The 52,603-nt window shown below is 71.1% G+C and carries 46 protein-coding genes, 1 tRNA gene and 1 pseudogene (1 of these 48 cut by a window edge); 27 read left to right on the forward strand and 21 right to left on the reverse strand.

Features of this window, described 5'->3' with window-relative positions:
• Positions 1–22 (reverse strand): annotated as a pseudogene (locus VNG13_02520) (type II toxin-antitoxin system RelE/ParE family toxin) (it extends 128 nt beyond the left edge of the window).
• Between the two features lie 68 nt (positions 23–90).
• On the opposite strand from VNG13_02520, the gene VNG13_02525 reads away from it, so the two are divergent.
• The 3 genes from VNG13_02525 to nudC are packed head-to-tail and all read left to right on the forward strand — an operon-like array spanning position 91 to position 7,283.
• On the forward strand, positions 91–3,264 hold the full coding sequence (locus VNG13_02525; GenBank protein ID HVA59395.1) for an ATP-dependent DNA helicase: 3,174 nt from the start codon (positions 91–93) through the stop codon (positions 3,262–3,264).
• Entirely contained in the window at positions 3,261–6,404 is a 3,144-nt protein-coding gene (locus VNG13_02530) for an ATP-dependent DNA helicase (GenBank protein ID HVA59396.1), read from the forward strand. The genes VNG13_02525 and VNG13_02530 overlap by 4 nt, the downstream gene beginning before the upstream one ends.
• A 21-nt stretch (positions 6,405–6,425) precedes the next feature.
• Entirely contained in the window at positions 6,426–7,283 is an 858-nt protein-coding gene (gene nudC, locus VNG13_02535; GenBank protein ID HVA59397.1) for an NAD(+) diphosphatase, read from the forward strand.
• Between the two features lie 12 nt (positions 7,284–7,295).
• Here nudC and VNG13_02540 read toward each other — a convergent pair whose 3' ends face one another.
• Complete coding sequence (locus VNG13_02540; protein ID HVA59398.1) at positions 7,296–7,538, reverse strand: mycoredoxin; 243 nt, start codon at positions 7,536–7,538, stop codon at positions 7,296–7,298.
• Positions 7,539–7,610: 72 nt separating this feature from the next.
• Here VNG13_02540 and VNG13_02545 point away from each other — a divergent pair, with 72 nt between their 5' ends.
• From VNG13_02545 to VNG13_02560, 4 genes are all read left to right on the forward strand, one after another.
• Positions 7,611–9,662: an ATP-dependent DNA helicase UvrD2 gene (locus VNG13_02545; protein HVA59399.1), complete on the forward strand. Its 2,052-nt coding sequence runs from the start codon at positions 7,611–7,613 to the stop codon at positions 9,660–9,662.
• A gap of 3 nt (positions 9,663–9,665) precedes the next feature.
• Positions 9,666–10,520 carry an acyl-CoA thioesterase II gene (gene tesB, locus VNG13_02550; GenBank protein ID HVA59400.1) on the forward strand — a complete coding sequence of 285 codons (855 nt, stop codon included), beginning with the start codon at positions 9,666–9,668 and terminating at the stop codon, positions 10,518–10,520.
• Positions 10,521–10,907: 387 nt separating this feature from the next.
• Positions 10,908–11,177, forward strand: coding sequence for a WhiB family transcriptional regulator (locus VNG13_02555; GenBank protein HVA59401.1), 270 nt, complete (start codon positions 10,908–10,910; stop codon positions 11,175–11,177).
• A gap of 71 nt (positions 11,178–11,248) precedes the next feature.
• The gene (locus tag VNG13_02560; GenBank protein HVA59402.1) at positions 11,249–12,718 is read left to right on the forward strand and encodes an alkaline phosphatase family protein; all 1,470 of its coding nucleotides are present in this window, start codon (positions 11,249–11,251) and stop codon (positions 12,716–12,718) included.
• Positions 12,719–14,465: 1,747 nt separating this feature from the next.
• Here VNG13_02560 and VNG13_02565 read toward each other — a convergent pair.
• The 3 genes from VNG13_02565 to VNG13_02575 form a co-directional block, all read right to left on the reverse strand.
• A complete protein-coding gene (locus VNG13_02565) occupies positions 14,466–15,710 on the reverse strand; it encodes a PP2C family protein-serine/threonine phosphatase (GenBank protein ID HVA59403.1) in 1,245 nt (414 codons plus the stop codon).
• A gap of 841 nt (positions 15,711–16,551) precedes the next feature.
• Positions 16,552–16,929: a nuclear transport factor 2 family protein gene (locus VNG13_02570; GenBank protein ID HVA59404.1), complete on the reverse strand. Its 378-nt coding sequence runs from the start codon at positions 16,927–16,929 to the stop codon at positions 16,552–16,554.
• A gap of 171 nt (positions 16,930–17,100) precedes the next feature.
• Positions 17,101–21,078 (reverse strand): S8 family serine peptidase, encoded by a 3,978-nt coding sequence (locus VNG13_02575; protein ID HVA59405.1) that lies wholly within the window; start codon positions 21,076–21,078, stop codon positions 17,101–17,103.
• Between the two features lie 118 nt (positions 21,079–21,196).
• Between VNG13_02575 and VNG13_02580 the strand changes: the two genes are divergently transcribed.
• Positions 21,197–21,808 carry a class I SAM-dependent methyltransferase gene (locus VNG13_02580; protein HVA59406.1) on the forward strand — a complete coding sequence of 204 codons (612 nt, stop codon included), beginning with the start codon at positions 21,197–21,199 and terminating at the stop codon, positions 21,806–21,808.
• Positions 21,809–22,129: 321 nt separating this feature from the next.
• Complete coding sequence (locus VNG13_02585) at positions 22,130–22,570, forward strand: hypothetical protein (GenBank protein HVA59407.1); 441 nt, start codon at positions 22,130–22,132, stop codon at positions 22,568–22,570.
• Positions 22,571–22,650: 80 nt separating this feature from the next.
• Here the strand turns inward: VNG13_02585 and VNG13_02590 are convergent, their stop codons facing one another.
• From VNG13_02590 to VNG13_02610, 5 genes are all read right to left on the reverse strand, one after another.
• Positions 22,651–23,184, reverse strand: coding sequence for a GNAT family protein (locus VNG13_02590; GenBank protein ID HVA59408.1), 534 nt, complete (start codon positions 23,182–23,184; stop codon positions 22,651–22,653).
• Between the two features lie 60 nt (positions 23,185–23,244).
• The gene (locus VNG13_02595; GenBank protein HVA59409.1) at positions 23,245–24,090 is read right to left on the reverse strand and encodes a G1 family glutamic endopeptidase; all 846 of its coding nucleotides are present in this window, start codon (positions 24,088–24,090) and stop codon (positions 23,245–23,247) included.
• A gap of 342 nt (positions 24,091–24,432) precedes the next feature.
• A complete protein-coding gene (locus VNG13_02600) occupies positions 24,433–25,863 on the reverse strand; it encodes an AarF/ABC1/UbiB kinase family protein (protein ID HVA59410.1) in 1,431 nt (476 codons plus the stop codon).
• Between the two features lie 77 nt (positions 25,864–25,940).
• Positions 25,941–26,969, reverse strand: a complete 1,029-nt coding sequence (locus VNG13_02605) for a ThiF family adenylyltransferase (GenBank protein HVA59411.1) — start codon at positions 26,967–26,969, stop codon at positions 25,941–25,943.
• Positions 26,970–27,106: 137 nt separating this feature from the next.
• The gene (locus VNG13_02610; GenBank protein ID HVA59412.1) at positions 27,107–27,259 is read right to left on the reverse strand and encodes a DUF5679 domain-containing protein; all 153 of its coding nucleotides are present in this window, start codon (positions 27,257–27,259) and stop codon (positions 27,107–27,109) included.
• 138 nt (positions 27,260–27,397) lie between these two features.
• Between VNG13_02610 and VNG13_02615 the strand changes: the two genes are divergently transcribed.
• Together VNG13_02615 and VNG13_02620 are read left to right on the forward strand one after the other, a co-directional pair.
• A complete protein-coding gene (locus VNG13_02615; GenBank protein ID HVA59413.1) occupies positions 27,398–28,195 on the forward strand; it encodes an enoyl-CoA hydratase-related protein in 798 nt (265 codons plus the stop codon).
• 370 nt (positions 28,196–28,565) lie between these two features.
• Positions 28,566–29,081 carry a M48 family metallopeptidase gene (locus VNG13_02620; GenBank protein HVA59414.1) on the forward strand — a complete coding sequence of 172 codons (516 nt, stop codon included), beginning with the start codon at positions 28,566–28,568 and terminating at the stop codon, positions 29,079–29,081.
• A gap of 220 nt (positions 29,082–29,301) precedes the next feature.
• On the opposite strand, the gene VNG13_02625 is transcribed toward VNG13_02620, so the two are convergent.
• A complete protein-coding gene (locus tag VNG13_02625; GenBank protein HVA59415.1) occupies positions 29,302–30,561 on the reverse strand; it encodes a zinc-dependent metalloprotease in 1,260 nt (419 codons plus the stop codon).
• Between the two features lie 49 nt (positions 30,562–30,610).
• Between VNG13_02625 and VNG13_02630 the strand changes: the two genes are divergently transcribed.
• Both VNG13_02630 and VNG13_02635 read left to right on the forward strand, forming a co-directional pair.
• Positions 30,611–31,663, forward strand: coding sequence for an NAD-dependent epimerase/dehydratase family protein (locus tag VNG13_02630; protein ID HVA59416.1), 1,053 nt, complete (start codon positions 30,611–30,613; stop codon positions 31,661–31,663).
• Between the two features lie 75 nt (positions 31,664–31,738).
• Entirely contained in the window at positions 31,739–31,942 is a 204-nt protein-coding gene (locus VNG13_02635; protein ID HVA59417.1) for a hypothetical protein, read from the forward strand.
• Positions 31,943–31,946: 4 nt separating this feature from the next.
• Here VNG13_02635 and VNG13_02640 read toward each other — a convergent pair whose 3' ends face one another.
• The gene (locus tag VNG13_02640) at positions 31,947–32,141 is read right to left on the reverse strand and encodes a hypothetical protein (protein ID HVA59418.1); all 195 of its coding nucleotides are present in this window, start codon (positions 32,139–32,141) and stop codon (positions 31,947–31,949) included.
• Positions 32,138–33,241 carry an RNA polymerase sigma factor gene (locus VNG13_02645; protein ID HVA59419.1) on the reverse strand — a complete coding sequence of 368 codons (1,104 nt, stop codon included), beginning with the start codon at positions 33,239–33,241 and terminating at the stop codon, positions 32,138–32,140. Before VNG13_02645 ends, VNG13_02640 begins: the two co-directional genes overlap by 4 nt.
• A gap of 161 nt (positions 33,242–33,402) precedes the next feature.
• On the opposite strand from VNG13_02645, the gene VNG13_02650 reads away from it, so the two are divergent.
• The 5 genes from VNG13_02650 (at position 33,403) to VNG13_02670 (ending at position 40,907) form a co-directional block, all read left to right on the forward strand.
• Positions 33,403–33,975 carry a hypothetical protein gene (locus tag VNG13_02650; protein HVA59420.1) on the forward strand — a complete coding sequence of 191 codons (573 nt, stop codon included), beginning with the start codon at positions 33,403–33,405 and terminating at the stop codon, positions 33,973–33,975.
• A gap of 51 nt (positions 33,976–34,026) precedes the next feature.
• Positions 34,027–35,070: a S16 family serine protease gene (locus VNG13_02655; GenBank protein HVA59421.1), complete on the forward strand. Its 1,044-nt coding sequence runs from the start codon at positions 34,027–34,029 to the stop codon at positions 35,068–35,070.
• A gap of 63 nt (positions 35,071–35,133) precedes the next feature.
• Entirely contained in the window at positions 35,134–37,935 is a 2,802-nt protein-coding gene (locus VNG13_02660) for an ATP-binding protein (protein HVA59422.1), read from the forward strand.
• Entirely contained in the window at positions 37,932–40,784 is a 2,853-nt protein-coding gene (locus VNG13_02665; GenBank protein HVA59423.1) for a UPF0182 family protein, read from the forward strand. Before VNG13_02660 ends, VNG13_02665 begins: the two co-directional genes overlap by 4 nt.
• A 46-nt stretch (positions 40,785–40,830) precedes the next feature.
• Positions 40,831–40,907 (forward strand) — tRNA-Met (locus tag VNG13_02670).
• Positions 40,908–41,211: 304 nt separating this feature from the next.
• Here the strand turns inward: VNG13_02670 and VNG13_02675 are convergent.
• Both VNG13_02675 and VNG13_02680 read right to left on the reverse strand, forming a co-directional pair.
• Positions 41,212–42,075, reverse strand: a complete 864-nt coding sequence (locus VNG13_02675; protein ID HVA59424.1) for an RNA polymerase sigma-70 factor — start codon at positions 42,073–42,075, stop codon at positions 41,212–41,214.
• The gene (locus tag VNG13_02680; GenBank protein HVA59425.1) at positions 42,072–42,650 is read right to left on the reverse strand and encodes a carboxymuconolactone decarboxylase family protein; all 579 of its coding nucleotides are present in this window, start codon (positions 42,648–42,650) and stop codon (positions 42,072–42,074) included. Before VNG13_02680 ends, VNG13_02675 begins: the two co-directional genes overlap by 4 nt.
• A 268-nt stretch (positions 42,651–42,918) precedes the next feature.
• On the opposite strand from VNG13_02680, the gene VNG13_02685 reads away from it, so the two are divergent.
• Positions 42,919–43,164, forward strand: a complete 246-nt coding sequence (locus VNG13_02685) for a hypothetical protein (GenBank protein HVA59426.1) — start codon at positions 42,919–42,921, stop codon at positions 43,162–43,164.
• A gap of 104 nt (positions 43,165–43,268) precedes the next feature.
• Here VNG13_02685 and VNG13_02690 read toward each other — a convergent pair whose 3' ends face one another.
• Together VNG13_02690 and VNG13_02695 are read right to left on the reverse strand one after the other, a co-directional pair.
• Complete coding sequence (locus VNG13_02690) at positions 43,269–43,934, reverse strand: response regulator transcription factor (protein HVA59427.1); 666 nt, start codon at positions 43,932–43,934, stop codon at positions 43,269–43,271.
• Positions 43,931–45,112, reverse strand: coding sequence for a sensor histidine kinase (locus tag VNG13_02695; protein HVA59428.1), 1,182 nt, complete (start codon positions 45,110–45,112; stop codon positions 43,931–43,933). The genes VNG13_02690 and VNG13_02695 overlap by 4 nt, the downstream gene beginning before the upstream one ends.
• A 238-nt stretch (positions 45,113–45,350) precedes the next feature.
• Between VNG13_02695 and VNG13_02700 the strand changes: the two genes are divergently transcribed.
• From VNG13_02700 to VNG13_02710, 3 genes are all read left to right on the forward strand, one after another.
• The gene (locus tag VNG13_02700; protein HVA59429.1) at positions 45,351–46,259 is read left to right on the forward strand and encodes an ABC transporter ATP-binding protein; all 909 of its coding nucleotides are present in this window, start codon (positions 45,351–45,353) and stop codon (positions 46,257–46,259) included.
• The gene (locus VNG13_02705) at positions 46,256–47,044 is read left to right on the forward strand and encodes a hypothetical protein (protein ID HVA59430.1); all 789 of its coding nucleotides are present in this window, start codon (positions 46,256–46,258) and stop codon (positions 47,042–47,044) included. Before VNG13_02700 ends, VNG13_02705 begins: the two co-directional genes overlap by 4 nt.
• 92 nt (positions 47,045–47,136) lie before the next feature.
• Complete coding sequence (locus tag VNG13_02710) at positions 47,137–47,325, forward strand: hypothetical protein (protein HVA59431.1); 189 nt, start codon at positions 47,137–47,139, stop codon at positions 47,323–47,325.
• Between the two features lie 309 nt (positions 47,326–47,634).
• Here VNG13_02710 and VNG13_02715 read toward each other — a convergent pair whose 3' ends face one another.
• Positions 47,635–48,126 carry a hypothetical protein gene (locus tag VNG13_02715; protein ID HVA59432.1) on the reverse strand — a complete coding sequence of 164 codons (492 nt, stop codon included), beginning with the start codon at positions 48,124–48,126 and terminating at the stop codon, positions 47,635–47,637.
• Positions 48,123–48,389, reverse strand: coding sequence for an SDR family oxidoreductase (locus VNG13_02720; GenBank protein ID HVA59433.1), 267 nt, complete (start codon positions 48,387–48,389; stop codon positions 48,123–48,125). The genes VNG13_02715 and VNG13_02720 overlap by 4 nt, the downstream gene beginning before the upstream one ends.
• A gap of 123 nt (positions 48,390–48,512) precedes the next feature.
• Here VNG13_02720 and VNG13_02725 point away from each other — a divergent pair, with 123 nt between their 5' ends.
• The 3 genes from VNG13_02725 (at position 48,513) to VNG13_02735 (ending at position 50,324) form a co-directional block, all read left to right on the forward strand.
• Entirely contained in the window at positions 48,513–49,127 is a 615-nt protein-coding gene (locus VNG13_02725; protein HVA59434.1) for a TetR/AcrR family transcriptional regulator, read from the forward strand.
• Positions 49,128–49,449: 322 nt separating this feature from the next.
• Positions 49,450–49,815: a winged helix-turn-helix domain-containing protein gene (locus VNG13_02730; protein ID HVA59435.1), complete on the forward strand. Its 366-nt coding sequence runs from the start codon at positions 49,450–49,452 to the stop codon at positions 49,813–49,815.
• A complete protein-coding gene (locus VNG13_02735) occupies positions 49,812–50,324 on the forward strand; it encodes an SRPBCC domain-containing protein (protein ID HVA59436.1) in 513 nt (170 codons plus the stop codon). Before VNG13_02730 ends, VNG13_02735 begins: the two co-directional genes overlap by 4 nt.
• A 144-nt stretch (positions 50,325–50,468) precedes the next feature.
• Here VNG13_02735 and VNG13_02740 read toward each other — a convergent pair whose 3' ends face one another.
• Positions 50,469–50,606, reverse strand: a complete 138-nt coding sequence (locus VNG13_02740) for a hypothetical protein (protein ID HVA59437.1) — start codon at positions 50,604–50,606, stop codon at positions 50,469–50,471.
• Positions 50,607–50,831: 225 nt separating this feature from the next.
• On the opposite strand from VNG13_02740, the gene VNG13_02745 reads away from it, so the two are divergent.
• Positions 50,832–51,191, forward strand: coding sequence for a cupin domain-containing protein (locus VNG13_02745; protein ID HVA59438.1), 360 nt, complete (start codon positions 50,832–50,834; stop codon positions 51,189–51,191).
• Here VNG13_02745 and VNG13_02750 read toward each other — a convergent pair.
• Positions 51,166–52,068 carry a hypothetical protein gene (locus VNG13_02750; GenBank protein HVA59439.1) on the reverse strand — a complete coding sequence of 301 codons (903 nt, stop codon included), beginning with the start codon at positions 52,066–52,068 and terminating at the stop codon, positions 51,166–51,168. The genes VNG13_02745 and VNG13_02750 overlap by 26 nt on opposite strands.
• 25 nt (positions 52,069–52,093) lie before the next feature.
• Here VNG13_02750 and VNG13_02755 point away from each other — a divergent pair.
• Positions 52,094–52,603, forward strand: a 510-nt coding sequence (locus VNG13_02755; GenBank protein HVA59440.1) for a hypothetical protein, incomplete at its 3' end; no start/stop codon positions are given.

A 52,603-nucleotide genomic window follows, 5' to 3' on the forward strand; every position in this document is an offset into this window, starting at 1 on the left:
TGCCCGGCGGGACCCTGGTCTCGCAGCCGGCCGAAGGCGCCGAGCTGAGCGGTCGGCGGAATTGTCGTGGGCGCGTGGTCGAATGCCGGGATGCAAAGCCCGAACGACCCCGCGGTCCGGCTGGTTCGGCCGCCTCCCGGCAGGCGGCGGGCCCCGCCGGTTCTCGACCGCGACCAGCAGGTGGTGGTCGACCATCACGGCGGCCCGCTGCTCGTCCTCGCCGGTCCGGGCACCGGGAAGACGACCACCCTCGTTGAAGCCGTCGTCGAACGTGTGCATCGGGGCACGGCACCGGACCAGATCCTCGTTCTCACTTTCAGTCGTGCGGCAGCCGGCCAGCTGCGCGAGCGGATCGCGGCCCGGCTCGACGTCGTGTCCCGGCAACCGCTGGCGATGACCTTCCACGGCTATGCCTACGCGCTGTGCCGGCGGGAGGCACCCCGGCTCGGGCAACCGGCGCCGCGGTTGCTGAGCGGACCGGAGACCGACCTCACGTTCCGCCGGCTGCTCGCCGGCGAGGCCGAGGACGGGGGGCACGACTGGCCGGTCGAGCTGCGGCCGGCGTTGCGGACCCGCGGATTCGCCCGCGAGCTGGCCGACCTCGTCGCCCGGGCTCGCGAGCGGGGGCTCGACGGCGCCGAGCTGGCATCGATGGGTGCTCGTGTCGGGCGCGTGGAGTGGATCGCGGTCGGCCGGTTCTGGCAGCGCGCGGCCGACGTGGCGGCGCTCGACCCGACCGGTCCGGCGCTCGACTACGCCGGCCTTGTCCGGCGCGCGGCCGACCTCCTCGAGGACCCCGAGATCGGCGGGGCCGAGCGGGGGGCCCGGCGCGCCGTCTTCGTCGACGAGTACCAGGACACCGATCCCGCCCAGGAAAGGCTGCTGGCAAGCCTGGCGGGTGGGGGCCGCGACCTTGTCGTAGTCGGCGACCCCGACCAGGCGATCTACGGCTTCCGGGGGGCGGACGTCGGCGGCCTGCTCGGATTTCCGGACCGGTTCCGTACCGTCGGCGGAGCCCCGGCGCCGGTCCGCGCGCTGATGACCAGCCGCCGCTGCGCGGGTGACCTGCTCTCGGCTTCTCGTCGGCTGGCGGCCCGGCTGCCGGCCGCCCCCGGTCGCGGGCACCGGGCCCTCACCGCTGCCGCCGGCATCCCGGACGGCTCGGTCGAGGTCCTCCGCGCGGCCAGCCGGGCCCAGGAGGCAACCCTCGTCGCGGACACGCTGCGCCGGGCGCGTTTGGTCGACGGCGTGCCCTGGTCCCGGATGGCGGTTCTCGTGCGCTCGGCGGTGCGGAGCCTGCCCACCCTGCGTCGTGCGCTGGCCGCCGCGGGGGTCCCCACGACCGTCGTGGGCGACGAGATCCCGTTGATCGGAGAGCCGGTGGTTCGCCACCTGCTGCTTCTGCTCCGCGCTGCGCTGGCGCCGGCCAGCCTCGACGAGGACATCGCGGTCGAGTTGCTCAGCGGACCACTGGGCCGCGGCGATCCGTTGGCCGTGCGGCGGTTGCGCCGCGCACTGCTGGCCGCAGAGCCACCGGGGGGCCGCCGGCGGCCGTCCGGCGACCTGCTGGTCGAGGCGATGCGCCCAGCCGGCGATCTCGGGCTCATCGACCCGTCGGTCGCCCGCCCGGCGCAACGGATCGCCGATCTGATGACCGGCGCCCGCGCGGCCGCCGCCGGCGGGAACGCGGAGGACGTGCTCTGGGCGGTCTGGTCGGCATCCGGGCTCGCCGGCCGCTGGGAGCGCGCGGCCGTGGCCGGTGGCGCGACCGGCCGGCTGGCCGACCGGGCGCTCGACGCGGTCGTCGCACTGTTCGACGTGGCCGGGCGGTTCGTCGACCGGCTACCGGGGGCCGGGCCACTGGTGTTCCTCGACGACCTCGCCGCTCAGGAGATCCCGGCGGACACCCTCGCCGAGCGGGCGCCCGCCGACGACTCGGTTCGGCTGCTCTCCGCGCACCGGGCCAAGGGCCTCGAATGGGATGTGGTCGTGGTTGCCGGCGTGCAGGAGGGCAGCTGGCCGGACCAGCGGGTCACCGGCAGCCTGCTCGGCATCGCGGACCTCGTCGATGCCCTCGCCGACCGGCCGACGACGCCGGCGAGCGCCGCGGCCGCCGCGCTCGCCGAGGAGCGCCGGCTGTTCTACGTGGCGGTCACCCGGTCCCGGCGGCGCCTCGTGGTGACCGCGGTATCGAGCGACGAGGAGCAGGACGAGCGGCCGTCCCGGTTCCTCGACGAGCTCGTCGGCGAATCCCCGGCCGACCCGCCGGCGCGGGCGGCGCGGATGCTCTCGTTGCCGGCGCTCGTCGCGGAGCTGCGCGCGCACCTGCTCGACGGGTCGGTCCCCGAGCCGGTCCGCGCCGCCGCCGCGGTCGAGCTGGCCCGGCTGGCGGTCGCCGGCGTGCCGGGCGCGCACCCGGACGGCTGGTACGCCCTGACCGAGCTTTCCGACCCGGGCCCGATCACCGACCCGGACGCGCCCGTCGCGGTGAGCCCCTCCGCGGTCGAGGGTTTCGAGCGGTGCGCGCTGCGCTGGTTCCTGGAGCGGTCCGCTGGCGCGTCCAGCCCACCGGGGGCGGCGCAGACCGTCGGCAGCATCGTGCACGCGCTGGCCGCGATCGTCGGCGCCGCCGAGCTGAACGGCGAGGCGGTCGACGAGGCCCAGCTCATCGGCCGCCTCGACGCGATCTGGCCCGGCCTCGACCTGGGGGGCGTCTGGTTCTCCCGCAAGCAGCGCGATGCCGCTGCACTGGCGCTCCGGAGGTTTCTCGGCTGGGCCGCGACCAACCCGCGGATGCTGGTGGCGGTCGAGCAGGGGTTCCGGGTCGAGTCCGGTCGGGCCGTGGTCTCCGGACGGGTCGACCGGCTCGAGCGGGACGACGCGGGGCGGGCAGTCGTGATCGACCTCAAGACCGGCAGCGCGCGGGTGGGGGAGGCGGTGTTGCCGACGAATCCGCAGCTCGGGGTCTACCAGCTGGCCGTTGCGCTGGGCGCGTTCGCCGACGTCGGGTTGGCCGAACCCGGCGGGGCCGCGCTGGTCCAGCTCGGCCGCGCCGCGAACAAGGCCGGGGCCCGGGAGCAGGCCCAGGTCGCGCTGGCCGACGCCGAGGACCCGGACTGGGCCGCCAGGTTGCTCGACCGCGTGGTGCTCGGGATGTCCGGGGCCGAGTTCCCGGCCACCGTCGGCGCGGACTGCCGCAACTGCCCGGTGCAGGGCAGCTGCCCGGCCCAGCCGTCCGGGCGCCAGGTCGGGACGGGGCGTTGACCCCCGTCGATCTGGCCCGTCGGCTCGGCTGGGAGCTGCCGACCGCCGAGCAGGCTGCGGTCATAGCCGCTCCGTTGGAGCCGCTGCTCGTCGTCGCCGGAGCCGGTTCGGGGAAGACGGCGACGATGGCCGCCCGGGTGATCTGGCTGGTCGCCACCGGTCAGGTCCGCCCGGACCAGATCCTCGGCTTGACGTTCACCCGCAAGGCCGCCGCCGAGCTCGCGGTCCGGTTGCGTCGCCGGCTGGCTCAGCTGCGGGCCGCCGACCCGGTAGCCGTCGGCGAGGAGGAGCCCACCGTCTCGACCTACCACTCCTATGCCGCCCGACTTCTCGGCGACCATGCGCTGCGGGACGCCCGGGAGCCCACCGCGCGATTGGCCAGCCCGGCGGCCTGCTGGCAGCTGGCCGGCCGGGTCGTCGCCGAATACGACGGCCCGATGGATGCCGTCCCGTGGGGCCCGCCGGCGGTGATCGCCGCGGTGCTGAGCCTGGCGGGGGACATCAGCGAACACCTGTGCTCCGTGGAGGAGGTCCGCGCGCATGCCGACGGGTTGGCGGCGGCGGCCCAAACCGTGCCCGGGCCGGTGCCGGCGGCGGTCCGGGCGCTGCTCGACACGGCGGAGACCCGGGTCGCCCTGTTGCCGCTCGTCGCCGCCTACAACCGACGCAAAGCCGAGCGGGAGGTCCTCGACCACGGGGACCAGGTCGCGTTCGCCGCCCGGATCGCCGAGCGCCACCCCGCGGTCGGGCGGGCCGAGCGCGATCGGTACCCCGTGGTGCTGCTCGACGAGTACCAGGACACCGGACATGCGCAACGGGGCCTGCTCCGGGCGCTGTTCGGAGCCGGCCACCCGGTCACCGCCGTGGGCGACCCATGCCAGTCGATCTACGGCTGGCGGGGGGCGAGCGCCGGTGGGCTGCGCCGGTTCCGCACCGATTTCCCCGCCCGGGACGGGTCCCCCGCGCAGCTGCGGCAGCTAGCCACCAGCTTCCGCAACGGCGAGCGCATCCTGGCCGTCGCCAACCGGCTTTCCGCGCCGCTGCGCGCGGAAGGTCTCGAGGTGCCCGAACTGGTCCCGGCTCCGGGCGGACGGGGGCGGGGCGACGTGGTTGCCGCGTGGCACCGCAGCGCCGCCGACGAGGCCGGCTGGCTGGCCGGGCAGATCGGCGACCTCCTGGCGTCCGCGGAGCGCCGGCCGGCCGACATCGCCGTCCTCGTGCGCCGCCGGACCCAGATGCCGCGACTGCGGGAGGCCCTGGAAGCGGTCGGGGTGCCGGTCGAGGTGGTCGGTCTCGGCGGCCTGCTCCAGGTCCCCGAGGTTGCCGACATCGTCGCGACGCTGAAGGTCGTTGCCGACCCGGGCGAAGGTGCCGGGCTGGTCCGGTTGCTGACCGGGCCACGCTGGCGGCTCGGCCCGCGCGACCTGACGGCGCTCGCCCGGCGCGCCCGGCGGCTCCGGGCGCCGGCCGATCCGGCGGGTGACGCGCTGCTCGACGCGGTCGCCGGCACCGACGACGCGGGCCGCGGCAGCCTGGTCGACGCCGTCGACGATCCGGGTCCGGCCGAGGCGTACTCGCCGACCGGGTATCGCCGGATCGAGGCTGTGCGTGCGGAGCTGCGTACCCTGCGCGGCCAGCTCGACCTGCCCCTGCCCGAGCTCGTCGCCGAGATCGCCCGCGCCTTGGGTCTGGCGGTCGAGCTGGCCGGGCGTCCCGGTGTCGACCCGGCGGCCGCGCTGGCCGACCTCGACGCTTTCGTCGACGCGGCAGCCGGTTTCGCCGGGGACAGTGACCTGCCGACCGTGCGGTCGTTCCTCGGATACCTCGCGGCTGCCGACGAGCACGAGTTCGGCCTCGAGCCGGCCCGGGTCGGCAGCAGCGACTCGGTGAAGCTGCTCACCGTGCATGCCGCGAAGGGCTTGGAGTGGCCGGTCGTCGTGCTGCCCGGCCTGGGCGCCGGGATTTTCCCGGCGAGGCCGCTGGTCACCAGTTCCTGGGCGGCCAATGCCCGGGTGCTGCCCTTCGCGCTCCGCGGCGACGGCGCGGACCTGCCTCAACTCGCCGCCCCCGACGCGGCGGAGCTGAGCCGGCTCGCCGGGGCGGTCGCCGCCCGCGAGGCCCTGGAGGAGCGACGGCTCGGCTACGTGGCGGTGACCCGGGCCGCCGAGCAGCTGATCTGCACCGGTTTCGTCTGGGGCGACGGCAAGACGCCGCGGGTGCCGTCCCCCTTCCTCGTCGAGGTCGTCGAGGCCGGTGCCTCCGTGGCGGTGTGGGTCGACCCCCCGGAGCCCGGCGAGGCCAACCCGCTGCACGCCGACCCGCGCCCGGTGCCTTGGCCGGTGCCGGTCTCCGGCCCGGATCTCGAGGTGGTCCGGGCCGGCGCCGAGCGGGTCCGGCGCCAGCTCGCCGCCGGGGGCCCGCGGCCAGGGGTGCCGGCCCCCGGCGGGGTGCCGGCGAGCTGGCGGGCCGAGGCCGACCTGCTGCTCGCCGAGCGGGCCGCCGCCGGCCGGGGGCCGGCGAACCTCGACGTGCTGCTGCCCGGGCATCTGTCGGTCTCCGCCCTGGTCGAACTCGGCCGGGACCCGGCACGGCTGGCGAGGTCCATCCGCCGGCCGCTGCCCCGCCAGCCAGCGCCGGCCGCCCGGCGCGGCACGGCGTTTCACACCTGGTTGGAAGCGGTGTTCGGGCAGGCCGAGCTGCTGGATCTCGACGACCTCCCGGGCGCCGCCGACGCGGACGCCGCCGGCGATGCGCGACTCGGCGAGCTCCAGGACGCGTTCCGGCGCAGCCACTGGTGGGGCCGCAGCCCGCACGCGGTCGAGGTGGCGTTCGAGATGCGCGTGGCCGGCGTGCAGGTGCGGGGTCGGATCGATGCCGTGTACGCGGAGGCGGACGGGCGCTGGTCCGTCGTCGACTGGAAGACCGGTGCGCCGCCGCCCACCGCGGCCGAGGCGTCCGCCGCCGCCGTGCAACTCGCCGCCTATCGGCTGGCCTGGTCCGGGCTGGCCGGGGTGGCACCGGAAGCGGTCCGGGCCGCCTTCCACTATGTGAGTACCGGCCTGACCTGCTGGCTCGACGACATGCCCGGGGCGGCGGACCTGGGCGCCGCCGTCGAGGCGCTTCCGGTGGCCGCCGGCTGACCGGACATAGGCTCGCCGACCGTGGACCTACCCGCCTTCGGCACCGGAGAGATGGACCGGGCGGCGAACCGTCGCGAGGATCAGGGGTGGTTGGCCGAACGCTGGGCCGATCCGACGAGCCGGGTGCTGGTACTGGACGACGCCCTTCGCGTGACGGTCGAGGACACCCCGGACGGAGCCCGACTGGTGCTCAGCCCGCCGGTCGGCCTGGCGATGACGGCGCTGCTCGGTGTGGATGCCACCGGCGTGGCGTACTTCAGCGCCAGCGGCGATCCGCCGCGCCGGTTGGACACCCGGCTGGCCGGCCTGCGAGACGTCGCGACCTCGCTCGACGCCCGCGAGGCGCACCTGCTGGTCACCGCCGTCGCCCTGGCCAACTGGCACGCCAGCCATCCATGTTGCCCACGCTGCGGGGCGCCGACGATCGCGGCGGCGGCGGGCTTCGCCCGGCGGTGCCCGGCCGATGAGAGCCTGCACTTCCCGCGCACCGACCCGGCCGTGATCATGCTGGTGAGCGACGGGGATCGGCGCTGTCTACTCGGGCGACGGCCCGACTGGCCGCCGGGCCGGTTCTCCACGCTGGCCGGTTTCGTCGAACCGGGGGAGACCGCCGAGCAGGCGGTGGTCCGCGAGGTGCGCGAGGAGGTCGGCCTCGCGGTGCGCGACGTCCGCTACGCGGCGAGCCAGCCATGGCCGTTCCCGGCCAGCCTGATGCTCGGTTTCACCGCGATCGGTGCGGCCGAGCCGCCGGTGCTCGCCGATGCCGAACTCGAGGAAGCCGCCTGGTTCGACCGTGCGCAGTTGCTGGGCGGGGAGGTGCAGCTTCCGCCGCCGATCTCGATCGCCCGCCGGCTGATCGACGGCTGGCTGCGGCCGTGATCGGGTGGCGGATCAGCCGCGCAGGGCCGCGGTGAGCTCGGTGACGCTCGGGTTGCTCAGCGCGGTCCCGTCCGGAAGGAGCACCGTCGGCACGGTCTGGTTGCCGCCGTTGACCGACATGACGAACTCGGCGGCATTTGGATCACGGTCGATGTCGACCTCCGCGAACGAGATCCCGGCCCGCTCCAGGTGCCGCTTGAGCCGGGTGCAGTACCCGCACCACGGCGTGCTGTAGAGCGTCAGCTGGCCGGACACCGAACCTCCATCAGGAAAGACTGCCGTGGTCAACACCGTGGGGCCCGTGGTCGTTCCCCGCGGACTGGCAGGATGCCCGTAATGACCCCCGAGGACGTGCTCGCCGCGCTGGACCCCGAGCAGCGGACGGCCGTCGAGGCGATCCGCGGGCCGGTCTGCATCCTCGCCGGCGCCGGAACCGGGAAGACCCGGACGATCACCCACCGGATCGCCTACGGGGCGCTGATCGGGGCCGCACCCGCCGAACAGGTCCTCGCGGTTACCTTCACCACCCGGGCGGCGAGTGAACTGCGCACCCGGCTGCGCGGCCTCGGGGTCGGCCAGGTCGCCGCCCGGACCTTCCACGCCGCCGCCCTCGCACAGCTCAAGTACTTCTGGCCACGAATCGTCGGCGGTGGTTTCCCGGAGATCGTCGAGAGCAAGCTGAGGCTCGTCGGGGCTGCGGCCGCGCGGGCGCGGGTGACACCCGGCAGTGCCGAGCTCAAGGACCTGGCCGCGGAAATCGAGTGGGCGAAATCCACGCTTTCCGGTCCGGACGGGTACCCGGCGGCGGCCGCTGCCGCCCGCCGGAGCCCGCCGCTGCCCGCCCCCAAGGTGGCCGAGGTCTACACCGCCTACGAAGCGCTCAAGGGCGAACGCGGGCTGCTCGACTTCGAGGATCTGCTGCTCGTCACGGCGGTCGCCCTGGAGGATCACGGGGACGTCGCGGCGGAGGTCCGAGCCCGCTACCGGTACTTCGTCGTCGATGAATACCAGGACGTCACCCCGGTACAGCAGCGTCTGCTCAACGCCTGGCTCGGTGGTCGCGAGGAGCTCTGCGTGGTCGGCGACGCGAGCCAGACCATCTACTCCTTCACCGGGGCGTCGGCCAACCACCTGCTGGATTTCCCGCGGCGCCATCCCCAGGCAACCGTCGTGCGGTTGGTCCGCGACTACCGGTCGACGCCGCAGGTCGTCAGCCTCGCCCGGTCGGTGCTCGCGGACGCGCCGAGCCGCCTCGAGCTCGTCGCGCAGCGGCCGGCCGGCGCCGCACCCGTGTTCCGAGAGTTCGCGGACGAGCCCGCCGAGGCCGAGGGGGTGGCCCGCCGCTGTCGGGAGTTGATCGACGCCGGAACGCGACCCGACGAGATTGCGGTGCTCTATCGGATCAACGCGCAGTCGGCCGCGTACGAAGCCGCGCTCGCCGGGCACGGCATCGCGTATCTGGTCCGCGGGGGTGAGCGCTTCTTCGACCGACCGGAGATCCGCCAGGCGATCGGCCTGCTCCGCGGCGCGGCTCGGTCTGACGGCGGCGGGGGGGACCTGGTGGCCGGGGTGAGCGATGTTCTCAGCGCGACCGGCTGGACAGCCACGGCACCGGACGGTCCCGGTGCGGTCCGTGAACGCTGGGAGTCGGTTCGGGCCCTGCTCGGCCTGGCCGAAGAGCTGGCGGCCGGGAACCCGCGGGCCGACCTGGCTGACCTCGTCGCCGAACTTGCCGAGCGCACCGCCGCCCAACATCCGCCGATCGTCGCGGGGGTCACCCTGGGCTCGCTGCACTCCGCGAAAGGCCTCGAATGGGATGCGGTCTTCCTCGTCGGGCTGGTCGACGGGGTGCTACCCATCACCTACGCGGTGACCGAGGAACAGATCGCCGAGGAGCGCCGGCTGCTCTACGTCGGCATCACCCGGGCCCGACAGCACATCTGGCTGTCCTGGGCCGGTTCACGAGTCCCGGGCGGTCGCCGGGGGCGGTCCCCGAGTCGGTTCCTGGACGGCCTGACTCCTGGCGGCACCGGACCGCCGGTCGGCCGGCCCGGACGTGGTCCGCGTCCCGGACCGGTGATGTGCCGGGTGTGCGGGAAGCCGGTACGGGCGCCGGTCGAGCGCACGCTCGGTCGCTGTGCCGGCTGCCCCGGCAGCCTGGACGAGGGGCTGTTCGACCGGTTGAAGGCCTGGCGTCTCGACGCGGCCCGGACCCTGGGCCAGCCGGCCTACTGCGTGTTCACCGACGCGACCCTCACCGCGATCGCCGAACAGAAGCCGGCGACGACGGAGGCGCTCGAGGCGATCCCGGGGGTCGGCGCGACCAAGCTCACCAAGTTCGGGCCGGCGGTTCTCGACCTCGTCGCTGCCGCAGGCTGAGCGATGACGGCCGCCCTGGATGCATTGGTCGCGTTGCTCGATCTCGAGCAGATCGAGCTCGACATCTTCCGCGGCACGGGGCCCGCGGAGGCCCGGCCGCGGGTCTTCGGGGGCCAGGTGGCGGGGCAGGCCCTGGTTGCGGCCGGTCGTACCGTGCCGGCCGACCGACCGGTGCATTCCCTGCACGCCTACTTCCTGCGCCCCGGCGATCCGGCGACCCCGATCGTCTACGAGGTCGACCGGCTGCGTGACGGCCGGTCCTTCACGACCCGGCGGGTGGTGGCGGTCCAGCACGGCCAGCCGATCTTCAACCTCTCCGCGTCGTTCCACCATCACGAGCCGGGGATCGAGCACCAGGTGAAGATGCCGACCGTGGCAGACCCGGAGACGTTGCCGACCATGCGTGAGCGCCTCGCGCCCTACCGGGACCGTTTCCCCACCTGGTGGGACCGACCGCGCCCGATCGACATCCGTTACGTCGGTCAACCGCCCTGGGCCCCCCGCTCCGCCGACGACCGGGAGCCGGTCAGCCAGGTCTGGATGCGGGCCGACGGGACGTTGCCCGACAACCCGCTGCTGCACGTCTGCGCCGTGACCTACGCGAGCGATATGACGCTGCTCGACTCGGCGCTCATCGCGCACGGGCTGTCGCTGGACCAACCCAACGTTCAGGTGGCCAGTCTCGACCACGCGATGTGGTTCCATCGCCCGTTCCGGGCCGATGACTGGCTGCTCTACTCGCAGTCGTCGCCGTCCGCGTCCGGCGCGCGCGGGCTGGCGCAGGGTCAGTTGTTTGCCAGAGACGGTCGGCTCGTCGTCTCGGTGGTGCAGGAGGGGCTGCTCCGGGTCACGGGATGATCACGACTTGCTGCGGGACCGGGTAATTCCATTGCCGGACACGGGTGGCGACGGCTACCCTGCGGGCGATATCCGGGTGATCCCGATCAGGAGCGACGGAGGTGACGGAATGCGGCTGAGCATCACGCCGACGGCGTCCGCACCTGGCGTCGCGCCGGCCGTTGCGCCCCACTGGGTCTTCGATCCGGCAGGGGCACTCGGCATGTCGGGCATCGGGAAGGCGCGGCTCAGCGCCAACCGCAATGCCGACGCCCAGCCGGCTCCGTGCCCCTCGAGGCCGCCGATCTGACAGCGATGTCACGACCGGCACCTCGAGGCCGCGGAACCCGTCCGGGATCCGCGGCCTTCGTTTTTGTCCGATACCAGGTCCACGAGGAGGTGGCACCGATGCAGGACACCGCGTTCGACGTTGTCGCCGAGCCGGCTCTTCCCTGCTGGGACGTCGACCCCGATCTGTTTTTCGCCGAGTCCCCGGCTGACGTCGAGTTCGCCAAGGCGGTGTGTGGCGACTGCCCGTTGCGTCCGGCATGTCTGGCCGGGGCCCTCGAGCGGCGTGAGCCGTGGGGGGTCTGGGGGGGCGAGCTGCTCGTCGGCGGCGTTGTCGTCGCGCGCAAGCGACCGCGCGGGCGGCCACGCAAGAACGACGTGGCCGCGTGACCTGACCTCTCCCCGCCCCGCACGGCGGGGAGAGGTCAGGCCCGAGGGCGCACTAGGGTCGCACCGTGCCGATGCCTGACCGAGACGTGTCCTCGGTCCGCGTGTCCGGCAGGTCTGCCAACCTCGAGCGGGCGGTCGAGGCGCTCTGCGCGGAGCAGTTGGCAGGCATCGTCGATCTGGTCGCATACCCCGAGCCTGGGGCGGTCGTCGTCGCCAACTCCGATGGCGCCAGCCGGCTGTTCCCGGACGGCACCGTGGCCGAGCGGCTCTGGGGCGCCGATCCCGTGGCCGCCCAGGACCCGCTGGCCTTCGCCACGATCGAGGGCGAGCGGGCCGATCCGTCGCCGCCGAATTCCCGCAACTCCTACCCGCATGCGGCGGTCCGGCTGCATTCGCTGTTCGCCGACCCGCGCGCGCCGGACATCGCGGTCGTGCATACCGGGCGCCATTTCTGGCCCGAGCGCGGCGGTCACCTCGGCGAGCACGGGTCCCTCGGGGTCGTGCAGTCTCGGGCGCCGCTGCTGCTGTCCGGCCCGGGCATCGCGGGGCGCGGTCTGCTTTCCAGGGCAGCCAGGGTGGTCGACATCGCCCCCACCATGGCCTGGCTGTCCGGCGTCGATCTGGACCGGCTCAGCGAGCTGGACGGATCGGCTCTGGTTGACCTTGCCGAGCGTGGCGCCCCGCGGGTCGTCGGATTGCTATGGGATGGCGCCAACAGCAACAGCCTGCTGGAGTTGGCCGGCTCCGGGGAATTGCCCGCGGTCGCCCGCTTGCTCGAGTCTGGATGCGCGCTCGCCGGCGGCGCGGTCGCCGAGTTTCCGAGCGTGACCCTGGTCAACCACACGTCGGCACTTACCGGCGTCGGCCCTGGCCGGCACGGCATCGTGCACAACGCCTACTTCGACCGGGCACTCGACGAGCGCGTGGTACCGAACGATTCCGGAAACTGGCATCGCGCGATGGACTGGCTACGGCCCGGCGTGAGCACTGTTTTCGAGTGGGTCGACGGGCCGACCGCCTGCGTGAACGACCCGGTGGATCGGGGCGCCGACTATTCGACATTCGGTCTGATCCGCGACAGTCGGGAGTCCGGTGGGGCGAACGCCTTCCGCTCCTCCCTACCCGACCCGAGGGAGGACCGGCACGCGACGCAGGAGTTCGTCGCCGACGGTGACTACGCATGGTCGACCCAGGTGGACGCAGCCGGGCTGTCTCAGATGCTCGGGCTGTGGGCCACGTTTGCGGCGGCGCCGCGGCTGACCTGGTGGAACACGACCCTCACCGACACCGGGCACCACAACGGTGGCCCGCATTCCCGGTCGGCGCACGCCGCGCTGCGCGATGCCGACCGTCGGCTCGGTGCGTTCCTCGACCACCTGGACAGGGTCGGCGGCATGGACGACACCGTGTTCCTGCTCACCGCGGATCACGGCTCGGAGGGCGCCGACCCGTCCTGCCGCGGTGACTGGGACGAGGCGCTTCGGGAGGCCGGCATCGCGTTCCGCGACGAGGCCTACGGCTTCCTCTACCTGGGGGTCTGACGGGCGCTCGTTTCGGCCGGATCTGTCTTCTGACCTGGGCTTTTCCTTGATCCGCAGGTGTCCGAACGACACCGCTGTAGTCCGCAATTTCGCGGACTTTCTGCTGACTGACCAAGATCATCGAGGCGCACGGGCCCAATCTGCTCGTCCCTGCAGATGCGCCACCGCCCCTGGCCGGGGTTGTGTTCATCGACGTGGAGGTCTGCGCCCAATGCGGGCTGGGGGATGCTGATCGCGTGGACGTGGAGACGCCGGCCGATTGCCCATTCGCGCTGCGGCGTGCCGCCATGTGGCAGCGGTGGGAGTCATTGACCTTCCTGCATTGGCGCTATCCGGCCGGTGTAGTGCAGCAGTTGCTCCCGGCTGAGCTGACTGTGGAGGAGCATGGGTCCGCTGCCTGGGTCGGACTCGTCCCGTTCACGATGACTGTGTCGTTGCCACACGTGTCTGCTCCGCCGTGGCTTGGGAGATTCGCGGAGACCAACGTCCGAACGTATGTGCGTGATTCCGCGGGTCGATCTGGGGTCTGGTTCTTCTCGTTGGACGCTGCTCGACTGGCCGCGGTCGTTGTCGCTCGAACCGCGTTCCGATTGCCCTACTTCTGGTCGTCTATGAGTGTTGGGCGCGATGCTGACATCGTCGAGTACGCCATGCGACGGCGAGCGCCTGGATCATCGGCGGAGTCGAAGGTGGTCCTTCGTGTGGGGAAGGCGTACGCGAGTCATGAGCTCGGTGCCCTTGACCATTTCTTGACAGCGCGGTACCGGGTCTTTTCGAAGGGTCGAAAGAAGTTGCGGTTCGTCGAAGCAGAACACCGATCGTGGCCTCTTCGTCGCGGAGAGGTGATCGCGCTGCAGGACTCGCTCATCACATCCGCGGGACTGCCTGTGCCGAGTGGCGACCCCGTCGTGCACTTCTCGGACGGCGTCAAAGTGCGTCTCGGGCTGCCTCAACGGGTGTCCCGCTGATTCCCCGACTGCCGAAACCGTGAACGTCCCGTGGCGTGGCGTGGTGGGGTCTGGGGTAGCGAGACGTGCTGCTTCTTCGCCTCCGCCGACAACAGCCCAACTGTTCCGACCATGGATGCCGCAAGCTGATCACGGCCAAACCCTGTCAGGCGCGCCCTTGCCGGCGCGTAGCCTAGCCCAGGTGAGGGGACTGTTGGTTTTCGACGGAGACTGCGCCTTCTGTACTAGCGCGGTGGCCTTCTCGCATCGCTGGGTGAACACTGACACCGAGGCGGTCCCGTGGCAGCTGGCAGACCTTGCCTCGTTCGGTCTCAGCCAGCAGAGTTGTGCGCAGGCCGTGCAATACCGAGATCGCGGAGGACGATGGTCATCGGCCGGCCGAGCAGTTACGGCACTATTGCGAGACGCCCGAGCGCCCTGGTCCTGGCTCGGCCGGCTCGCGGCGTTACCCGGCCTGGTCTGGGTCGTCGATCGCAGCTATGCCTTCGTCGCGAACAACCGGTACAGGCTCCCGGGAGGTACTCCGGCCTGCCGGCTGCCGGAAGCTCCGCCCAGCCCGTAGTTCAGTAATGGCAGAGCCGTCGGTTCTCCGAACAGCAGCAGTGGGGGACGTTCGCGGGATGCCAGGTTGCTAGTGCGGCGCCTCCAGGTACAGCCGAGGCGCCGCGATGGGCGGGCGATCACGGCAGCGAGCCGTAGTCGACGAACTAGCCGGCTCCGGTGTCGGCTGAGTGCCGATCGCCGAGGTTCTCGCAGGTGATCCCGGGCGGGTGGATCGTCTAGTGGAAGTCGACGAGGAACGCGGTGGTGTCGTCGCTGAGGACGCCATGATGGTCCAGAACGGTATGGGAGAGCTGGCGGACCATCTCCGTCGTGCCGAGCTGAATTTGGGACTGCGCCTCAAGCAGTGCGACCAGGCGTTCCTCGCCGAAGTCTTCGCCGCCGGGGCGATGGGCGTCGACCACGCCGTCGGTGATGCAGAAGACTCGATCGCCGGGTTCGAGGATGTCGTTGGCGACCTCGGCCAGGCCGCCCCCGAGTCCGGCGGGCAGCGTGGGCTTGCACGCGAGCGGACCGACGACCTTGCCGTCGCGCACCAATAGCGGCAGCGGGTGCCCCATGTTGATCCGGGTCAACTTCCCAGTGACCAAGTCGAGGCGCCCGAGGAGGCAAGTGACGAATGCCTCGCCGCGGCCTCTGCTGGCGATGGCCGCGTCCAGCGCCTGGCAGGTGGCGGGGAGGTCGCGGCCGGAGCGTCGGCTGTTCCGATAGCTGCTCACGGCGAGGTGCGCGAGCTGGCTGGACTCCAAACCGTGGCCCATCGCGTCGAAGACCGCGAAGTCGAGGGTGTCGCCGTTGACGGCATAGTCGAAGCAGTCGCCCCCGACTTCATAGGCAGGCTGGATCAGTCCCGCCACGGACACTCGCCCGCTGTCGAGACTCAGCGGTGGCAGTAACTGCCATTGGATTTCTGCTGCCAGGCTGATGCTCTGGCTGCGTTGCAGGATGGTGTAGCCGTCGGTGCACTGGCCCCGGGTCACAAGCAGCGCGGCGACGACACCGGCGAGGCTTTCCGCCAGCGCGCGAGCCTCCTCGTCCACTGGCGAAACAGTGAGAGCCAACACCCCCAGCCGGGTGGCCCCGGCGACAACAACATTCCACAACTGGACGCCGAGGTTGGTCCGCTCCTCGAGCTGGCGACCCGTGGTGAACGCGTTCCCTCCGATGGACGTGTCCATGTCCAGCGACGCGGTCTCGGTGGACCCAACAATTGGCACGAGGCGACGCTGCTCGTAGTCGGTCAGGTACACCGACAGGTCCCGCATCCCGAAGCCTCGCACCCGGGACGCGAGGAAAGACCCGAGCGCGTCCGGCGCGGCTCGGCGGGACTCGTGCAGCAGAGCCGCGACATGGGCGTATGTCCCCGACGCGCCGGAGCCGCTGTGCACGGGCGACATGATCGGATCTTCGCCGCGCATGCCGATCAAATCTGGAGCGGCCGGGGCGGCGACGCCGTCTGGCACCTGGTCTCTCCCTCATTCGAGGGCCCAACGACGCGCAACCGGGGACCGGGGCGACGTGCCGGGAAGGCCACATGCGGAATGGTGAATTCAGCCAATGCCGCACTCTACCGCAGGCGGCGAGGAGTAGACGGACCGCACGACCGTCCCTCGGTGTCGCCGTCGAGGGCGCCAAGCCCACCCTCAGGGTGTGGCACGCGCCGGCAGCCGGACCCCTTCTGGGCAGCGCGGATGAGGCCAGACCCGGCGTCCTGGGCCGCCCCTAACCCGGCCCGGCGCAGAAGCACCCGCCGGCGAGGGTCGCGAACATTGGTTTCCGTCCGCGTGCCGACGTTCGATCCCGTCGATGTCGGGTATATCAAGTGCATGATCACCATATTGCTCATCGTCTTGCTGGTGCTTGTCCTGACCGGGGGTATCGGGGTTCGCCGTCGAGGCCGTCGTGGCGGTCGTTGGATCTGACCGCGGACGACCTGCGCCGGGGCGGGGTCGGCAACAACAGCGGAACCCGGCTCCTTCGCCACCGAGCCGGCCGCTGGCGAAGGAGAGGTGCATCGTGTCCGACAAGCCGTCCCCGCAAGCTGGTCTTCGAGGTTGGTGGGGTCGCCGCGGGCGACGTCAACTCGGGCTCGTCGACGAGGCGCTATCGGCCGAGGCATCGCTCCGCTCGACGGGAGAAGATCCCCGGGCTAAGCCGGGCCTGGACAGCGCCATCGAAAGGCCGGAAACCGAATGGAACGGTGACTGAGGTCCCTTCGTGCCGGTAGAGATTCGCCCGCGCTGGGTCACGGCTGCCGGGGCACGAACACGGCCACCGAACGCGCGGGCATTTCTTGCCGGCTGTTCAACCGAACAGGGGCCCGGGGTGGCTAGCTCCCGTGTGGACATCCAAGCCACTGAATGACTTGCCGGCTCGGGATGCCGTGCTGGTGACCAGAGCGACGGCGTGCTCGTCGTTGGCCAGAATGTCGTGCACCTCGATCTTCGCCGTGCCCCCGCTGAGCTCCATGAGTTTGCCGAAGAACCCGAAGACCTGATCGCGCCCCTTGTACTCGCCGGAGATCGGGCTGCGCCCGGCGGTGCGCCACACGACCTCATCCGCGAGCAACTCAGTGAGGACGTCCATGTCGCCTGTGCTGTAGGCGGCGTCCCCTTGCGCGCAAGCTCGACGTTCGGGTGTTCGGCCACGACTGCCTCCTTGGTGCAGACGGCACGCTGTCAATTCGCGCGGTAGTCGCTACGGCGGCCACGGTCGAGCCATCGCCGGCGCGACCGCCATCCCGGGGGTCGCCGCCGACCGGACTGTCCCACGCCGGCTGGTGTGCGCCACGATGGCTGGAATGAGCAGTTTCACCGACTTGTCGACCGAGGCGTCGCGCGTTCGTCACGCAGGTCACGGCCGCCCGGGCCGGCCCCGGCGACGCCGGCGCCGGCTCAGGGCTAGTCCCGCAGTGAGCAGCGCCACCGCGGCACCGGGTAGTGCCGTCCCGCCACCGGTAGCGGCCAGCGGGGTGGTTCCGTTAGCAGTCTTCGGTTGGGCCTCGCCGGTAGTGGTGGGAGCTGTGGCGCCTGCTGCCGCTGACGGTGCGCAGGTCAGCGATGGTGTCCCAGGGGCGTCGAGGTTGCTCGTGTTGAACAGATCGTGGTGTTCGCGGGGCCACGGCCCGGACGGCGCGCAGGCCGCGGTGGGGGTCGACCACACGAACAGGTTCCCTTCGCGGGTGCCCGCGGCGAGCACCTGGGTGCGGAGTGACCCCCAAGGTCCGTACGACGGGGAGTTGACCATCCAGCCACCGGTGAACTTGGGGAAACCGGGTGCTTCGTTGCCCGCGGCGTCGATCGCACGAAGGTCGTAGCTCGCCGTGCCCTCCACGATGTAGGGGGTGGTGTCGCCCCCCACGTCGGCCACGGTGGGCTCGACGATGAACTGCAGGTCATTGACCACCCGGGGGAACAGCGGGTCGAAATGCCCGGTGGTGGTGCTCCACGCAGCTATCTGGTTGTCGTGCTGGAGTTGGTCCGCGGGCAGGGCCGCGTCCAGTGCCTTGCCGACACTCGCCGCGGGTGCGATGAAACTCACCCCGGGGTCGAGCGGGCCAAGCGGAGCGAATGTGGGCATCCCCACGGCCGGCAGGCTCGGGAAGTCCAGCGAGTTGCCGGGCACAGTTGGCTCGGTGTCGAGCACCAGCGCCTTGCCGTCCGGACCCTCCCCAAGGTAGGACCGACCCTGGGGGGTGAGCAGGTACCCGGGGCCGACGCTCGTCATCACGCCCGTCACCAACGTCTGGTTGCCGCCGAGGTCGGCGAGCACCGGGCTGCCACCGGTGCCGTCGGCGACGTCGGGCAACAGCCCCTCGTCGAGGTCGGCGATAGCTGCCGGCCAGCCCGGCAGGTATGCGCCGCGGCCGGGGAAAGCCGGTTGGCCCGGTGCCCCGGCCGCCGGCTTCGTGTCGGAGCCGGTCGGGGCGATGGCGTAGACCCGGCTGTTGCCGGGGCTCAGTAGCGGCACCTGGGCCAACGCGGCGAAGGCGGGCGAGGCGACGCTGATGTTGGTGTTGCCGGCGTATTCCTCGTTGGACCCGACGACTACGTCCGGCGGGCCGCTGCCGCTGAGCTTCCCGATCGCCGGGGTGTCGACGATCTTGGTGCCCTGCCCGTTCTGGGCCGACGCCAGGAAAGTCACCTGGTTCGTCACCGGGTTGACCGATGCGATCTCGGTGGGGTCGATGACCAGAACCGGCCACCCCGGCACCGGCCGTCCGTCCGGCTGCCAGGCGTAGACGTGGCGGTCCATGGCGCCGACGACGATGTCGAGGCGCCCATCACCTTGCAGGTCGGCCAGCGCCGGGGCACCCACGATGCCGAACAGGACCCGGTTGGCCCGGTTGCGGACCGCGGGCCCGGAGTAGGCGGGGTCCAGCCCGACCGGGAATCCGGGGAGCAGCCGGCCGCCGGCGGTCCAGGCGTAGACGTGCCCGGTGTAGTCGCTCACCACCACGTCGGGTGCGGTGCCGGCGGCGTTCGCGAGATCCCCGACCGCGACCCCGCCGATGATCGGGCCATCGGGCCGGGCGGTGACCGCACCGCTGGTGTAGGCGGGCTCCCCGGCATGCACGGGCAGCGGTTGGGTGTACACCGGCCAGCCTGGCAGCTCCCTACCGTCGGGCAGGTAGGCGTGGATCACCCCGTCGGTCGTGGCCACTAGCAGCGCGTCTTCGCCGCGGGGTCCGATCGGGGCCAGCGTCGGCGGGGCGTCGACCGAGGCGCCGAAGTGCACCGGGAAACCGGCCAGCAGGCTCGGGTCGGAGTGCAGGTATTCGGTTCGGCGGTCCATCCCGACCACCCCCCGGTTGTCGACGGTCACCAGCCGCAGGGTGAAGCTGAACTTGTCGCGGTCCGGTCGGTCCGCGGTGCCCACCGGCCCACCGGTAAAGGTCGTTCCGGCCGGGAAAATCGCGGCGATCGCGGCCAGCGGGACGCGCGCCAGAACGCCCTCGCGCCGGGCGGTGCCGGCGCCGTTCGCAAGGAGGTGCCAGCTGCTCGGCGTCGGGCTGGTCCCGACGCCGACCTCGAGTTCCCACCGATAGGAGCGGGCCCGGACCGCCGCCACCAGACCGGTCACGGTGAGGCTTTGTCCGGGGGAGTAGGTCTGGAACCAGTCTCCGGGGGCATCAATGGACGCCTCCGGGGGGATCTGGGCACTCGCGGTCGCGCGCAGGATCTTCCCGGCGTCCATCCGCCCGTACCCGGTGTACATGTCGTAGGCCGGCTGGCTGGGGTAGCGCACCGTCGGGTAAGGGAAAACGACTGCGTTGTTGTCCGGCGGTCCGAATGGTGGCGCGGCGGTCTGAAAGTCGATGGTGTCGGCATTCATGGTGACCAGCTGCGCCACCTCATTGGGTGACAGGGCCACCGGTGCGCCGGCCACGGTGCGCAGGCCCGGATATGGCGCCAGCCGGCCGGCCTGCAGCAGCTGTTGCGCTTCGGATTCGACCAGCCCCACGATGCCACCGGTCTTCCCGGTTGCCTGCGAGGAGCACGAGTCGCTTTCCACGGTCACGTCCACGTTCGCGCCGTAGTTCGTGCAGCCGTTGAGGTAGAGGTAGCTCGCCGGTTCCATCACCGCAACCCCACCCTGCGACGTGGCCTGCGTCGTGCTGTTCACCACGATGGTGTGCGGCAGGTAGCCCGGCAGGTTGTGGTGCTCGGCCTCCTCGTCGGCCGCGCTGGCGACGATCGGCACACCATGCGCGAGCGCGTAGTTGACCGCCTGGCGGGTCACCGTGGTGATGTCCAGGGTGCCGAGCGCCTCCTGGATGACACTCGCCCCGGAGTCCACCGCGAACATCACACCCTGCGCGAAGTCATCGGAGACGGTGATGAAGCTGTCCCCCACCCGGATTGGCAGCACCATGCAGTTCGGGCAGGCGCCAAGCACCTTGTTCAGACTGTTGGCCGGCCCGGCGGCATCCTCGGCCTGACCGGTGCCATGGCGGTAGAAGACGTCGTCGTCGGGGTTGTTGGTGTTGTCCAGGAAGTTCCACCCGGCGATCGCCTCGGTGAACCCGGCTGGTCCCTGGTGCCCGTAGTACCAGCGGGAGCCGACGGTGCCGAACGTGCGGATCAAGTCCATCGGCGAGATGCCGGTGTAGCCCGACCCGTTGTTGTGCGCTGCGTCGGCGCAGAAGTAGGGCCGGGCGATGCGCGGGTCGCCCGCATAGTCGACGACGTTGAACACGCCGTCGCTGTTGAGGTCGTAAGGGTCGGTGTCGGCCGCCGAGCCACCACCCGCTGCCTTGGTCCGGCCCCCCGGGTCCTCCGGTACCGGGAGCGCGGCCCGGTTGAGGTAGATCTTGTCGACCACCCCCGGGTCGCACCACTCGATCCCGGAGTCGGTGATCGCGATGACCGTCGTCGGCTGGCCGGTGCTGACCTGCCAGGCCGTGTCCACGCTGTTGCCCTCGACCCCGCACAGCTCCTGCGGATTGCGGTAGAGCGTCGGATCGCTCGATCGGGCGCTGGTGAGCTGCCAGTTGTCCCCGCCATTGTCCCAGTTCGCCGGCCGCTCGGGCACGACCCCAGCCGGCGTGTGCAGGTAGGCGGAGTATGCCGTCGGATCAGTTCCCCGCGGGGCGGATGGCCAGGGGAACGTGCCGGTGGCGCTGCGGGTCTCCCCGTCCGGAGCGTTCGGATCCGTCGGCGCTCCCGGGCAGCTCGCCGGGCGGTTGCTCTCGGATCGGACCGGCGCCTTCGGCGGCGCCGCGATCACGGCCCTGACCGGCGCGGCCCGGGCCGCCGTCACGGCGGAGGGGACAGTGAGCACCCCCAAGACGAGCCCTGCGGTCAGCAACCGGCGTGGCGGCACGATCATGGCAACCCCCGACGCCTGCCTGCGGAGACCCGCACGTTACCGCCGCGGCCGCTGCGGCGACGGTGGCCGGGCGTACCCGCCGCCCGCGCCCGCGTTTTCGCCATTAGATTTGATTCCAATGGACCAGGCCGCTGAGCACTGGGAAAGCGTCTACGGTTCCCGGGCCTTGGACGAGCTGAGCTGGTTCCAAGCGTCCCCGGCCGTGTCGCTGCGCTTGTTGCAGCAGGCCGCGCCGCAGACCGGCTCGGTCATCGACGTCGGGGCCGGCGCGTCGACCCTCGCCGACCTGCTCGTCGAGGCCGGTTGGGCGGACGTCACGGTCCTGGACGTTTCCGCATCGGCGCTATCCGCGGTCCGGGCCCGCCTCGGCCCGCGCGCGGACCGGGTTTCCTTCGTCGCTGCCGACCTGCTGTCCTGGCAACCTCGGCGCAGCTATGACGTCTGGCACGACCGCGCCGTCTTCCACTTCCTGGTCGCGCCGGCCGACCAGGCTCGCTACGTCGCCTTGGCCGGTCGGGCCGTCGCGACCGGTGGCGCGCTGGTCCTGGGCAGCTTCGCCGCGGATGGCCCGACCCGGTGCTCCGGATTACCGATCACGCGTTACGACCCCGAGACCCTCGCCGATGCCTTTGCCCCGGCCTTCCGGCTGGAACACGCCGAGCGGGAGGAGCATGTGACGCCGGGTGGTTCGATCCAGCCCTTTTCCTGGGTCGTGCTCCGCCGCCGGTAGGCGGGTCCAGCGGGTCGCTGCCCGCGGGGTTGACCTTCACGCGCCGGCGGGTGCCTTCCGGCTGGGTCGCCGGCGGATGAGCGGCAGCCCACGGCGCTGAACGGCCGCCGTTCCGGATCGTCGCCCCGTGCCGTCGTCCCGTGCCGGATGTGACCCGGGCCGGCTTCAGAGCGAACTGAGAGCGGGTTCTACGGGCACGGACAGCCGCCCGGCCCAAGGTGAACTCACCAAGCACACCGAGTCCGGAAGGGGACGAGCACGATGACCGAACAGCAGACAGCTCCCAGTGGGCGGCGATCACGGCGCGACAGGCGCGGCAAGGTGGCGGCGATCGGCCTGGTGGCGGCCGGGGTGGCCGCGGGCGGGGTGCTCGCCTCCACGCTCACGGCCGCGGCCGCCACTTCGGATCCCACCCAGGCAGCCGCGGTCCAAGCCACCGCAGCGCCGGTCGGGCCGCCAGGCTGCCCGGGGCATGCCCTCGCGAAGAGCGGGACGGTGGCCGCGGTAGGCACCAACACGGTGTCGATCAAGACTAGCTCCGGGACGGTGACCTACGGGGTGACCAGCGCGAGTGACGTCGACAAGAACGGCGAGGCGACGTTGAGCGCCCTCAAGGTCGGCGACGCCGTGCGGTTCAGCACCACGACCTCCGGGGGCGCCACCATCATCGCCAGGTTGCATGCCGGCAACGAGGCGCTAGACCGTCCGGCGGGTGGCCCGGGGCCGGCCGGTGGGCCACCGGCAGCGGGGAGCAGCGCCTGATCGTTGACCCGCGAATGCCCCGAACGGCTGCCGGTGAAATACGGAAGACCCGGCGCCGCCGGGGCATTCGGGCGCTGGCCTCAGCGCGCCCGCTCGGGCGGCGCCGGGTCCTCTCGGAGCCGGCTGTAGAGGACCAGATCGCGCCATTGTCCATTGCGGTACTGGGCATGTCGGAGGATTCCCTCGCGGGTGAATCCGGCCCCCTCCAGGGCCCGCTGCTCGGGCACGTTCTCCACGTCGGTGCCCGCCTCGAGTCGATCGACCAGCGTCGTGCGAAACATGTAATCGGCCAGCGCAGCCTGAGCGGTACGGCCGTAGCCTTTGCCCCGGTGTTCGGGGAACAGACTGATCCCGATGTTGAACGCCCGGCAGGCACTGCTCGGGCCGTGCTGGACGGCGAACCAGGACACCTCCCCGACCAGGGTGGCGTCCTCGGTTTCGACCGCCAATACCCCGTGATCGTCGCTGATCAGCCCATCGGCGTGAAAGCGGCGCTCGAACCCGTTGCTCGGCCGGTGGCCGAACCAATCCCATGGATCGACCTCGGCGGAACGCCCTCGGGTCAGCTCGGGTAGGTCCTCAGCGCGAACTGGGCGCAGCCGGATCGGGGGCACCCTCGCAGGTTAAGGCAACCGTAGGCAGCGGGACCCGACCGGCTCGTCGCCCCGCTTCGGTCAGCCGATCGGGGCCGGGCAGCGCAGCGCATAGGCGCAGGAGTCGAAGCCGTCGCCGCGCCGGTCCAGGGTCGAAGGCAGCGCCTCGCCGGGCAGCCCGGGGGCGGCGCCGAGAGTGATGCTCACCGGGTGCCCCTGCGCGATCTTGCGGGACACGCCGTTCACCGCGAACGTGTTGCCACCGACGAAGCGCACGGTGCCCACGTTGGCCAGCGTGGTCTGGACGACGAGGGTCGGGGCCTCCAGGATCCATTCGGCGGAGGACCGGGTCGAGGCGTAGCCGACCGGACGCGTCCACGACCAGCGACCGCGGTCGCTGAGGCTGATCAGCCACGTGCCGGGGCGCAGCTGGCGGATGTTGACGCCGATCTGGTCGCCCGGGCGGACCGCGCAGCTGCGGTCCCCGGTGCAGTTGGCGATCTGCTGCTCTCCGGCGGGAAGTGTCTCGATCCACGCGTAGTAGCGGGGGCCGAGCAGCGAAGAGTTGGGCAGCGTCGACGTGCCGACACCGGCCTGGATGAGGTCGCTGGTGTTGTACCCGCCGATGCCGGTCCAGATCGCGGCGAAACCCGCCGGGAGCGCGCTGACGGCGGGGACGACGAAGTTGGCGGACACGGACGTGATCGCCTGCCCGGCGGCCGGGAGTACCGCGTAGCCGGACCAGTTCAGGCTGGCGACCGCGGCGTCCTGCCGAGGCAGGGCGGCGTTCAGGTTCCGCGGGACCAGGACGTGGCTGCGCGGCAGCGCCCGATGCCCCGTCGGAGTGGCCGCGCCAGCCGCGAGTGGGGAAATGGCCAGCCCGACTCCGATGAGGGAGGTCAACACGGTCCGCCGATGCATGCTCATCCTCCCCTGGTCGTCTCGGGTCGTCTGGACTGCTTCGGCCCCGGCGGCCCGGATCCCTGCCCCCGACTGGGTGAATCCCGAGACCCGTCCACGATATGGTGACATGTCGGGGACCATTTTCGGGAACAGTCGGCGCGCGCGCTCCGTTCCGAGGGCCGGCCGCGAGATAGCGTCGGGTGTGTGCCGGCGAGCTGCGCGTGGTGCGGGGCGCAGGCCAAGGACCCCCCGGTGACCTGGACGGTCCAGCACGACGAGCGGGGCGTGACTTGGCTTTGCGAACGGTGCACCCGGGAAACCCTTCGTTCGATCGAGAGTCAGCTCAGTAGCGACTGGTGGTGAGCGTCAACCGGTCTTCGGTCGGCGCGAACGCGCCCTGGGCACGGCGGGTGTCACGGCCGTAGCGCTGTCCTCCGGGGTGGGGATCGCGACTGGCGGGTCCACCCGGCGCACGCGACGTCGGGGGTGCTCGGCGAAACCGGGCAGCCACTGGCGCATCTCGGCCCGGAACGGGCCACCCGCCCCCAGCTGGCAAAGCACACCGACGCCGCCGAGCGTCACCCGGTGGACCAGCAGATAGGTCGGCGGCAGGTTGAGTTGCCGCCCGAGCTGCGCGGCCGGCGAGCGCGGGTCGCCGAGCCGGGCTGCTTCGGCTCGCAACCAGCTCCGGCTGAAGCGGAAGGTGTCCTCGGCGACCGGGGTGAGCAGCGGGCGCAGGTAGTCGAGGACGGCATCGGCGTCTATCTCGATCGAGGCCTTGATGAACCCTTCGGCGCGCAGCCCGGCAAGCACGTCCTGGGCGCGCCCCTCCAACGCGAGCCGGGCCAGGCGGCCGATCGGCTCCGGCAGCCCGTCCGGCAGCCGGTTCACCGCTCCGTAGTCGACGACCCCGAGCCGGCCGTCGGGAAGCAGCCGGTAGTTCCCCGGGTGCGGGTCGGCGTGCAGCAGGCCGACCCGAGCGGGACTGGCGAACAGGAACCGTAGGTAGAGCAGGCCGGCACGATCTCGTTGCGCGAGGCTGCCATCGCTGATAACCGTGGACAGTGGCGTTCCGTCCATCCATTCCGTGACGAGGACGCGCTCGGCGTGGGTCACGACGGGAGGGACGTAGATGTCGGGATCACCGGCATAAGCCGCCGCGAAAGCCGCCTGCGAGGCCGCTTCCAGGGTGTAGTCGAGTTCCTCGGCTACCCGTCGCTTGAGCTCGTCGAGCAGGGGTTTGACGTCGAGTCCGGGCGAGAGCACGGCGAAAAGCCTCGCTACCCGGCTCAGCTGGTTCAGGTCGGAAAGCAACGCCGGGCCGGCACCGGGATACTGGATCTTCACGGCTACTCTGCGGCCGTCGTTCCACGTGGCCTGGTGTACCTGGCCGATCGACGCGGCCGCGGCCGGGAGATCGTCGAATTCGCGGAAGTTGTCCCGCCAGTTCGGACCGAGGCCTTCCGCGAGTACCCGATGGACCGCGCCCGGCGGCAATGGCGGCGCGGCCTCCTGCAGCTTGGTGAGAGCTGCCCGGTAGGGGCGGGCGAGGTCCTCGGGCAGCGCCGCTTCGAAAATCGACAGCGCCTGGCCGAACTTCATGGCGCCGCCCTTGAGCTCGCCAAGAACCCGGAAGATCTGGTCGGCCGTGCGGCGCTGGAGCTCGGCGGCGACGGCCTCAGCCGGGCGCCCACCCAGCCGCTTACCGAAGCCGAGGGTGGCCCGGCCGGCGACGCCCAGCGGCAGACTGGCCAGCTTCACCCCACGCGTCAACGCGTTGCGCGGGATGTCGCTCACCCAGTCATCATGCCGGGTCGCTGGGTTCGGTCGGTGATTCGGTAGGTGTTGATTCGGCCGAACGTGGCGGCGGTCGTCTAGGCGTTCACCTCCGCGCAGCCGCAGGCCGGATGCCGGCGCCAGGAGCGGCGCCGGATCGCTGCACCCGGCCCGATCTCCAGCGTGCCGTCCAGCGTGGCCGGGGCGACGCCGTCCAGATGGGACAGCACTTCGCGGGCGGCGAGTCCGGCGCAGAGGTGGGCGAGCACGACGTCGCACGGTTCCGCGGCTGGCGGATCGCGGCGCGGCCCGGACAGCTGCGCGGCCACGAATGGCCAGCACGGATCCCGGTCCGCCCGGATGAGGTCGAGGCAGCGCTGGCAGGCGGAGCGGCCGGGACGGACGAAGGGGCCGACCCTCGCGGTCGTCTCCCGAACGCTGGCGTAGAGGTGGGGCACGCCGCGGCGGACAAGGTCGGCGGTCGGGTCAAGCTCCGGCGGGTCGGCGATCACCACGACGTCGACCGGCGATCCCGGGTCGACGATCACGCTCTCGGACACCGTGGCCAGCCGAGCGTGGACCGCGCTGCTACGCGAACGTCCGGCATCCTGGGTAGTCAGGCCGGCGGGAGCGGCGTCGGCGGCTCGGACCGGACGGGGGTCCTCGACGCTGACCCGACCGACCGCGGCGGCGGCGAGCAGGGTGGCGATCGGGGCCCCGACCCGCCCGGCGCCGACGACCCGCACGCTGGCGTTCCTTCGCCGGCTCAGCGCAAGAGCCGGGTCGGGGTGGCTGAGGGAGAGCGCGGCGACATCGGGCCCGAGTCGGTCCCGCTCGATGAGCGGCAGGGTGGCGATTGCATCGGGACGGGCCGACGTGTCTGCCATGGCTCCGGCAGCGGACAGCAGGGCGAGGACCCGCCGCGCTTCCTCCGCGGGGACGCCGCGCTTGGCGGCTGCCTGGACAAGGTCGTCGAGCTCGTGGGTGCCATCGAGCCGGTCCAGTAGCTCAGCGACGGCTGGGCCGATGCCACCGACCACGACCGCGTGGGCGGTCTCGAGCCCGAACTGGACGGTCTGCTCGTCGCGCCAGAACCGGCGCAGACCGGGATGCACGGCGGGTCGCATGACTCTCCTCGACGCGGGGGGTGTCGCGCGAGCGTGTCAGCAGCAGCGCAGTGATCGTGCGGACGGTCCACATGGCAGCGTTGCCAAGCAGCCTGCGGGGCGGTGCCAGGTGCCGGCACCGCCCCGCAGGACGACGGCTACGCCTTGCCGAGGATGCGGTTCATTTTCGTGCCGCACACCGGGCAAAGACCCTGTGCCATTCGACGCCCGGACTCACTCACCCGGACTTCGCCGTCGAACGTCCGCTTCTCCTTGCACTTCACGCAGTAGCCCTCATAGGACTCGGCCATGCGGATCCTCCTTCGGTCTCCTCCGCAGCATGCGGGCTCAACCGGGGGCCACATTACCGGTCGGAGGGTCTCGGACCGTGGAGGAGGGGCCGCGACATACGCTCAACTTTCGATCATTCGCCCAGCGCAGGAGGTTCCGTGACCGAGCGTGCGCCGCTGTCGGTGGACCGTCGGGACGACGGCGTAGTGCTGCTTACCCTCGCGCTGGCCGAGCGACGAAACGCCATGACCGCCGAACTCACCTCCGCTTGGGTGGGCGCCGTGGCGGGGCTGGCGGGCGACCCCGGGGTGCGCTGCGTCGTCGTGACCGGCGAGGGCAGCGCGTTCTGCGCGGGCGGCGACCTGTCCTGGATCGCCGAGTCGCCAGAGCTCACGGTCTCCGACCTGCGGGACCGGATGCTCACCTTCTACCGGTCCTGGCTGGCAATCCGCGAGCTCGAGGTGCCGGTGGTCGCCGCGGTCAACGGGCCGGCCGTCGGCGCCGGCCTCTGCCTTGCCCTCGCGTGCGACCTGCGCTACGCAGCCCGGGAGCGGGCGGTCTTCTCCGCGCCCTTCACCCAGCTGGGCATGCACGCGGGGATGGCGGCGACCTGGCTGCTTCCGGAGGCCGTTGGGGTGACCCGAGCCCGCGAGTTGCTGTTCACCGGACGCCGGGTCGGTGCTGACGAGGCGCTGTCGATCGGGCTGGTGCACGGCGTCGTGGACGACGACGCGCTGCTCGCCGAGACCTTGGCGATAGCTGCTCGGATCGCCGCTGCCGGTCCGTTGGCGACCCGGCTGACCAAGGCTGCCCTGGCCAGCGGCGCCCATCGGTCCTTCGACGAGGCGCTGGCGTGGGAGGCGCTCGCCCAGCCCGTGACGATGGCGACCGCTGACCTGCGGGAAGGGCTCGCAGCCCAGCGGGAGAAGCGGCGGGCTGTCTTCACCGGTCGGTAGCGATCCTGGGCCACGGCGGATGCACCGGGACGCTACGAAGCCCCCGGACCGGCTGACCATTCGCCTTCCCCTTGCGAACGGTCACCCTGCACCGGGGGCTTCGACGCTTGTCGACGCTAGGACCGGCCGATGGGCGAGTCAACGCTGGGCCGCGATGCCCTGTGGACGAACCTGGGGACGTGGTGGGGATGACCCGCTGCGTAATTGTGGATAACCCGGGACGCCACTGTGGATGACCGGCCGGTACGGCCGTCGAAAGCCCTGTGACCTGCGCCGTCTTGGTCCACGGGCTGTGGACGGAAGAAAGTCGGCCACCGTGGCCGGGTGGGCACCAGGAGCGGGCCGTCGGGGCGGTGTTTAGGTTGTCGACATGCAGGAACCCGAAGTGACCGTCGTCCGCAGCCGGCGGCGCACCCGAACCGTGTCCGCCTACCGGGAAGGCGGCCGGCTGATCGTCCTCGTCCCGGCCCGGCTCAGCGCCGCCGAGGAGGCCCATTGGGTGGCGCGGATGACCGAGCGGCTCGCCGCACGGGACCGCCGCGAGCGACCAGGCGAGGGGGAACTCGCCGAACGCGCCGAGCGGCTGTCCCGCCGCTACCTCGACAGCCGTGCGCGGCCAGCCTCGGTGCGATGGGTGAACAACCAGCAGGGCCGCTGGGGCTCCTGCACCCCGGTCGACCGGACGATCCGGCTGTCCCGACGCTTGCTCGGAATGCCGAGCTGGGTCATCGACTACGTCCTGCTCCACGAGCTCGCCCACCTCCTCGAAGTCGGCCACGACCCTGCGTTCTGGGCGCTCCTGGACGGCTTCCCGCGGCTCGAACGGGCCCGCGGGTACCTCGAGGGCGTGGCCGCCACGTCCGGACTGGACCTCTCTGACGGGTAGGTGCCGGCACGGGCGCTCGCCCAAGATCGGTAAGCGGTGAGTGGGCGATCGTGCAAGATCTCCACGCACCGAGTGGGCGGTTTGCCCCGGGAAAACCGCCCACTCGGCGTGACGGCGGGCCTAGCTGTGGGGTCAGCGGTTCCCCTGGGGCTGTTGGGGTGCATGGGGCTGGCCTGGGGCGCGGCTGGGCCCCAGGCGCGGGCGCGGGCGCGGGGGAGCGCTAGCCGTCCCCCGGTGGTTCCTCGTCGGTGAGGGCGGACAGGTCCAGCGCTGACGGACCCCCCGCGCCGCCGGCCCGGTCGGCGAATCGGGTCGGGTCGTCGAGGTCCTCCGGCCCCGGCAGCAGGTCGGGATGCCCCCAGATCGCGTCCCGGCCGTCGACCCCCCGCGCGGCCGCCAGGGACGCCCATAAGAGCGCCGCATCGCGGAGGCGGCGCGGTCGCAGCTCCAACCCGACCAGCGTGGCGAAGGTCTGTTCGGCCGGGCCGCCGGCGGCGCGCCGCCGGCGCACGCTCTCCCGCAACGCCGCCGCCGCCGGCAGGTGTTCTCCGGCAGCGGCACCGACCACCTCGTCCACCCAGCCTTCGACGAGGGCAAGGGCGGTCTCCAACCGCCGCAGCGCCGCCTGCTGGCTCGGGGTCGCCTGCGGCTCGAACAAACCGCCCCCTAGTACGCGCTGGACGGCCTCCGGGTCGGAAGGGTCGACCTCGCGCATCGCCTCCTCGAGGGCCGAGGTGTCGATGGTGATCTCCCGGGCGTAGCGCTCGACGGTGTCGAAAAGGTGGGCGCGCAGCCACGGCACGTGCTGGAACAGCCGGTGGTGGGCAGCCTCCCGCAGGGCGAGGAAGATTCGGACCTCCTCCTCGGGGATGCCGAGGCCGGACCCGAAACCGGCGACGTTGACCGGGACGAGCGCGGCCCGGCCGGCGGGGCCGAGCGGCAGCCCGATGTCCGTCGCGCTCAGGACCTCGTTCGCGAGCTGGCCGAGGGCCTGCCCGACCTGCGCGCCGAACATCACCCCGCCGACCTGGCGCATCACGCCGAGCAGCGGGCCGGCCATCGCCTGCATCTCCTCGGGGAGTGCCCCGCCCATGGCCTCGACCACGCGGGATGCGACCGGGTCGACGAGCGTCGTCCAGGCCGGGAGGGTCGCCTCGACCCACCGGCGGCGGCTCCATGCCTCGGACGCGGTCACCCCCGACGGCAGCGTCGTCACCGGGTCGAGCCAGTGGTCGGCGAGTTCGACCGCGGCGGCGACCCGCTCGGTGTCGCCGGCTGTGGTGCCCGGATCGGAAGCTCCGGCCGCCTGGAGCGCGGATTCCCGCGCGAGCTGCCAATTCACCGGGCCGGTCGTGCTGGAGAGGAGGTCGCCGAGGCGGTGCAGCGCGGCCCCGAGGTCGGGCGCCGAACCGCCGAAGAGTGCGGCGAACGGGTTGTCCTCCGGCGGGCCCGCCCCGGCGCCGCCTTCGACCTCGCTCACCTGCGCACCCTCGACCGCATTCCCCCACGGTAGCCGCGAAGATATGGGGGTGCAGAGCCGAGGCGTGGTGGCCGTGACCGGCGCCGCCGCGGGGCTCGGCGCGCAGCTGGTCGAGCGGCTCGCGGAGCGGCCCGACGCGGGCCGGGTCGTGGGCCTGGACACCGTCCGCGGGCACCTCCCGCAGGTCACCTGGCGGATCGCCGACGTTCAGGATCCGTCGCTGGTGCGCAAGCTCGCCGGCATCGAGGCGCTCGCCCACCTCGCGCTGGACATGTCGCCGGACACCCCCGCCGCGCAGCGCCGGGAGCGCAACGTGCGCGGCGTGGAAACTGTGCTCACGGCGGCGCACGCGGCGGGGGTTCGCCGAGTCGTTCTCTTAACGAGCGCCACGGTCTACGGGGCCCTGCCCGACAATCCGGTCCCGCTGACCGAGGCCTCCCCGTTGCGGGCCACTTCCGACCGGGGTCTGGTGGGGGACTGGCTCGCGATCGAGCGGCTGGCCCGGCGGGCCCGGCGCACCGACCGCGGGATGGTGACCACGGTGGTCAGACCCGCCGCGCTGGTCGGACCGGGCGTGGACACGGCCTTCACCCGGCAGTTCGCCGCCCCCCGACTGCTGATGGTCAAGGGCAGCCGACCGCTCTGGCAGTTCTGTCATGTCGACGACCTGGTCGAGGCGCTGATTCTCGCCACGCTCGGTGCGGTGACCGGCGACGTGACCGTCGGCTGCGACGGCTGGCTCGAGCAGGGCGACGTCGAACGGATCAGCGGCCTGCGTCGGATCGTGCTTCCGGCGGCCGTCGCGCTGGCGGCCGCGGAACGGCTGCACCGGCTGGGGGTGACCCCGGCGCCGGCCAGCGAGCTCGGCTTCCTCACCCATCCCTGGGTCGTCTCCTGCGACCGGCTGCGGGCCGCCGGCTGGACCCCGGCCCACGACAACGAGTCCGCGCTGACCGACCAGCTGGCCGGGATGGAGGCGGCCGGCGGCCGGCGGATCGACAAACGGGAAGCCGCGCGGGCGGCCGCCGGGGCGACCGTGGCACTTGCCGGCGCCGTGGCGATGGCCCGGGCCCGGGCTGCCCGCCGGCGCCGGCACACTTGATCGACTGGGCAGCCCCGCAACCGCGACGTACAGTGAAAAGACCGCAGGGATTCCCAACAAACGCGAGGCGAATCGATGTCCGGCGTGGCGTTGCCCGGCCAGGGGATCGCCGTGCTCGCGTGGACTCTGACGCTGCCCGTTGTGTTCGTCGCGCTGGCTCTCCTCTTCGTGTGGTGGCGGGGCCGGCCCCGCCGGCCGGCGAAGGCGGTCGACTCGGTGGCCGAATACCAGCGGTTCCGTCAGGCCCTGGAGACCGCGGAACGCCGCGAGGTCAACTGACCGGTCAGAACCAGACGCAGGCGATGTAGTGGGAGTTGCCCTGCGGGTCGGTGTTGCCGAGGCAGACGTACTGCTGGCCCGGACCGATGTGGGTGACCCCGGTGCCGGGAGCCGGCTGCGTGGTGTCGGCGAAGGCGAACCCGCCGCCGAGGCCGACGAGGCTGGTGAGGGTCGCGAGGATTACGAGGCGGCGCTTCATCGGTGGGCTCCTGACTGGGTCGAGCAGCGGGCGACGGGGGTGTTCACCCAGGTTTTGCCGCAGACGTCGCCCTTGTCCGCGAGCCAGTACTGGCCGACGACGGGCAGCGGCGGCCCGACGGTGATCTTGACCGCGGGGTGCGGGGTGCCACAGTTGAGCCCGGCCACGGTTCCGTTGACCCGGCCGCAGGTGGGTACCCGGTCGAGCGGCCCGGAGGGGCGGGAGAGCGGGGTCGTTGAGGAGAAGGAGACAGTGTCCGCGCGGGTGGGCTGAGTTCTCGAGGCGCCCGGTTGGGTGTTCGTGCGGTCGGTCGGGGCGAGGCGCATCTGCGTGGGGCTCACCGCGAGCGCCGCGTGCGCGGATCCACCGGGGTGCCCCGGGATCAACATGACCCCGCCGAGGGTGAGGCCGGCGAGGGCGAGCGGCAGCGGACCGGCGACGGCCCGGGCGACCCGGCGGAGGCGCCCCACCGCGTGGAGCCCGGTCCGCCACGGGGCGAGGACCGCGGCCAGGCCGCCGACCGGGAGCGTGCCGCCGCGGGCGGCGTACTCCCGGCGAAGCGCCTGCCGGCCCCGATGCAGCAGGGAGCGGACGGTTGGCTCGGTGATGGCGAAACGCTCGGCGATCTCGTCGTAGGACAGGCCTTCGACCTCACGCGCCCACAGCACGGACGCCTGCCGGGAGGGCATCGCCTCCAGGGCGTCGAGGGCGGCCCGCGCTTCGTGACGGGCGACGACGATGTCGGCGGTGTCGCGGCCGACTCGGGCGGTGGCCGGCAGCTCGGCGACCGGGGTCGAGCGGCCCCGGACCCGCAGGCGGTCGATGACCAACCGGCCGGTGACGACGGTGACCCAGGCGTTGAGGTCGTCCTCCGTGGCGAAGCCCGGCTCGTGCTGGCAGGCGCGGAGCAGCGCCTCCTGGACGCATTCTTCGGCTTCGTGGCTGTTCTGGAGCCGGCGCCGGGCGTAGCGCAGCAGCCGCGGCTGGGCGCGCCGCAGCACGGTTTCGAGGTCGTCACCGGGAACCGAGGGGACCGCCACGAGCGGGGGCCGGTTGGGCGACTCGGCTGGCAGGGGGGCCAGGTCTGGTGCGCTCGTCATGCGACCTCTCCCGACGGGGGAGCTGGGACCGCCCGCCACCGTCTCAACGGTAGAGCAGGTCGAACGTTTCGGTCACCCGGCCCGGGTCCGAATTGTTCCGCATCCCGGATCGCCGGCCCGCCGGCTCAATTCGACGTCCCGGGCTGCCGATCCTTGTTGCGATGAGCACGTCGCCGAACCCCGACGCGAGGCAGGCCGCAATGGAGCACGTCGTCTTCTTCCCCAGCCCCGAGGGCGTCCCCGCTTTCCGACGCTTCGGCAGCGTCGACGACGCGGTGCTGTTCGTCGAGACGCTGCGCAACGTCGATGGCGTCAGTGACTTCTCGGTGCATTCGCTCACGCCGGTGCCGCTGACCGTCCGCCAGTATTTCCGGGTGGAGGTCCCCAGCGAGACGGACCCCGCGCCGGCCGCGGCTGTGGTCGCGGGGCCGCCCGTGGTCGACGTGCCGGTTCAGGAGTCTCCGGTTCAGGAGTCTGCGGTTCAGGGGTCTGCGGTTCAGGAGTCTCCGGCCGAAGCGGTGCGGCCCGAGCCGGCGGCCGCGGCGCAGCCGGTCGCCGAACCGGCGGCAGAGCCTGCCGTCGACCCGGTTGTTTCCTTCCCGGCGCCGGATTTCCCGGATGTGCCTGTTGCCGCGGAGACGATCCTCGCCGGGGCGCACGGTCACCACTCCGGCGCGGCGGATGGTGACTCCTCGGCGAACGGCAAGCGCGGGCTCGGCTTCTTCAACCGCTGACCCATCCTCCGCGCTGCCGCTCATCGACCGGCGGGCAAGTACGCTGCGCGGATGCCCCGCCGGACCCAAGCGCTGCTCGTCTCCGTCGTGGCCGCGGTGGCGCTGTTCGTCGTCGCCTGGCAGTTGCCGGTGCCGTACGTGGCGCTCAGCCCCGGTCCGACCTTCGACACCCTCGGCGTGCAGCCGGGCAGCCAGACGCCGCTCATCCGGATCCAGGGGCGCCCCACCTATCCGACCCGCGGTCACCTCATCCTGCTGACCGTCGGAGTGAACGGGGGTCCCGGGGACGAACTGAACCTGTTCCGGGCGATCGCCGGTTGGTTCAACACCAAGGATCTGGTCCTGCCTGAACAATTCGTGTTCCCGGCCGGGCAGACGCCCCAGCAGGCGACCCATCAGCAGAGCCAGGAGATGAGCCAGTCCCAGCAGGACGCCATGACCGCGGCGCTCTACCAGCTGCACGTGCCCGGGACGGTGTCGATCGAGACGGTGGACCCGGCCCAGTCCGCGTCCGCGGTGCTCCAGCCGGGCGACGAGATAGTCACGGTCGACAATCAGCCGATCCATTCGATCGGCGACCTGCTCGACGTGGCCAAGGGTCTCCGGGTGAACCGTTTGGTCGACATGGTCGTCCGACGGGACGGCCGGATCGTGCGGGTCGGCGTGAACCCGACGACCGAAAGCGACACCGCCGACTACCTGCCGATGCTCGGCTTCACCCCGGCCGAGACCCCCCTGCCTCCACTCAAGATCACGATCGATCTCACCAACGTCGGCGGACCGAGCGCGGGCACGATGTTCGCCCTCGGGATCATCGACAAGCTCACCCCCGGCGGGATCAACGGCGGCCTGACGATCGCCGGGACCGGGGCCATCGGGTACAAGGGCGACGTCCTCGAGATCGGCGGGATCAAGCAAAAGGTTTTCGCGGCGCTGGCTGCCGGCGCCACCGTGTTCCTCGCGCCGACGGGCGAGTGCCCGGACGCCGCGTCGGTCGCCCCGCCGGGACTGCGGGTGATCCCGGTGGCGACGCTGTCCGCGGCGCTCGCCGACCTGGCCAGCCTGGCCCGCGGCGGCCCGGTGCCGCACTGCTGAGTCCGGCGCGCCCCGGCTGCTAACCGGGCGGTTCGGGCGAACCGCTCCCGTACCCTCGCGGTCATGGAGCCGGCTGTCCCGTTCGCGCTCCTCGGCGTGGTCCAGCTGCTCGCCCTGGCTGGTTGGCTGGGGCTGGCGGCGGCCGCCCTGTTCCCCCGGCTATGGCGGCCCGCGACCCCGGTGTTCGTTGCCGGTGCGCTGATGCTCGCGGTCGCGGAAGGTTTCACTGTCGCGGACTTCGGCGCGGCATCGTCCCGGCTCATCCCGGTGCTCCGGGCGGTGGGTTTCGCCCTGCTCGCGCTCGGCCTCGCGGCCGGGGTGCCGCAGCCGCGGACCCTGCGGGCCGCCCCGTCGGTTGCGCCCGCCGGTGTTCTCGGTGTCGTGGCGCCGCTCGGGGCACAGGTCGCAGCGGCGGTCGCGTCCGGGATCGCCGGGATGGTCGCGGCAGCGGCGGCGCTGCGCGGTGGGACCTCGCGGGGGGAGCGGCGCGACCCGCAGCTCGGCTGGTTGCTTGCGGGCGCGTTGGGGCTGGCCGCCGCGGCGGCCCTGGTCGGGGCGGGTGCCCGTACCTCCTCGACGATGGCCACGCTCGAGCTGGCGCTGCGGGCGGCCTCGTCGCTCATGGTTTTCGCGGCCTGCGGATGGTTGGCCCGCGGCAGCGTGCTGGCCAAGGTCGTGGTCGCGATCCTGGTCGGCGTAGTCGTCATGGCGGCCGGCGCGGTCGGAGTGGTCGGGACGAGCGTCGCGGATGCGGTGACCGGCCAGCAGGCGGCGGCGTCGCTGAAGGCGGCGGTCGGCGAGCGACTGGCGATCCAGGCGACGGCCGGTCAGGCGTTGGACCAGGCCGGCTTGGTCAACATCTGCGTCCAGAAGGCATCGGCCTCCGGGTGCGGGGCGTTATTGCAGACGCTTGCCGTTCAGCCGGCGTATTTCGCCGCGGTGATCGATCGCAGGCACGCGGCCCAGCTGATCGTCGACGTGCACGACCGGGTCGGCCCGGCGGGCACTTTGGCGTTGCGGGTGCTGGCCGCCGAGCCGGCGGTCACCCAGGCTCTGCTGCCAACGGGGGTATGCGCGACCGCGGTGGCCCTGCTGCCAACCGAGCCCCCCGCGCTCACCGCGATCGGCATCACTCCCGGCCCCAACGGGTGCACCCCGTCGAAGGCCGGCGGCGTCTACGCGGGCGTCTACGCCATCCGGTTCACCGACGCCGACGCGGCGACGATCCGCAGCCAGATCGCGTACGACGTGACTTTTCTGGCGGACGGGCAGGTTCTCGCCACCGATCTCCCGGGGGATCAGCGGCCGGCAATTCTCGCGGCGGCCGCGACCTTGGGGTCCCACGCCCTCCCGGCCGGCGGGGTGACGGTCCTCGGGCAGGGCTCCGCGCCGACGGTGTCCTTCGTCCCGCTTCTCGACGGCGGCCCGGACGACACGCAGGTGGGCGTGCTCGCCGTCTCCCAGCCGGCGGCGCAGCTGATCGCCCCCGAGCGCAGCGTGCTGCGCCGGCTGTTCCTCACTTCGGTCCTCGTGCTGCTGGCGGCCGCCGCCTTCGCCTTCCTGCTCGGCCGCCGGGTGGTGGACCCGGTTCGCAAGCTCACGCTGGCCGCTCGACAGGTTCGCCGAGGGGACCTCGAGGTGACTTCCGGCGTCGCCGGCCGGGACGAGGTGGGCGCGCTGTCCCGAGCTTTCGACGCGATGACCGCGTCCCTGCGCGGGATGACGGCCGACCTTCGTTCCGCGGCCGCGGCCGAGGCGGCGCTGCGACTTCGTCTCCAGACCGTGCTCGACTCGATGGCCGACGGGCTCGTGACCGCGGACAGCGCGGGCCGGGTGAGTAGCCTCAACCCAGCCGCCGCTGCGCTCCTGGACTCCGAGCCGGCGCAGGTACTCGACCGGCCGCTCCTCGAGGTGGTGGATGTGCGCGACGCTGCTGGTGCCCCGCTGCTCCAGGCGGGCGCTGACTCGCTGGAAGCCGATGGTGCACTGCACCGGGCGGACGGCCGCCCGGTGCCGGTCCGGGTGGCGGTGACCCCGCTCGTGGGCGCCGTCGGGGAGCAGCCGGGTGTCCTCGTCGTCCTGCGGGACACGACTCGCGACCGGGAGGTCGAGCGGATGAAGACCGAGTTCCTCGCGAACGTCAGCCATGAGCTGCGGACGCCGCTCACGCCGATCCGCGGGTACTCCGAGCTGCTCGCCCGGCGCAAGGGTCTCGCGGCCAAGGAGACTGCCGAGTTCCTCGGCGTCATCCACTCCTCCAGCCTGCGTATGCAGCGGGTCGTCGACCTGCTCGTCGACGTCGCCGCGTTGGAGGCCGGCCGGATCGAACCGGTTCGGCGCCCGGTTCGGGTGGGCGCCTTCGCCGACGAGTGCCTGGCCCGCTGGCGGGCCCGGTGGCCGGAGCGCGCCGCGGATTTCCGCCGGCGGATCGCCGCCGGGCTTCCCGAGGTGGACATCGACCCCGGATGGATCGGGAAGGCCCTGGACGAGCTCGCCGACAACGCGGTGAAGTACACGCCGGATCGCACGCCGATCACCATCGTGGCCGCGGACGCCGGGGGACGGCGGGTGCACATCGGCGTCCGGGACGCCGGTCCCGGGATCGCGCTGGACACGCTTCCCGGGCTGTTCGCCGACTTCTCCCAGGCCGACGCGTCGGAGACCCGGCGGGTGGGTGGACTGGGTCTCGGCCTGTCTTTCGTTCGCAGGTTGGCGGAGGGCTTCGGGCTTGGCTACACCGCGAGCAGCGAGCCCGGCCGCGGCTCCGAGTTCGCCCTCGAACTGCCCACGGTCCGGCCGGCGTCGCGTGGGCGGCACCGGGCTCCCCCCCGTCGCCGCGCGGTGGGCACGCGGGGCACCAGGTGAGCGCCGCAACGGTCCAGTTCCCCCGGCCGCAGCTGTCCCGGCGCGCTCGGATCATCCTGCTCTCGCTGCTCGGCGTTGCGGTCCTCGTCGGGCTGTTCGTCGTCTTCACCGGGCTGTTCACCGACTGGCTGTGGTTCCGGTCCGTGGGGTACACGTCGGTGTTCGCGACGCGGCTGCGGGCCGAGTTGCTGCTCTTCCTCGTCGTCGGGATCGTCACCGCGGCCGCGGTCGCCGCGAACATCGTCATCGCCTACCGGTTGCGACCGAGGATGTATCCCGACTCCCCGGAGCAGGTCCAACTGGATCGCTACCGGCAGGGGCTCCACCCGTTCCGGTACGTCCTGCTCGGGCTGGCCAGCGTGATCATTCTCGTAGCGACCGGGTCCGGGGCCTCCGCCCGCTGGCAGACTTGGCTGCTCTGGCGACACGGCGTGCACTTCGGGGTCATCGACCCGCAGTTCCATCGCGACGTGTCCTACTTCGCGTTCACCTATCCGTTCCAGCGATTCGTGCTCGGCTCCCTCTTCACCATCGTCGTGCTGAGCATCCTCGCCGCCGCGGCGATGCACTACATCTACGGATCGCTTCGGCTCCAGACCCGTGGAGAGAAGGTCAGCGCGGCCGCGCGGGCCCACCTTTCGGTGTTGCTCGGCATGTTCGTGGCCCTCAAGGCGATCGCGTACTACCTGGACCGTTACGGCCTGGCCTTCTCGGGGCGTGGTGTGGTCACCGGGCCGTCCTACACCGACGTGAACGCGGTGCTACCGGCGAAGACGATCCTGCTCGTGATTGCGATCATCTGCGCTCTGCTGTTCTTCGCCAACGCGCTGGTGCGGAACTGGACGCTGCCCGCGGTCGGCTTCGGGCTCATGGTGCTTTCGGCGGTGGTAATCGGCGGCCTGTATCCGCTCATCGTGCAGCAGTTCTCGGTGCGCCCGAACGAGTCGGTGAAGGAGCAGCCCTACATCGCGCGCAACATCACCGCGACCCGGGCCGCATACGGGCTGACCAATGTGGCCGAGACGCCGTACCTCGGAGTCGCGCCGGCGAGCGCGGCGTCGATCGCCGCATCGACCGGGATCGTGCCGAACATCCGCCTGCTGGACCCGAACGTGCTCCAGCCGACCTTTGAGCAACTCCAGCAGATTCGGGCGTATTACGGCTTCCCGGCCACCCTCGACATCGACCGGTACACGATCGGCGGCAGCACCTCGGCCTATGTCGTCGCGGCCCGGGAGGTCGATCAGAGCGGGTTGCAGCCCGACCAGCGAAACTGGATCAACGAGCACCTGGTCTACACCCACGGGTTCGGATTCGTCGCGGCCCCGGCCGACCACGCGAATGCCGATGGCGCACCGGCGTTCAGCGAGCGGGACATCCCGCCCTCGGGGCCGATCCCGATCAGCCAACCGCGGATCTACTTCGGCGAGCTGTCGCCGAAGTACTCGATCACCGGGACCAAACAGCAGGAGCTCGACTACTCGAGTTCCGGTGGGGCCAACCAGTACGACGTCTATCGGGGCAACGGCGGGGTTCAGATCGGGAGCTGGTTCCGGCGGCTGCTCTACGCGGTGCGGTTCGGCGACCGCAACATCCTGCTGTCCAGTTCGCTGACCAGTCAGTCCCGCATTCTCTACATTCGTGATCCGCTCCAGCGGGTTCAGGAAGTTGCCCCGTACCTGCAACTCGACAGCGATCCCTATCCGGCCGTGGTCGACGGGCGGATCGTGTGGATCGTCGATGGCTACACGACCAGCGACGGCTACCCGTATTCGCAGCGGGAAACGCTTGGCTCGATCGCCTCCGACTCCCAGTCCGCGTCGACCGACCAGGGCGGTCCGCCGCAGGACCAGGTCAACTACATCCGCAACTCGGTCAAGGCGACCGTGGATGCCTACGACGGAACGGTGCGGCTTTACACCTGGGACCCGACCGACCCGGTGCTCAAGGCGTGGATGCATGTCTTCCCCGGAACCGTGCTGCCGAAGTCCGCGATCCCGCCGGATCTCGTCCCGCACCTGCGATACCCGACCGAGATGTTCGAGGTCCAGCGCGACCTGTTCGCTCAGTACCACGTCACCAGCCCGAAGGACTTCTACACCAAGCAGGACTTCTGGGGCGTGCCGGCTGATCCGCAGAACCCGCAGGGCGGAACCCAGCCACCCGCCTACATCCTGGGCCAGCTGCCCGGGGACGCCGGTCCGGAGTTCAACATCATGTCCCCGCTGGTTTTCCGAGGCCGGGCAAACCTGGCGGCCTATTTCTACGTTTCCGGGGATCCCGCCGACTACGGGCAGTTGCGGGCGTTGGAGTTGCCGCAGACCACCCAGGTGAACGGTCCGCAACAGGTCGACGCGGCGTTCCAGGCCTTCCCACAGTTCTCCACCCAGAAGACGCTGCTCGACCAGGGTGGCTCGAGTGTGATCATGGGAAACCTGATCGCGCTGCCGATCTCCAACGGGCTGCTCTACGTAGACCCGGTCTACGTGCAGTCCGCTGGCGGCAGTTCCTACCCGCTGCTTCAGAAGGTGTTGGTTAACTACGGGAGCAACATCGGTTACGGGAACACCCTCGCCGATGCGCTGGACAGCCTGTTTGGGGCCGGTGCGGGCAGCGGGGCCGCGGGCTCCGGTTCGACCGGGGGAGCGGGGGTAACCGGAGCGGTGTCGGCCCAGCTCGTTCAGGCCTTCCAGCAGGCCGAGCAGGCGTACCAGGCCGCTCAGGCCGCCCTGGCGAAGGTCCCGCCCGACTTCGCCGGCTACGGAACCGCGGAGCAACAGCTCGGCGCGGCCCTGGCCCGGATCAACGCCCTGCTCAAACAGGAGCAGAAACCGACGACGAAGAAATAGCCGGGTTGCCGGGGCCTGGGGGGCCCCGTATAGTGGGGTTTACCGACGCGGGGTGGAGCAGCTCGGTAGCTCGCTGGGCTCATAACCCAGAGGTCGCAGGTTCAAATCCTGCCCCCGCCACCAAGTAGGTGCGTTTTCCGCGCCTCGTTGCGTATGCACAGGCCGCTGACCAGCATGTTTGGTCGGCGGCTTCTGTGTTTGTGGGGACAGTTTGTGGGGTCCTACTCAACTTCTGCGTATGCAGGGTGGGCAGGGCGCCAGGGCACGGGCGGGCCGACACGCTGCGGGTTCGCGCATCGAGGTGCGGGTGAACGAGGCGCTGCATTGGGCACGCCTTGTGCAGCGCCATGCAGCTGCACTACTCAATGCCTTCGAGAGCTCCACACTCTTCGTGGGGCTGGCGCTCAGTTGCCGAGCCGTAGGACGGTCACCGCTTCAGTTCCGCAACCTCTTCCAGCCCTCCCAGCTTGTCCGGATTGCGCACCGCATAGATCCGGGTGATGCGTCCGTCCTCGACCACCAGGCTGACCGCGGTGGCTTCGCCACCGACGTCGATTCGAAGGCTTGGCATCCCATTGAGCCAGACGGTCGTCGCTGCGAAGTCGGGGACCTTCGCGGCGCGGGCCAGGAACGCGACCACCTTCTCGGCTCCAGTGATCGGTTTGCGAGCAGCTGCTACCTGGCCGCCGCCGTCGGCGATCAACACCACGTCGGAGGCGAGCACCTCCACCAGTCCGGCCACGTCGCCAGTGGAGATGGCTGCCATCAGCTTGTCGACGGCGGCCTGCTGCTGGGCTCGGTCCACCTGCATCCGCGGCCGGCGGGCCGCCACATGGCTGCGAGCACGGTGCGCGATCTGGCGGACCGCGGCCGGGGTCTTGCCCACCACCTCGGCGATCTCGTCGTAGGGCGTCTCGAACACCTCGCGCAGCACGAACACTGCCCGCTCGGTCGGACCGAGAGTCTCGAGCACGGTGAGCATGGCGATCGAGACGTTCTCGGCGAGCTCGACGTCCTCGGCCACATCGGGGCTGGTGAGCAGCGGCTCGGGCAGCCATTCCCCGACGTAGTCCTCCCGGCGGCGGGACACCGATCGGAGCCGGTTGAGCGCCTGGCGGGTGACGATCCGAACCAGGTAGGCCCGAGCGTCACGCACCTCGGCCTGGTCCACGTCGGCCCACCGCAGCCAGGTCTCCTGGACGACGTCTTCGGCGTCGACAGCGGAGCCGAGCATCTCATAGGCGACGGTAAAGAGCAGGCTGTGGTGGGTGACGAAGGGATCGTCGATCACGCCGTCGAGACTACGGCGAGCGGCTCGAGACCACAGGCGGCCGAGAGCCCTTGTGACTCGATGCCGAACGCGGTGTTGGTGCGGGTGTACAGGTTCGCCAGCGCGATGTAGGCGGTGAGCTCGACCAGCGCGGCCGGGCCGAGCGCTTCGAGCAGCCGGGCCGACAGCTCGTCGGTCACGGTCGGCGGGGTATGGGTCATCGCCTCGGCGTACTCCATGGCGTCGCGCTCGGTCGGCGTGAAGACATCGGAGGTGCGCCACCGGGGTACCTCACGCGCCTTGGCCACGTCGAGTCCCTGGTTGCCGGCCTGGAAGTAGCCGAGGTCCAGGCAGAAGCTGCAGCCCACCAGGCTGGCCACCGCCATGTGGGCGAACGACTTCAGGCTCTCGTCGCTCCGGTTCCACTTCTGTGCCTTGCGACCGACGCTGAAGGAGAAGTTCAGCACCTTGCGGTTGTGCCACGCCACCTCGACAGGCTCGGGCACGTCGCCGAACATCTTGGTGGAAATCCGCTTGACCAGCGCGCCGTAGATGCCGGTCAGCTCTGCCTTCGGGATCCTGGTGCTGCTGGTCATGGTTCCACCTCCGGTTACTTGCTCTCGGCATCAAGACACCGGCCACGGATCGAATGTGACACCCGAGCCGGACATTCTTGCCACCGATGGCTGAAGAAGAGCTCCGGTGCCTCGACTGTGCAGGGCGTCCATCTACCCATCCTGCGCCTTGACCAACGGGCTCGGCCTGTGCGGCTCCTGCTCTGCGGTTTCGTGCATCTGGTTTGCGTCTGAAGCAAGGCCGACTGGGCGTGCCGTATGCATGTGCTCCGCTCAAACCTTTGACGGGTTGCCTCGATTCCTGCGCGCCATCGAGAACGGCACGCCGGAAGAGAAGAAGCAGCTCATCGAAGAGCTGGTCGATAACGTCGAAATCACGCCAGAACGAACAGCGAACCCCTATTTTCGCGTGCCGGACATGCGCACGCCTGGGCCGTTCGTCAGCCGTGCTTGCAACTGGACCCGGTTTCGGGTCTGCGAAGACCATGCTGCGGATGAAGCGGCCTACCCGTCGGCCGCCCTACTTGCGACTTGAACGCGTGGCCGTTGATCGATACCACGTGGCCCGATCCGTCTCCGCCGCGTAGGTGTGAAGCTCCACGGGTGCGCCCCAGTGATAACCGGGGTGTCCCCTGGGCTTCATTCAGCCCATCCGGGCCGGGCCAGGCCGGATTCGTAGGCGAAGACGACGAGTTGGCTGCGGTCACGGGCGCCGAGCTTGGTCATGGCCCGCGTCGCGTGGGTCTTGGCGGTGGAGACGCTCATGTAGAGCTTGTCGGCGATCTCCTCGTTGGACAGCCCCGCCGCGATCAGGGTCACGACCTCTCGCTCCCGGGCGGTCAGGGCGTCGGCGGCGGGGGTGCGGCGGGTGGCCCGGCTGCGCGTGGCGAACTCGGCGATCAACCGTCGGGTGATGGTGGGAGATAGGAGTGCGTCTCCAGCGGCGACCACCCGGACGGCACGGAGAAGCTCGGGCGCGTCGGTGTCTTTGACGAGGAAGCCGGCGGCGCCGGCCCGGAGGCCTTCGAACACGTACTCGTCGAGCTCGAAGGTGGTCAAGATGACCACGTGCACTGATGCCAGAGCGGGGTCGGCGGCGATCTGCTTGGTGGCTCCGATGCCGTCGAGTCCGGGCATGCGGATGTCCATGAGCATGACGTCGGGCCGGGTGCGCCGGGCCAAGCGGACGGCTTCGTCGCCGTCGGCGGCTTCGCCCACCACCTCGATGTCGTCTTCGGCGTCGAGCAGGGCCACGAAGCCGGCGCGCACGAGGGCCTGGTCATCGGCCAGTGCCACCCGGATCAACGGGTTCGTCCGTTGAGGGGAAGGCGCGCCCGCACCGAGAACCCACCACCTGGGCGGGGTCCGGCCTGCAGGGTCCCGCCGACGGCTTCGGCCCGCTCAGTCATCCCGGTGATGCCCTTGCCGGTCCCGTTGGTCTGGCCGGCACGGACGCCAGGGCCGTCGTCGTCCACCGCGACGACGATATCGGTCTGGCCATAGGTGAGGCGCACGGTCGCCCGGCCGCCACCCGAGTGGCGGGTGCTGTTGGTGAGGGACTCCTGCACGATTCGGTAGGCGGTGACGTCCACATCGGCCGGGAGCCGGCGCCGCTCACCTTCCTCGGCCACTTCGACCGCCAAGCCGGCCGCCCGGCTGTGCTCCAGTAGGGCGCCAAGCTGGGCCAGGCCAGGCGCCGGTGCACGCGGCGCCTCTTGGTCGACGTCGCGCAGCACCCCCAGCACCGAGCGCAGCTCGACGAGGGCCTGCTTGCTCACCTCGTTGATGGTGCTGAGCGCCGCCCGGGCTCGTTCGGGCTGTCGGTCCATGAGGTGCAGGGCGGTGTTGGCCTGCACGTTGATGACCGAGATGTTGTGGGCGACGATGTCGTGGAGATCCCGAGCGATGCGAAGGCGCTCCTCGCTCGCTTGGCGGAGGTCTGCCTCTTCTCGCCCCTGGGCGAGGGCCAAGGACCGTTGGCGTCGCAGCCGCACCAGCTCGGTGCCGACAAGGAGCGCGGCCAACCCGGCACCCAAGCCCAGGGCGAAGGCGGCAGAGGGGGCGTGACCCTCTCCGATCGCCGCAGGACCCCACAGCGACACCACGTAGCAGACGACTAAGAAGACGAGGGCGGCAACCCGGCGGCGCAGGTAGATCGCCGTCGCGAACGCCACGATCACCGCCAGCCACGCCGCGCCTCCACGCCTGCCGAAGTGCTGGGTCGCCTGGAACGACAGGGTGAGGGCGTAGGCCGCGACCATGACCGCGACTGGAAACCGTCGCCGAGCGGCCAGCACCAGGCCCCCGGCGACGAGGAGCACCACCTCGCCGGGAGTCACCACACCACCCTGGTGGGCGACCTGGGCAAAGACCAGCCCCACCTGGGCCGACGCGACTGCTACGGCCACGGCGCCGTCGATCAGCCACCGTCGGGCCTTTGGGCGTGCCCGAAGGGCCTCAGCCTGGGCGGATATCGCTCTCACCGTCCTCGACGGTACGCCCGGTGGGCGCCGAGCGCATCGTCACCAGGCTGATCGTGGCCTACACCGCCCGTGGTAGTCCCGCTCGCTCCCATACCACCAGGGACTACCCGTTGCTGGCTCGACGTCGGCCCCACGCTGACGGCGAATTCGTCTCCCCGCTGACGACACGGCCGAACCCTGCGCCGACCATGTCTGTAGGCAACACCCCAGACGTCCGCTGGAGGAGAAGGGACAGCCAATGGCCGTGATCGAAGTCCACGACCTCACCAAACGCTTCGGAGCGCTCACCGCCGTCGACCATCTCAGCTTCGCGGTCGACGCCGGCACGGTGGTCGGCTTCCTGGGCCCCAACGGGGCCGGCAAGACCACCACCCTGCGAATGCTCTTGGGTCTCGTGGAGCCGACCGAAGGCTCCGCGACCATCTGCGGTCGCCCCTACCAGGAGTTGCCCGACCCGCTTCACCGGGTGGGTGCGGTGCTCGAAGCCTCCAGCGCCTATCCGGGACGCACGGCCCGGAACCACCTGCGGATCCAGGCCCTGGCCGGGCAGGTGCCCTCCACCCGGGTCGACGAGGTCCTCGACCTCGTCGGTCTCACCAGCGCCGCGCGCCGGCGGGTGGGCGAGTTCTCCCTCGGGATGCGCCAGCGCCTCGGGCTCGCCACGGCGCTTTTGTGCGACCCGGAGATCCTGATCCTCGACGAGCCAGCCAACGGCCTCGACCCCGAGGGCGTCCGCTGGTTGCGAGACCTCCTCCATGGCCTGGCGGGCGAAGGGCGCACCGTGCTCGTCTCCAGCCACATCCTGGCCGAGGTCGCCCAGACCGTCGACAGCGTGGTCATCTTGAACTCTGGCCACCTCGTCGCCCAGTCCACCCTGGACGAGCTCACGACCCGGGCCCAGCACAAGGTACGTATCCGCACGCCGATGGCCGAGCGGCTCCAAAGCGCGCTTGCCGCCAAAGGAGCAACGGCAGTTCTCGTGGCGCCCGACCGGGTCGAGGTGAGCGGGGCCAGCGCCGAGCAGGTCGGCCTCCTCGCCGCCGAGCAGGCCATACCGATCTTCGAGACCACCACCGACGGAGTCGGCCTGGAGGAGGTCTTCTTCCAGCTGACCGCCGCCGCGACCGCAAAGGAGACCCCACGATGATCCGCCTGGCCCGCATCGAATGGCTCAAGCTGCGCACCGTGCGCACGGGCTTCAGCCTGCTGGCCACCTCGGCCGCGCTAACCGCCTTGTTCGCCTCCCTCGAGGCGTCGCGGGCCGGCAACGGCAAATACGGTGTCGCCCCCCTCTTCAGCGCGTCGGGGCTCGCAACGGTGACGACCGTGACCGGCTGGTCGATGATCTTCGCCGCCGTGTTGGGGGTGATCGTCGCCAGCGGCGAGTTCCGCCACTACACGGCCACGCTCACCTACCTCGCCACTCCGGACCGACGGCGGGTGCTCGTCGCCAAGGCGCTGGCCGTGGCCGGGGCAGGGGTGATCTTCGGTCTCGTCTCCGCCCTGATCGCGACCGGGGTCGGGCTCATCTTCGTGGCCGGACACGGTTACCACGTCGCCCTCGGCACCGGCACTCTCGTGGCCCACATAGCCGGCGCTGCCGTGGGTGCGGCGCTCTTCGGGGCAATAGGGGTCGGGATCGGCTCGTTGCTCCGCTCCCAGCTGGCGGGCGTGATCGGCATCTTCGTGTGGGCGCTCGTCATCGAGTCGATCATCGGCGGTCTCTTCACCTCGGTTCGCCCCTACCTGCCCTACACCGCGGCGACGACGTTGGCCGGCATCAAGCTCGGAGGGGCAGCCTTCGGTCCCGCCCACGGCCTGTCGGGCGGAAGCCCGCTCCCCTTTGCCGCAGCGGCAGCGCTGGTGCTCGGCGTCGCAGCGCTGCTCGACGTGATCACTGTCCGCACGACGCTGCGAAAGGACGTGACCTAACAGCTGCGACACCACCTGACCCACACCTCCGCCGACTTCGCCCGCACAAAGCGCTCCCAACGCGAACCACCCCATGAAAGGAGACGACCACCATGCACCATCAGATACTGCTCGCCGCCACCTTGCTGGCAACCACGGCCAGCAACACCAGGCACTTCCACATCGGCCCGTGGATCATCGTGCCGATACTCATACTTGCCGCGATCATCGCCATCCCCGTCTACATCGTGCGAGACCGCCGCAAGCGCCAAGAGCTCAAGAGCGAACGGTCGAGAACATGAACGCCCGACGAGGAGCCGCATGAGGACACGCCCGCCCCAGAACACGGGCGTGCCGGGCCTCTATCTGCGGGGCCCACGCGCCCCCGGCCGCTTCTCGCGGCGCACAGAATTCCGAACTCAGCCCACTGGCCAAGAGGCACGTAGTCGGTGCTCGGGGGATGCCGGAGCTGAAATCTGCGAGCACCGCGGCGGCGCGCAGAACTGTCGTGAAACGGTACGACAGCTGCGTCTCGATCGTGCTTCAGCGCGGCGTTCACCGATGCGAGCTACCGACGATGTCCCCGAGCACGTGCCTGTAGGACAAGGAGCTCATTCCACTGGCGCCGGACCTTCGTCGAGGTGCCAGCGCACCACACGAAAGCCGTGGCCGATCGCGGCTTTGAGCGGGGGGCGCTCGTAGCGGCCGTTGGGCGTCTTCGGCAGGCGGACGAAGCGGTCGAGGCTGGGGTTCGCAGCTCGCATCACGCCGAGGAGGGTCTCGACCAGACCGGGGTCGGTGACGATCTCGGGTCGGGCCGAGATGTCTCGGCCTCGGAGGCGGATTCGGGTGGGCTCGCCCTCTTTCAGGTTCAAGGTCCAGCGGCCGCCGCCCGGGGTGAGAAGGGCACCGTCGTGGGCGACGTAGCTCACGGGCTGGCGGTAGTGGCGTCCAGTGCGGCGACCCGTATGGAAGACAAGCATGAGCCGACTGCCGAGCGGAGTGGGAACGGGAAGGCCGAGCAGGACCCGCATGGGAACGTTCAACGTCTTCATGAGCGCCGCTTGGCGCCGCCGGTCCGCCGGTGTGGGGGGATCGCTCATACCATGACCTTGCCGCCAGCGATGTCGAGGGTGACTCCGGTGATCCACGAGGAGACGTCGGAAGCGAGGAACAAGGTTGCCGCGGCGACGTCACCGGGTTGTCCGATGCGGCCGAGGGGGAAGCTGGCGGCGAGCTGGCGGCGGTGCGCTTCGGGCATCGGGACCCGCATCTTGTCGTTCTCAATCGCTGACGGTGCGAGGCAGTTGACCCGGATCCCGTCGTTCGCGAGGAGGCCGTCGACGACGATCGCAGCTTCACCCACCGATTGCTCCTCTCTACCCGGGATGCCGAGGCACTGATGGCGTAGCTGGACTCTCGGGGGTGTATCATTTAGTCAGACAGTACGTCTGAACATAGTCCCGCATGAAGGAGCCGTCAAGACCCGGTGAGCCCCCGCCCCTACCAGCTCGGAAGACGCCAGGCGGAGATCGACGAGGGACGCCGCCGGATGATCGACGCCGCCAGGGCCCTTCTCGCCGAGACCACCAGCTATACAGCGTTCACCCTTGACGCCGTGGCCAAGCGGGCCGATGTCGCCCGTGCCACCGTCTACTACCAGTTCGGATCCAAGTCCGGCGTGCTCGAGGCGCTCTGTGACGATCTGGCCGCCTCGGGCCAGATGGGCGACCTCGCCCAGGTCTTCATCACCCCCGACCCGCTCGAGGCAGTCCACGGCTTTGTCGCCGCCTTCGCCCGGTTCTGGGCAGCCGACCGGATCGTCATGCGCCGCCTACGCGCCCTCGCCCACCTCGACCCCGACGTCGGCGACGTCATCGCCGCACGCGACGACCGGAACCGCCAAGGGCTCCGGGTCCTCCTCGGACGCCTCGCCGAGCACCCCGGAGGTCTCACCCCAAGCCGAGATCCCGAGGCGCTCGTCAGCGTGCTGCACACCCTCACTAGCTTCGAGACCTTCGACTCCCTCGCCGGGCCGGATCGCACCCCTACTGAGGTCGTGCCCGTCGTCGTCGCCCTCGTCGACGCCGCGCTCGAACAGTAGGAGCAGATGACCGGGGGAGCGCTCACCTTGGCCTTCGACGAAGAATCCGACGGTCCATGCCGACGCCGTTTGGGATTGGGTGTGGCTCTTCGGAAGGACGTCGAGGAGCACTCTCAGCGCCTGGCGTGGAGACCGCAGGGCCGCCCGGTGGTTCCGGTGGGATCGTGCAGCTCCCTCGCCGACTCAAGAGCGGAGCACGCAACGGGTTGGTCCGTTGCCCTGTGCACCCAGGAGGCTGCGACCGGCGACGGTCGGGGACACGGAACTCTCGTGCTCGACCACGTCTTGCGGCCGAGAGATCCAGACCATAAGCTACAACCCAATGGTTGTAGCTTATGGTCTGGACGCTGAATCCGCTGAGCAGCGGACCGACCGCATCTTCAACGCGCTCGCGGACCGGACTCGCCGGGACATTCTCAGGCGAGCGATGGAGGGCGAGCATTCCGTCTCGGCCCTCGCTCGCTCCTACCCGATGAGCTTTGCCGCCGTGCAAAAGCACGTCGCCGTGCTCGAACGGGCAGGACTGGTCGTGAAGCACCCACGCGGCCGGGAACAGCTCGTGCGCACCGATATCGACGCCGTCCGCACCGCACATCGCTTGCTCGACCAACTCGAGGCCGTCTGGCGTAGCCGGATCGATCGTTTTGCCGAGGTTCTCGGCGAACCCACAGAAGGAGCCGATCAATGACCGTCACGAACGTCGAGAAGGACGCTGCGAGCCTGACCATGACGATCACCGCCGACCTCGACGCCCCAGTGGCCCGCGCCTGGAAGCTGTGGGAGGACCCCCGACAGCTCGAACGGTGGTGGGGGCCTCCGATGTATCCGGCGACCTTCGTCGAGCACGACCTCGCGCCAGGCGCCACGACCACCTACTTCATGACCGGTCCCGGGGGCGACCAGCCTCGCGGCTGGTGGCGGGTGCTCGCGGCCGATGCGCCTCACCACCTCGAGTTCGAGAGCGGGTTCGCCGACGACACGGGACGCCCGAACCCGAACATGCCGACGATGATCATCCGGGCCGACCTGCACGAGCACGACGGTGGCACCCGCATGACGATCGCGACGACGTTCCCGTCGCTCGCCGCCATGGAACAGATCCTCGCCATGGGCATGGAGGAAGGCATGACTGCCGCGATCGGTCAGATCGATGACATCCTCGGGGCCGAGATTCAGCAGCAGCCGCATCAGCAGTAGTGGTAGGCGACGCCATGTCAAGGCTGCTCGGCATGGCGTCCCATGACTGACTGGATGGCTATCTTCTCAACGGCTCGTCCATCTGCTTGGAGGACGTTGGACCCTGGCGGTCCTCGGTGAGTTAGCTGACCAGGGGCGTCGCTATCACGACTTGCACGACGCCTTAGACGGGATTCCCCACCAGTCCGCGTCGTCGCCGAGCGGCCGCGCCCAAGCCGTGAACATCTCGGGCGCGAAGTTGACCGGAAGGACGTTGCTCGTCAGCGCGAGCGCGCCTGCCATCGCCGCGTAACCCCGTGGGGTCCAACCGCCATCAGCGAAACCGATATGGAGAACGGATTCCTACTAGGCAACAGAGTTGACCGTCGCGTGGTTCCCTAGAATTCGCGTGATCGAAGTTCAAGTAGCCAGAGTGCCGCAGGCAGCTACTGCGGTGGCGGCCCGACCCCGGCGGTGTGCCGGTTCGGCGACGTAGCGTGTCGCTCTGTACCAGGGCAGACTGGTCCGATGGATCAACCTGTCGACCTGGCCACAGCCTTGGCTCGTTTCGAGGAGCCTTGGTCCCCGCGCACGGTGGCCACCCTCAACGACTACGACATCCGAGTTGTCAAGACCAGGGGCGAGTTCACCCGGCACAGCCACCCGGAGACCGATGAGGTCTTCCTTGTGATGAACGGCTCGCTGACCATTCGTCTCGACGACGGGGACGTCACGCTCGGACCTGGACAGCTGTACGTCATACCGCGCGGAGTGCACCACCAGCCGGTGTCGGTCGACGGCGCGGAGGTCGTTCTCATCGAGCCGAGCACGACGGTCAATACCGGAGACACCCCGAGCGAGCTCACGGCCGAGCGCCGCCCCGGATGACGCCGATAGGTCGCGCGGCAACGAGACGGACGATCGGCCTGGCTGGCGTTCCAGGCGGGCGCGGGGGATCGACCACGCCGGGGGCCGCCGTCGCTGCCTGCAGGCGAGCTGCCTTGAGGTGGTGGTGGAGCAGCGAATAACGGTGGTCGTCGTCCAAGTCGAGGTGGTTCGCGAGGCGCAGCACTGCCCGCTGTTCGTTCAGGCTGATCGCGTACCAGTCCGAGCGCCGGTGCAGCTGCCGGAGCGGCAGCGCCGCTTGGCGCCGCCGGCACTCCGTCCAGGCCGTCTCAGGAAGCGCCGAGACCGCCAAGGCGGGTCGCCGGGCGGTGCCTGCTGGCGGGAGCGGGTCGAATGGGACCGCCGGGTGGTCGGCCGGGATTCCAAGCAGGCCGAGCGCCGCCTCCCGCAGCGCGCCCGCGTCGACGGCGCTGTGCGCCAGCACCTCGCCGACCGGTGCGCTGGCCTGCTCGAGGAGCACCACGACGAGGTGCGCCGGCCCGGTGGTCTCTTCGCGCCCAGCCGCCCACTGCGCTGCTGCACCCACGGCCTGGGAAGCCAGGTGGTCGTAGGAGACGCCGAGGCGTCGGCCCGCCGCCGTTGTGGCATCACTCTCCCCGGCGCCGGACCGGAGCCCGGCCGCCTCACGCGTCGGCGCGGTGCCGGGAGCCGACGCCCACCACGCTGCCAGCGGCTCGCTGCCCTCGATCGCGGCGACGAGCAGGTGCGCCGTCGTGACCACCCCGCCCTCCTGGGCGAGGGTGGCGGCTGCGACGAGCAGCGAGTCGTCGAAGCGGGCAAGGGGTTGGCGAGGGCGGCGACGCCTCCGTGGCACGAGGCAAGTCTCCCAGCTGTAGATCCCACCCGCTCGGCGCCTCACGCGCCGAGGATGGGAAGATCGCGCCATGTGCCAGCTCCGCCCGCCCGCCCAGTGGAGCAGCGCCGTCGAGGCCGCCGACTGGATCGCGGAGCGCATCGGGCCCTTTGGCGCAGGCGTCACGTCGGTGGTCCCTGCCGGCTTCGAGGCCTACGCCCGCATCCTGCACCCGGCCGAAGAGGCCGGGCACGGCGACCGCCTGGTGCGCTGGCGGGAGGTCGCGGCCTGGAGCGGCGTGGCGCTTTGTCCCGACGCCCAGTTCCACACGATCGCCCTGCCGCCCGAAGCTCCGGCTACCCCCGCGCCCTGGAGGGGCCAGGGGCCGAGGGAGGGCCGGCTCTACCTCCCCGATGCCGAGGTGCTCGCCGAGATCATCCGGGTGTTCACCACCACCCCTGAGACCTGCTTCTTCGGCGTCTGGGACGGCTACGGCTGGGGCGGAGTGCAGTTCAGCTCGTCTCGGGCACCCGCAGGTGCTCGTCGGCGGAGGACGCAGCCGGTGACCATTCCCGACCCGGTCCCCGACGCGGTGCGCGAG

The sequence above is a fragment of the Mycobacteriales bacterium genome, from assembly GCA_035533475.1.
Lineage (GTDB): Bacteria > Actinomycetota > Actinomycetes > DATLTS01 > DATLTS01 > DATLTS01.

Excerpts from the sequence above, each read along its gene's own strand:
- VNG13_02525 (HVA59395.1), top strand. The coding sequence starts at position 91 with ATGCAAAGCCCGAACGACCCCGCGGTCCGGCTGGTTCGGCCGCCTCCC.
- VNG13_02545 (HVA59399.1), top strand. The coding sequence starts at position 7,611 with ATGCCCGTAATGACCCCCGAGGACGTGCTCGCCGCGCTGGACCCCGAG.
- tesB (HVA59400.1), top strand. The coding sequence starts at position 9,666 with ATGACGGCCGCCCTGGATGCATTGGTCGCGTTGCTCGATCTCGAGCAG.
- VNG13_02555 (HVA59401.1), top strand. The coding sequence starts at position 10,908 with ATGCAGGACACCGCGTTCGACGTTGTCGCCGAGCCGGCTCTTCCCTGC.
- VNG13_02560 (HVA59402.1), top strand. The coding sequence starts at position 11,249 with ATGCCTGACCGAGACGTGTCCTCGGTCCGCGTGTCCGGCAGGTCTGCC.
- VNG13_02575 (HVA59405.1), bottom strand. The coding sequence starts at position 21,078 with ATGATCGTGCCGCCACGCCGGTTGCTGACCGCAGGGCTCGTCTTGGGG.
- VNG13_02580 (HVA59406.1), top strand. The coding sequence starts at position 21,197 with ATGGACCAGGCCGCTGAGCACTGGGAAAGCGTCTACGGTTCCCGGGCC.
- VNG13_02595 (HVA59409.1), bottom strand. The coding sequence starts at position 24,090 with ATGAGCATGCATCGGCGGACCGTGTTGACCTCCCTCATCGGAGTCGGG.
- VNG13_02605 (HVA59411.1), bottom strand. The coding sequence starts at position 26,969 with ATGCGACCCGCCGTGCATCCCGGTCTGCGCCGGTTCTGGCGCGACGAG.
- VNG13_02610 (HVA59412.1), bottom strand. The coding sequence starts at position 27,259 with ATGGCCGAGTCCTATGAGGGCTACTGCGTGAAGTGCAAGGAGAAGCGG.
- VNG13_02620 (HVA59414.1), top strand. The coding sequence starts at position 28,566 with ATGCAGGAACCCGAAGTGACCGTCGTCCGCAGCCGGCGGCGCACCCGA.
- VNG13_02635 (HVA59417.1), top strand. The coding sequence starts at position 31,739 with ATGTCCGGCGTGGCGTTGCCCGGCCAGGGGATCGCCGTGCTCGCGTGG.
- VNG13_02640 (HVA59418.1), bottom strand. The coding sequence starts at position 32,141 with ATGAAGCGCCGCCTCGTAATCCTCGCGACCCTCACCAGCCTCGTCGGC.
- VNG13_02645 (HVA59419.1), bottom strand. The coding sequence starts at position 33,241 with ATGACGAGCGCACCAGACCTGGCCCCCCTGCCAGCCGAGTCGCCCAAC.
- VNG13_02650 (HVA59420.1), top strand. The coding sequence starts at position 33,403 with ATGAGCACGTCGCCGAACCCCGACGCGAGGCAGGCCGCAATGGAGCAC.
- VNG13_02655 (HVA59421.1), top strand. The coding sequence starts at position 34,027 with ATGCCCCGCCGGACCCAAGCGCTGCTCGTCTCCGTCGTGGCCGCGGTG.
- VNG13_02660 (HVA59422.1), top strand. The coding sequence starts at position 35,134 with ATGGAGCCGGCTGTCCCGTTCGCGCTCCTCGGCGTGGTCCAGCTGCTC.
- VNG13_02680 (HVA59425.1), bottom strand. The coding sequence starts at position 42,650 with ATGACCAGCAGCACCAGGATCCCGAAGGCAGAGCTGACCGGCATCTAC.
- VNG13_02700 (HVA59429.1), top strand. The coding sequence starts at position 45,351 with ATGGCCGTGATCGAAGTCCACGACCTCACCAAACGCTTCGGAGCGCTC.
- VNG13_02705 (HVA59430.1), top strand. The coding sequence starts at position 46,256 with ATGATCCGCCTGGCCCGCATCGAATGGCTCAAGCTGCGCACCGTGCGC.
- VNG13_02710 (HVA59431.1), top strand. The coding sequence starts at position 47,137 with ATGCACCATCAGATACTGCTCGCCGCCACCTTGCTGGCAACCACGGCC.
- VNG13_02715 (HVA59432.1), bottom strand. The coding sequence starts at position 48,126 with ATGAGCGATCCCCCCACACCGGCGGACCGGCGGCGCCAAGCGGCGCTC.
- VNG13_02730 (HVA59435.1), top strand. The coding sequence starts at position 49,450 with ATGGTTGTAGCTTATGGTCTGGACGCTGAATCCGCTGAGCAGCGGACC.
- VNG13_02735 (HVA59436.1), top strand. The coding sequence starts at position 49,812 with ATGACCGTCACGAACGTCGAGAAGGACGCTGCGAGCCTGACCATGACG.
- VNG13_02740 (HVA59437.1), bottom strand. The coding sequence starts at position 50,606 with ATGGCAGGCGCGCTCGCGCTGACGAGCAACGTCCTTCCGGTCAACTTC.
- VNG13_02745 (HVA59438.1), top strand. The coding sequence starts at position 50,832 with ATGGATCAACCTGTCGACCTGGCCACAGCCTTGGCTCGTTTCGAGGAG.